Here is a 57,196-nt window from a genome sequence, read left to right on the forward strand (position 1 = left end):
GCGGCTGCTCAGCCTCGTTGCCAGCCATGCAGGCGGCGAAGCGTGTGTCTGCGATATTTCCCCCGCATTCGACTTGTCGCAGCCCACCATCTCCCATCACCTCAAGGTGTTGCGCGAGGCAGGGCTGCTCGACTGCGAACGACGCGGTACCTGGGTCTACTACTCGGTGATTCCCGCTGCACTGCAACAACTGTCGGCAGTGCTCAACGCTGCGGAGTCCACGGAGGTCATGGCATGAGTACGACGACCGATACTGCCGTAGTCGGCAAGCTCTCCACCCTCGACCGGTTCCTACCCGTGTGGATCGGCGTCGCCATGGTTGTGGGCCTGCTCCTGGGACGCATGATCCCCGGAATGGACGACGCGCTGTCCACCATCTCCATCGACGGCGTCTCGCTCCCCATCGCCATCGGACTGCTGATCATGATGTATCCGGTGCTGGCCAAGGTCCGCTATGACCGCCTCGACACCGTCACCGGAGACAAGCGCCTACTGATCGGATCGCTGGTCCTCAACTGGATCCTCGGTCCGGCCCTGATGTTCGCTCTCGCATGGCTTTTCCTGCCGGATCTACCCGAGTACCGCACCGGGCTCATCATCGTCGGTCTGGCCCGATGCATCGCGATGGTCATCATCTGGAACGACCTCGCCTGCGGCGACCGGGAAGCCGCCGCGGTTCTGGTGGCGATCAACTCGGTGTTCCAGGTCTTCATGTTCGCCATCCTCGGATGGTTCTACCTCTCCGTCCTGCCCGGCTGGCTCGGGTTGGAACAGACGACCATCGAAGCCTCGCCCTGGCAGATCGCGAAATCGGTGCTGATCTTCCTCGGAATCCCGCTGATTGCGGGATTCGCCTCGCGCTTCTTCGGTGAACGCGCCAAGGGCCGCGAGTGGTACGAGGAGAAGTTCATCCCCAGGATTGCCCCGTGGGCGCTCTACGGCCTGCTGTTCACCATCGTCATTCTCTTTGCGCTGCAGGGCGATCAGATCACGTCACAGCCCTTCGACGTGGTGCGTATCGCGCTGCCACTGCTGGTGTACTTCGCGGTGATGTGGGGCGGCGGCTACGCCCTCGGTGCCGCGATGGGTCTGGGCTACGAGCGCACCACCACCCTCGCGTTCACCGCGGCAGGCAACAACTTCGAGCTTGCGATCGCCGTCGCCATCGCGACGTACGGCGCGACATCCGGGCAGGCACTCGCCGGAGTCGTCGGACCACTCATCGAGGTGCCGGTACTGGTCGGCCTCGTCTACGTCTCACTCGCACTGCGTAAACGCTTCGCCCCCAGTACGTCCGCGAACACAGTGACAAAGGAGTCCTGATGTCCGACACCCCCAGCGTGCTCTTCGTCTGCGTCCACAACGCGGGCCGATCTCAGATGGCCGCCGGTTTTCTGGCCCACCTCGCCGGCGACACCGTCGAAGTGCGTTCCGCCGGTAGCGCGCCCGCGGAGACGATCAACTCCGCAGCGGTCGAGGCCATGGCCGAGGTCGGCATCGACATCTCGTCGCAGTCCCCGAAGATTCTGACCTCCGAGGCCGTGGAGACATCCGACGTCGTCATCACCATGGGCTGCGGTGACGCCTGCCCGGTGTTCCCGGGTGTGAGTTACCGCGACTGGGCTCTGGCCGATCCCGCCGGCAAAGGCGTCGAGGCGGTGCGTCCGATTCGTGACGAGATCAAGAGTCGAATCCAAGACTTGATCGCGGAATTGGTTCCAGCGAACCAGAGTTCGGCTTCATGACGACACCCAGCGTGCTGTTCGTCTGCGTCAAGAACGGCGGCAAGTCTCAGATGGCCGCCGGTCTGATGCGCAAGGCGGCGGGCGATTCCGTGGAGGTGCACTCGGCCGGAACGAAACCCGGTGGTGCTGTCAACGCACTGTCGGCCGAGTCTCTTCTCGAAGTCGGCGTCGACCTGTCGGGCGAAGCACCCAAGTCGATCGATCCCGACCTGCTCGTCCGCATGGACTACGTCGTCACCCTCGGCAGCGAGGCACACGTGGAACCAGTGGACGGTCCGACGTTCGAGAACTGGAACACCGACGAGCCGTCCGAGCGCGGTATCGACGGCATCGACCGCATGCGTCTGGTCCGTGACGACATTGCCGCTCGCGTCGAGGAACTCGCATCTCGAATGCGCGGCACCAACGCTTGACTCGAATGAAGTCCGAGGTGGTGGTGATCGGCGGCGGTCAGGCAGGACTGGCCGCCGGCTACTACCTGCGACGAGCCGGGCTCGACTTCGTCGTTCTCGACGACCAGACGCATGCCGGAGGGTCCTGGCAGGACTACTGGCCGTCGCTGCACCTGTTCTCACCGGCGGAGTACTCGAGACTTCCCGGCTGGCCGATGCCTCCGTGGCACAACGGTTTCCCACCCGCGTCTCATGTGATCGACTACTTGCGAGCGTACGAGAAGAAGTACGAACTGCCGGTGCACCGGCCCGTCCGGGTGACGGCCGTGCATCGGGTCCCGGGCGGCTACCGAGTCGACACCGATGGCGAATCGCACAGTGCCACAGCAGTCGTCAACGCGACGGGAACATGGTCTCGGCCCTTCTGGCCGAGCTACCCGGGCATGCGTGAATTCGGTGGGACCCAACTGCATGCCGCTGACTACCGCACACCGGATCGATTCGTGGGCAAGCGAGTAGGAATCGTCGGGGGCGGAAACTCGGCTGCTCAGATACTTGCCGAGATCTCCACTGTCGCCGATACCTACTGGTACACCAGCCGTGAGCCGAAATTCCTGCCCGACGACGTCGATGGGCGCGTGCTGTTCGATGTCGCCAGCGACCGCGCCCGAGCGCTGGCAGCGGGTGATACCGATACCGGCGGGGTCGCAGTCTTGGGCGACATCGTCATGGTCCCGCCGGTGAAGGAGGCCAGGGATCGCGGAGTCCTGCAGGCCCGGCCGATGTTCACGGCGATCACAGCCGACGGCGTGACGGACGGGCACACGACGGAGAAACTGGATGCGATCGTCTGGTGCACCGGCTTTCGGCCCGCGCTGCGGCACCTGCAGCCGCTGCACCTGCATACCGACGGACCTCGGATCACGTTGGAAGACAATCCTATTCACGGCGAGTCGACCCTGATGTTCCTGGGGTACGGCGACTGGACCGGACCGGCATCGGCAACGCTCATCGGCGTCGGCCGTACCGCACGCGCAGCAGTGAGCACTCTCGCTCGACGAGGAAAGGTAGATCAGTCATGAACGAATACCCCGTAGTAGTGATCGGCGCAGGACCCATCGGTCTTGCCGCCGCAGCGCATCTGACCGAAACCGGCTCTGCCGTGGTCGTTCTCGAACGCGGGCCGTCCGCAGGCTCGGCAGTGTCCGAGTGGAATCACGTGCGATTGTTCTCCCCGTGGTCCGAGGTCGTCGACCCCGCTGCGGCCCGGTTGCTCGAGCCCACCGGCTGGACTGCACCGGACGGTGACACCTATGCCACCGGTCGCGAATGGGTGGAGCGGTACCTCGCACCCCTCGCCGCCGTTCTCGGCGACGCCGTCCGAGTCGATTCCGAGGTGGTCGGTGTAGCCCGCCGCGGACGCGACCGCGTCGTCGACGCCGGCCGCGACACCGCGCCGCTGTCCGTGCACATCCGGCATTCCGACGGCAGCGAGGAACGTGTTCTCGCCCGCGCGGTCGTCGACGCGTCGGGCACCTGGGGATCACCGAATCCACTGGGCAGCGAGGGACTTCCGGCCATCGGCGAGAAGGCCGCTGCGGACCGGATCGACTACCGGGTCCCCGATCTGACCGATCCGGCCATTCGCGCCCAGTTCGCGGGCAAGCACACCGTCATCGCCGGCAGTGGACACTCCGCCTTGACCGCCATCATCACCTTCGCCGAACTCGCCGCGGAGGAACCAGGAACGACGCTCACCTGGGCCGTCCGCCGAGGAGCCACCGCCGATGTGTTCGGCGGCGGCGACGCCGACGAGCTGGCTGCTCGCGGCGCACTCGGCCAACGCGCCAAGAAGGCAGTCGACGACGGCTTCCTCACCGTGCAATCAGGATTCCGCACCGAAACCGTTGCGGTCGAACGTGATCGGATGACCCTCGTCGGCGACACCGGCGCTCGCATCGGAAACGTCGATCGCGTGGTCGCGCTCACCGGCTTCCGGCCGGATCTGTCGTGGCTGTCCGAGGTTCGCCTCGATCTCGATCCCACCCTGGAGGCACCCAAGTTCGTCGCAGAGTTGGTGGACCCCAACATGCATTCGTGTGGATCGGTGTCACCGCACGGAGTCGAAGAACTGACCCAACCGGAGCCCGGCTTCTACCTGGTGGGCATGAAGAGCTACGGCCGCGCGCCGACGTTCCTCGCGATGACCGGATGCGAGCAGGTTCGCAGCATCGCAGCCGAACTCGCAGGCGACCACGAGGGCGCACGAAAGGTCGAGCTGACGCTGCCCGACACCGGTGTCTGCGGCGGCGCGGGCCTGTTCGACGAGCCCGACGCCCCGTCGTCCGGTGGCTGCTGCGGTGCCCCTGCTGCGCCGGAGTTGATCACTCTCGGGTCGCCGTCGAGCAAGTAGCGAACAGGTGACCTGACTGTTAGCCGAAGGCCTGATACCCCAGCCATCCGGAGAGACCGAGCCCCAGAATTCCGACCGCAATACGCAGAACAATCGGCGAGATCACCTTGACCGTCGGCGGCCCGCAGGCACCGCCGACGAAGCAGCCGATCGCCAGGGCAAGCGCGGCCCACCAGTGCACCTGGCCGGAGAACGAGAAGATGATGGCGGCAATGAGATTGGCGATGCCGAGGAAGAAACTCTTCAGAACGCTTGCGCGCCAAAATGTATCCGAGGTGCAGATCAGCGCCAGCGCGAGGAAGATGACACCGGCCCCGGCACCGAAGTAGCCACCGTAGATCGCGACCGCGAACAGCGCCAACGGATAGAGCGTCGGAAACTGTCTGCCGCCGGACAGCTTTCGGATACGCGGCTGCAGCAGTAGCGCGATGGCTGCCATCGCCACCAGGAACGGTACGACCACCTCGAACGAACCGTCCGGCGTAGTGAGCAACAGAATCGCACCGGTGGTACCGCCCAGCGCGGAGTAGATCGCATAGCGAACCAGCTGCTTGCCGTCCTTGGCGAGCTCGGCCGAGGAACTCGCCGTCGCCCCGACACCGGCCGCGACCAACGCGACCGTGTTCGTCACGTTCGCAGACACCGCAGGCAAACCCACCGCAAGCAGAGCAGGATAGGACACCAGCGACGCGAGCCCGGTGACGAACCCGATGAGCCCGGCGAAGAACCCGGCCACCACCAGAAGTCCGAAATCGAGCACAGTCACCGAACAAAGCTACCGCGCCTAACGATCCGCCCGGCACCGCAGGGCTTACTCGACGGGGTTCGCCATCTCCTGCAGCAACCGGCTCGTCATGCGCACTGCCTGGTCTCCGCCGTCCGCGTCCTCGATGTACACCGCGAATGCAACGTCACCACTGGTGGCGAGCACAAAGCGATCGTCGCCACTTTCCCCGGCGAATCCCTGCACACCGTCGAAGGTGTCGAGACCGCTACTGCTCGACGAGTCGGCGAGTATGCCGCGCAACCGGTTTGCCGCATCCGACCCGATTGCCTCGGACTCCCGATTTGCGACGGCGGCCTGACCGGCGACGATCGTCGGAGTCGGAGCGCTGCCGCGAGAGATCGCGGCCGCCATCTGCGCGAGTCCGAACGGAGTCACCGTCGCCTCGTCGGCGGAGGCGGTGGACACCGTCCTGATGCCGTCGATCGCGCTGCGACTGTCGGCGGGAGTTCCTGTGTAGGCGTCGAGTCCGGGCATCGAGTAGTTGATACCGAGACCCAACCTCGCAGCTGCATCTTCGGCGCTGTCGTCACCGCGATCGGACTGCACGGCCCGGACGAGTTCCGACGCGGTGCCGGCCGGGTAGGAGCCCCCGAAGACGACGTCGCCCTGCTCGTTCGCGTAACTGTTCTGTGCCGCAGCGAGAATCGCGCCGGTCGAGGTGGACAGGGCGACGATCGACGCCGACGACCCCGCCATGACGACCGCGTTCTCGGCTGCGAGTTGAACTCGCGGATCGAGCGTCGCGTGCAGGTCAGGACCGGCGGGTCCCTGGAAGCCGACACGGCGTTCGCCGGTTCCGTCGGCGGTGTAGGTGTCGACGGCCCAGCCTGCGGTGGCGTCGCGTCCTTCCTGCCAGGCGCTTCGCAACGAGTCGAGCACGGGTGAGGTGATCCGACGGTCGTCGACGATGAGCTTGGGTTGCGGAGAAACGACCACGCCCGGCACGGCGCGGAGGTCGTCTTCGAGGACGGCGAAATCGTCGTCGCGCAAGGTCACTGCGGTGATCGGTGCACCGCCGGCCGAATCGAGTTCGGCCAGCATCGATTCGGAGGTGATCAGCGGTGCGACGACGTCGATGACGTCTGCGAGTTGCGCAGTGGATGCCGCCGGATCGCTCGTCTGTGCCGGGTCGAGGGAGATGGCGTTGATGGTGCGTTCGCTCATCAGCACGTTGTTCGCGGCGTCGAAGATCAGCGGCGGAGCGGCGTCGGTCCTGGTGTATCGGACCGACCCTCCCGAGGTGAGGTCGGGGACGAGGGTGGCCGGATCCCACGCGATCCGCCAGCCGACACTGAGCTTCTTGGTCGAGCCCTGAGCGCTGTACTTCCAGTCCTTGCCCTCACCGAAATTCCATGCGGACGCGAGAGTGAAGTAGCCGCTCTCGTCGGAGAGGTCCATGTACTGGGTCAGGTCGAAATCGCCGGTGGACGTGCCCTCGGCCGACAAGCCGTCGAACATCTGGTTCAGTGCGGCCGTCGCGGCGTTCGGGTAGGTCGTCAGCGCGGCAGCGGCAGCGACGTCTCGGTTGTCCAGGGCATCGACGAACTTCGAGACCAGCACCTCGGCCTCGCTCGGTGGGCGATCAACCATCCAGAACACTGCCGAGACCGTCAACGTCGCCGATGCTGCAACGGCGACGAGGTAGCGACCGCGGACCTTGCGCGGGCCACGACGGGCACGACTCATAGAACTCATTAGTCACAATATTCACTGTAGTCACACGAGTAACAAGCACGGGATTCATACGAGCCGGTCACGATTGGGATACGCCCCGGTCGGTTTCGGCCTCTACTAGCGCAGAAAACGACCCGCAGCCTCGACGGCAGGCGTCGAACTGCCCGCATCGTTCACGAACACCGCGAACGCGAGATCACCGGAGATACCGACGAACCAGCCGTGGGCTCCTTCGTTGTTCGCGCCGAATTCGGCGGTGCCGGTCTTGCCGAGCAGCCCGGGGATGTCATTGAGCGACGTCGCGGTACCGCCGGTGATCGTCTCGCGCATCATGGTCTTGATCTGCTCGGTGACCTGCGGGTCCACCGCTGCCGGCTGCATGCTTCCCACTCCGGGCTCACCGGCGACGACCGTCGGTGGGCGCAATCCGTTGTTGGCGATCGACGACGCGACCAGTGCCATTCCGAACGGCGACGCGGTCACCTGCCCCTGGCCGATGGCGGATTCGACCCGCTGCGCCGGGGTGTCGGCCGAGGGCACCGAACCGGTGACGGTCGTCAGACCGGGGGTGACATAGTCGACGCCGAGGCCGTACTGCGCGGCCGCGTCGGTCAGTCCGTTCGGCGGGAGTGCCACACCGAGGCGACCCATCGTCGTGTTGCAGGACTTGGCGAAGGCGGTGTGCAGCGGCACGTCGCCGAGATCGAAATTGTCGTCGTTCGGGATCTGCCTGCCCTCGATGTTCTCGGTCGCCGGGCACGGCAGCACGGTATCGGGAGTGACGGCACCGGACTGCAGTGCAGCCGAGGTGGTCACCGTCTTGAACGTCGACCCCGGCGGATACAGGCCGGTGAGAGCGATCGGGCCCTCGGCATCCGCGGCGGAATTCTGCGCCACGGCGAGAACCGCCCCCGTCGACGGCCGAAGCGCAACGATGGCCGACTGCTGCGGCAGCGACGCGAGCGCATTCTCGGCTTTGAGCTGCAGTGCCGAATCCAGGGTGGTCGCGATGTCGTCTCCGGTTCCGGCGTCGCGGCCGGCAAGCGGGGTGATGGAGCCGTCCGCTGCAACGGCCTGCACAGCCCATCCCCGATTGGCTGCCTGCTCCTGCTCCCACAGAGTCGTCAGGTCGTTGAGGACCGGCGAAACGAGGTTCCGGTCGGTGGCGAGCAGCCGCATCTGCGGAGCCAGCGTGACGCCGGGGACGGTCGCGAGCTGAGCACCGATGGGATCGATGTCCGCCTGACGAAGCAACACGATGGTCGCCGAGTTACCCTGCGCTGCAGCGACAGTCGATGTGACGTAGTCGGCCGTGATACCCGGGACGACGGATCCGACGAGGTTCGCGACAGCCACGGGATCGGCCGTCGCATCGGCGTTCACAAGGGTGACCACCTGCTGCGACATCAGCTCGACGCCGTTTCCGTCGAAGATGCGCGGCGCGACGAGCGCGTCGGTAGGAGTGAAACGCACCGACGAGTCGGCCGTCAGGCCCGGCACCAACATCGCCGGATCCCAGGTGATCTTCCAGCCCTGCTCGGTTTCCGCCGCTGTCGCAGAGGTGGTGTAGTTCCACTCCTTCGGCTCGCCGTCGGGTTCGGCGGTGCCGTCGGTGGTCGTCGAGAAGCGCCAGCCGGCATTCAATGTGAACGTGCCCGCATCCTCGTTGGCGTCGACTGCCTCGAAATCGGGAGTTGCCGTGACCGTACCGCCGGCCGAAAGCCCGTCGTACAGCCCGGTGAGCGCCGCCGTCGCGCCGGCCGGATCGGTGGTCAACGCGGCAGCCTGATCGATATTCGCGCTGTTGACCGCGTCCGCGAACTGCTCGGCGACGGTCTGCGGCTGATCGGGCCCACTCTGACCACAGGCGGCGAGCACCAATGCCAGTACGGACACGATTGCGGCCAGAGTCGTCGGTCTTGTCGAAGTGCGCACGGGATCGATCATGCCCCAGAGCGTCCGCGAAACACCGGTGGCGCGATCCCCGGATGAGGTGTAATCATGTAATCAGTCTTACAAACACCCACGAGGGAGCTCACATGAAACCCAACGGACGCTCGTTCGGTCGCCCCGGCGGCTGGCAGCACGCAGACATTCCGGACGCCACCGACGCCGCCGAGTGGTTCGGTGGCCGACTCCCGGACACCTGGTTCGACGGTGCCGCCTCGGTCGAGGTCGACCGAGAGGAGATCGTCGTCGTCGGGACATTGCCCGTGGAGCAGGACAGTTCACCCGCAGCCAACGAGGGCCGCATCGCGCGATTCCGGGAAACGACCCGCGGCGACCGCATGCAGATCGCCGACGAGGCCGAGAAGCGATACGGACGCAAGGTCGCCTGGGGAGTGAGAACCGGATCCGACGTGGTCCTGTTCACCCACCTCGCAGTACCGGTCATGACGCGCCTGCGTCAGCCCGAGCGTCGCGTCCTGGACACCCTCGTCGACGCCGGCGTCGCTCGTTCCAGGGCCGACGCCCTGGCCTGGGCTGTGAAGCTCGTCGGCGAGCACACCCAGGAGTGGCTGGACGAACTGCGGGGCGCCATGACGACGGTCGACGAGCTACGCAAGAAGGGCCCGTCGGTTTAATTCGCTTGCGTACTCGTCGGGTTCGGGGTTAGCGTGGCCTTCGCCTTGTCGCCCACAGATTCGGAGAGGCCATTGCTCTTCCAGAGGTTCTAGACGCCTGCAGATCCATCGCACGCACACCTTTGGAGCAACCATGCCTCATTCGTCATCACTGTCCATCTCGAACCTGAGCTTCACATGGCCGGACGGCGACCCCGTGTTCGACGCCATGTCGGCCATCTTCCCCAGCGGCTCAACAGGTCTCATCGGTTCCAACGGTGCGGGAAAGTCGACGCTCCTGCGATTGCTCGCCGGGGAATTGACACCACAACTCGGTTCCATCTCGATACCGGGCGTACTCGGCTACCTGCGCCAGGACGTCGCACTGGACCCCGACCTGCCCGTCGATCGGGTACTGGCCATCGATTCGGTGCGAAAAGCATTGCATCGCATAGAATCCGGATCCTCCACCGAGGACGACTTCGCAATCGTCGGGTCGGCGTGGGACGTCGAGGAGCGCGCTCTGGCACTGCTGGACAAGCTCGGCCTGGGCAGCATCGTCGGCTCCCTGGACGATCTGGATCGCCGCGTCGGCACCCTGTCGGGCGGCGAGACGATACTGCTCGCTCTCACCGCACAACTGCTCGCCCAACCCGACGTACTGCTGCTCGACGAACCGACCAACAACCTCGATCACGCTGCGCGAGAACGCTTGTACACGGCAGTCGACGGCTACGCGGGTGTGCTGATCGTGTGCACTCACGATCTCGAGCTGCTCGAACGCGTCGACTCCATCGCCGAGGTGCGGGCCGAGCGCAGCGGAGTCTCGCGGCTGCGCATGTTCGGCGGCAACTATCAGCACTATCGCTCGGTCGTCGACGCGGAACAGGAAGCCGCACGGGCGACCGTCCGTGATGCCAAGAACGACGTCCGCAAGCAGGAACGCGAACTGATCGACACCCGAATCAAACTCGACAGACGCCAGCGATTCGGGAAGAAGATGGAAGAGCAGAAGCGTGTACCGCCGATCCTCGCGGGCCGACGCAAGCGGGCTGCCCAGGAATCGGCAGGCAAACTTCGCGGGACGCAGAGCGACCGCGTCGACGACGCCCGATCGTCACTGTCGGCCGCCGAGGATCTCCTGCGCGACGACCGCGAGATACGCGTCGACCTCCCGGCGACGAAAGTTCATGCGGGACAGGTGGTTCTCGAACAACCCGAGCTCAGCATCGTCGGTCCCGAGCGCATCGCGCTGATCGGACCGAACGGGAGCGGCAAGACCACCCTGTTGCGGGCTCTGGACGCCACCGGGGCAGAGGTGCCGTGGAAGTATCTGCCGCAGCGGTTGGACGTCTTCGACGAATCCCGCACCGTCGCCGAGAACGTATCCGATGTCGCCCCACAGGCCACCGCCGAACAGATCCGAGGCCAACTCGCCCGCTTCCTGTTCCGCGGATCCGACGCCGACGCCGTCGTCGCAACCCTCTCCGGTGGCGAACGACTGCGGGCCGCACTGGCACGAATTCTGCTGGCGGAGCCGGCTCCGAAACTACTGATGCTCGACGAGCCGACCAACAACCTCGACATCACCAGCCGACAACACCTCATCGACGCCCTCGGAAAATTCGAGGGTGCGCTGATCATCGCAAGCCACGATCGACCGTTCCTCGACGCCATAGCGCCCACCCGCACCATCGACCTCACCCCGACCGCCGAGCCTCCCGAGTCCGCCGAAGAAGCGCCCGCCCGTAGGGAGTCAATGTGACGTTCAGTGGCCTTTGTGGGGGTCAATGTCACGTTGAGTGGACTTCAAAGGCAAGAATCGCGGGGTGGAGTACGCCTCGAATGCAGACGATGGAACACGGATCGCGTACACGGTGGTGGGGTCCGGGCCGCCGTTGTTGATGGTGCACGGCAGTTTTCTCACGCACACGATCTGGCGGACGTTCGGCTATGTGAAGGCGCTGCGCGGCAGTCGGCGGTTGATTCTGATCGACAGTCGTGGGCACGGCCGCAGCGAGAAGCCCCATTCTCCCGACGCCTATGCGATGGGCACTATCGTCGGCGATCTGACGGCGGTGCTCGATGCGGTGGGGGTCGATACCGTCGATTACCTCGGGTACTCGTTCGGGGCTCGGGCCGGGTTGGCGTTGACGGCTGCCGCTCCCGAGCGAGTGCGATCACTGGCCGTCGGCGGCGGTAGTCACGGCGCTCAGGCAGGCGCGTTCGATCGCCTGTTCTTCCCCGGATGCGCCGATGTGTTGGAGCAGCGCGGCATGGACGGATTTCTCGAGGTCTGGACCAGCCACCGCATGTTCCCGATCGATGCGGGTACCCGAGCGGTGTTCTCCGCCAACGATGCCCAGGCCATGGCCGCGTACATCCGAGCATCCGACGCCGATCCCGGCCTACCGGACGAGGCGTTGCAACGATTCACCCAACCGTCGCTGTTCTACGTCGGCAGTCAGGACGGCACCAGGCTCAACGACACCCGAGCTGCCGCAGCGCTGGTACCGAACTCCGAGCTGCATGTCATCCGCGGATTCGACCACGCGACAACGATGGCGGCGTCCACTGAAGTGCTCGGCGTCCTCGAACGGTTCTGGGACAGGTGACGTCAGCGCCCACAATTCGCCTCGAGAATCGGAATCCCGCCTCACGCAGCACATAGTGGACAGCCACATCACCTCTTCAGCGCAGGAAACTGGTCGTCGCGCCACTCGGTCTCCAGCGGTCCGACGGCCGCATCCTCACGAGCACGCAGTTCCACTCGACGGATCTTGCCGGAGATCGTTTTCGGTAGCTCGAAGAACTCGATTCGGCGCACACGCAGGAACGGTGCCAGGTGCTCGCGGGCGTACTTGAGGATCTCGAATGCAGTGTCCTCGTTGGGTTCCCAGCCCGACGCCAGCGCCACGTATGCCTTCGGAACGGCCAGTCGCGTCTCGTCCGGGGCCGGCACCACCGCGGCCTCGGCAACGGCGGGGTGTTCGATGAGCACGCTTTCGAGCTCGAACGGGGAGATCTTGTAATCCGAGGCCTTGAACACGTCGTCGGTGCGGCCGACGTAGGTGATGTAGCCCTCGGAGTCCCGTGATGCCACGTCGCCGGTGTGGTAGTACCCGTCGGCCATCACGGCGGCGTTGCGTTCGGGGTCACCGAGGTAGCCGGTCATCAGGTTGAACGGCTTCTGGGCCAGGTCGAGGCAGATTTCGCCCTCGTCGGCGAGTTCGCCGGTGGTGGGGTCGACGATCACCACCGGAACGCCCGGCAGCGGCCTCCCCATCGAGCCGGACTTGAGTACCGCGCCCGGCGTATTGGCAACCAGCGCAGTGGTTTCCGTCTGACCGAACCCGTCGCGGATGTTCAGGCCCCACTCCTGTTGGACCCGCGAGATCACCTCGGGGTTGAGCGGCTCACCGGCTCCGATGGCCTCGCGTAGCGAACCACCGCCGCCGGCGAGATCGGCTTGAATCAGCATGCGCCACACCGTCGGCGGCGCACAGAACGTCGTCACCTCGGCCCGTCGGATCTGTTCGAGCAACGCTTTCGCGTCGAATCTGCCGTAGTTGTAGATGAAGATGGTCGCCTCGGCGATCCACGGGGCGAAGAAGCAACTCCACGCGTGCTTGGCCCACCCGGGCGAGCTGATGTTCAGGTGTACGTCGCCCGGGCGCAGCCCGAGGAAGTACATGGTGCTCAGATGCCCTACGGGATAGGAGATCTGAGTGTGCTCGACGAGCTTGGGCTTGCTGGTGGTACCGGAGGTGAAGTACATGAGAAGGCGGTCGGTGGGAGCCGTCACGGACTCGAACGGTACGGCCTCGACGGAGCGAGCCTCGGCATAGTCCACCCAACCATCACACGCGGACGTGGCGATACGCAGGTAGTCACCGGGGACGTCGTCGAATTTGCCGGTGTCCGAGGGGTTCACGATCACTGCGCGTGCATTGCCGCGTACGACGCGATCGGTCAGATCTGCGGATCCGATGGCAGTGGTGGTCGGCATCAGGACCGCGCCCAGCTTCATCACCGCGAGCATCGCTTCCCACAGCTCCACCTGGTTGCCGAGCATCAGGATCACCGAGTCGCCGCGGCCGATTCCCTGCTGCTCGAGCCAGCGGGCAACCTGGTCGGAGCGACGAGCGATGTCGTCGAAGCTGTACTTGGCCTCGCTGCCGTCCTCCTCGACTATCCACAGCGCGGTGCCATCGTTGCCTCGCGCGATCGCATCGAACCAATCGATCGCCCAGTTGAACGTCTCACCGAACGACGGCCATTCGAAAGATGCCACTGCACGGTCGTACTCGCCGTAGGCGTCGAGTAGTAGATCGCGTGCATTCTTGAATGCCGTGTGTGCCGATTCGGCCATGTTTCCTCCTGCGCGTGTGATGCCCATCACCACCAAGCTAGGGGACGCGCACGGCCTCTCGCTACCCCCGAACGGGGGTGCGACGTCGGCTACCCTCGGTCACCGTGGCCATCGGATACTTCGCGATCGCATGTGCTCTGGGGATAGTCCACGCCGCGTTTTCCGGCTATTGGGCCGCAGGTGGGCGGTGGATGCTCAGCTCCGTCGGTTCCTTCGCAACAGAATGGGTCGACACCGAACCGCAGACCGCGAAGACGGCACTGCTGGCACTTGCGCTGGTCAAACTCGGCGCGGCAATTCTTCCCGCTCTCGCGTACATGAACCGGCCGCGCCTGGCAGCACAGAACCGGACCCGGCTGCCGTCGTCGATCCTCGGCATATCCTGGCCCGGCGCTGTGCTGCTGATCCTGTGGGGCGGAGCGTCGTTCGTCGGCGCGGTGATCGGCCTGATCGCCTCGGACGAGAACCGAAGCGTCAAGTACGGGCACCTGTTCTTCGACGGCATCTTCCTGCTCTGGGGTGCCGCACTTCTGACGGCACTGATCCTCTCCCGGAAAGCCCCGTACCGACCGCGCTAGATGCGCTCTCCCGTCTCGGGGTGGAAGAGGTGGATCGCACCGTCGAGGCGCTTCAGGCCGATACTTTCACCGATCCTAGCCGGAGCACGCACTGTCGAACGCGCAACCAACGACACCGGTCCCCCGTCGAGTCCCTTGACCTTCGGGTCGTCGAGGTGCGCGTAGACGTAGGACTCGCTGCCCAACTCCTCGATGAGATCGACCTTGCCCTCGAAGCCCTCGCCGCCGCCGTGGACGATGCCGAGGTTCTCGGGCCGCATTCCGATGGTGACCTCGTCGATACCCAGGCTCGCGAGCTTGGTCAGCTCGTCGCGCTCGAGCGGGAGCAGGAACTTACCGATCTGGACGCCACCGGAGCCGATGGGTACCGTCATCAGGTTCATTGCCGGAGACCCGATGAATCCTGCGACGAACGCGTTGACAGGATTGTCGTACAGGTCTGTGGGAGAGGCGAACTGCTGCAGCTTGCCGCCGCGCAGCACCGCGACGCGGTCGCCCATCGTCATGGCCTCGACCTGATCGTGGGTGACGTAGACCGTCGTGGTGCCGAGCCTGCGCTGCAACGCCGCGATCTGCGTACGCGTCTGCACCCGCAGCTTGGCGTCGAGGTTGGACAGCGGCTCGTCCATGCAGAACACCTGCGGCTCACGAACGATGGCCCGGCCCATGGCAACTCGCTGACGCTGGCCGCCCGAGAGCTTACCGGGCTTGCGGTCGAGGTACTCCGTGAGATCGAGCAGACGGGCCGCTTCCGCGACGCGCGCCTGACGCTTCTCGAGGCTCACTCCGCGCATCTTGAGCGCGAAGCCCATGTTCTCCCCGACGGTCTTGTTGGGGTAGAGCGCATAGTTCTGGAAGACCATGGCGATGTCGCGGTCCTTGGACGGAACGCCCACCATGTTCTTGCCGCCGATTTCGATTGCGCCACCGTCGATCTCCTCGAGACCGGCGAGCATGCGCAGGGCGGTGGACTTGCCGGAGCCGGACGGTCCGACCAGGACGACGAACTCGCCGTCCTCGATCTCGAGGTCGAGGGAATCGACGGCGAGCGAATCGGCACCTTCGTAGACGCAGGATGCCTTCTTGTACGTGATTGCAGCCATGAGACTTTCTCCTATTTGATGGCGCCGAAGGACAGGCCGCGCACGAGCTTGTTCTGCGCGAACCATCCGGCAAGGACGACGGGGAGTGCTGCGAACGTCGCAGCGGCGGACAGCTGGGCCCAGTACAGGCCCTGGCCGGTGATGAATCCGACGAGGTACACCGGAATCGTCTGGGCCTGAACAGCAGTGAGATTGACCGCGAAGAAGAACTCGTTCCACGAGAAGATCACGCAGATCAACGACGTCGCCGCGATACCGGGAGAGACGAGCGGCAGGATCACCTCGCGGACCGACGTCCACAACGACGCACCGTCCATACTGGCGGCTTCGAGCAGTTCCGACGGCACCTCCATGAAGAACGAGCGCATCATCCACACGGCGATCGGCAGATTCATCGCGGTGTAGAGGATCACCAGTGCCCAGATGTTGTCGAGCATGCCGATGTCGCCGACGATGACGTACAGCGGAACGATGACGGCCACGACGGGCAGCATCTTGGTGGAGATGAAGAAGAACAGCACGTCCTGGGTCTTCTTGACCGGCCGCAGTGACAACGCGAACGCTGCCGGAACACCCAGTAGCAGAACGAGAATCGTCGAGACGATCGTCGCGAACGCCGAGTTCAGTAGGGTCGTTCCGATACCACTTTCGAGGACACCCCGGTACTGATCGAGGGTGGGGGTGAAGATCAGCTTCGGCGGGTTGGAGTACGCATCGGCCTCCTGCTTGAAGCCGGTGATCACCATCCAGAGCACCGGGAAGAAGAATGCGATACCGGCCACCCAGGCGACGAAGGACCAGATCGTGCCCGGGCCCCACTTGCTCTTCTTGCGAATTTCCTGCCCGTCGGAGGTCTGCGCGACGGGCTTCTTCTTGCTCGTGGTTGCCGTGCTCATCACGCCGCCTCCTCGTTTGCGCTGAAGCTCTTGAAGATCAATCTCAGCGCCAGAGTGCTGAGGACGATGGTTGCCACCACGGTGACGACGCCCATGGCCGCGGCTTGACCGATGTCGAATCCGAGGAAGGCACGTTGGTAGATGTAGAACGGGAGGTTGGCCGACGCGACTCCCGGTCCACCGGAGGTCATCATGTAGACGGCGTCGAAGGTGTTGACGAGGTAGATGGCACCGAGAACCGTGCCCAGTTCGATGAACCGGCGCAGGTGCGGCAACGTCAGCTCACGGAAGAGCTTGAACGGGCCTGCGCCATCGACGCGTGCGGCCTCGGCGATGTCCTTGGGCATGGACTGCAACCCGGCGAGAATCAGCAGCATCATGAACGGCGTCCACTGCCACACCAGGTTCGTCATGACCGCGGCCAGCGGGAACCGCGAAACCCAGTCGATCTCACCGACTCCGAACGGACTCAGAGCGAAGTTGATCAGACCGAAGACGGGATCGAACATCGTCGTCTTCCAGATCAGCGCACCGGCGACCGGGGTGACGAGGAACGGGGTGATCAGGAGTGTACGGATCAGACTGCGCCCGATGAACTTTCGATCGAGCAGCAGCGCGAGCGCCAGACCGAGGACCACCGAGATGATCACGGTTCCGACGATCATGATCACGGTGTTCATCGCGACCTCGCGGAACTGGCTGTCGCGGAAGACGTCGATGTAGTTGTTCAGGCCGTTGAACTCACGCGAACCCGGACGAACGAGGTTCCAGGACTGCGTCGAGTAGTACAGCGTGAACAGGAACGGGATCTGGGTGACGATGATGGCGAACACCAACGCCGGCAACAGCGGTCCGCGTCGACGCCAGCCCTCGGCCTTGGAGATCGTTCTCGGTCGCGGTACGAACTTCTCCGGTTCGGCCGGAGCCGTCCGTTCTTCGGTGGTGGTCATCCCTGGTCCTCCTGATACGTCTTGCCGACCACTTCGGCGTATTGCTGCGCTTGGTCGAGCGCCTCGTCGACGCTGATCTGTCCGGCGATCGCGGCGCTGATCTGCTGGCTGACCCGGGTACCGAGGTCCTGGAACTCCGGAATGGTCAGGAACTGGACTCCGGTGTACGGAACCGGGTCCACGGTGGGGTTGTTGGGGTCGGCGCTGTCGATGGAGTCGAGGGTCAGCTGACCGTAGGCAGCCGCCGCCTCCGCGTACTCGGGAATCTCGTAGGTCGAGAGACGACTTCCGGGAGGCACACGCTCCCAACCGAGTTCGTTTCCGACCTTGTTCAGGTACTCCTTGCTGGTCATCCACGAGACGAACTTCCACGCCTCGTCGGGAGCCTCGCTGGTCTGGGGAATGCCCAGCGCCCAGGAGTACAGCCAACCGTTGTCGCCCTTGGCCGCCGACGGGGCCTTGGCATAACCGATCTGCCCGACGACGTTGCTCGACGACGGATCCTCGAGTACCGAGACAGCCGAGGTGGCGTCGTACCACATTGCCGTGTTGCCCTGCGAGAGTTGCGTTCCGCACTCACTGAAGCCGCTGGTGGCCGCGCCGGCCTGACCGTGCTCACGCACGGTGTCGACGTAGAACTGGACGGCTTCGCGTACCTCGGGACTGTTCAGCTGGGCATTCCAGTTCTCGTCGTACCAGCGGCCGCCGAACGCGTTGATGACCGTGTCGAGCGGCGCGAGCACCTCACCCCAGCCGGGCTTGCCGCGCAGGCAGATTCCGGACAGGCCGGGGCTGTCGAGCGCGGCCGCGGCGTCTGCCACCTGCTGCCACGTCGGCTCCGCCGGCATCGTGATGCCCGCGGCCTCCATCAGATCCTTGCGGTACATCAGGAACGAGGATTCACCGTAGAACGGCACCGAGTACATGCTGCCCTCGTACGACAGCGATTCCTTCAACGTCGGGATGAAGTCGTCCTCGTCGTACCCCGGCGTGGCGTCCGCGTACTCGGAAAGGTTGGTGAGCCAGCCGTTCTCGGCCCACTGCGGGGTCTCGAAGTTGCTGATCATCACCACGTCGAACTCGCCGCCACCCGTCGCGACCGAGGCCGTGATCTTGGCCCGGGCCTCGTTCTCCGACAGCGACACGAACTTCAGATTGATGCCAGGGTTCTCCGCCTCGAACTCGGGCGCAAGCGAAATGGCGTCGGACATCTGTGAATTCGAGACGATCGCGACGGTGATCGTCGTACCGTCACCGTCACCGCCGAACGAGCCGGCGCCGGCACATCCGGACAGCACCAAGGTCGTCGCGAGTGAGCTCGCGACAACCACTTTCGGTAGAACCCTCACTGAAATACCTTTCCATTGGAGGTCGCCGTTGCCGGAGCTTGCGCAACGAGCCAACGTGCACTTTCGATATCGGTGACCAGGATCGAGGCCAGTCCACCCCGCAACGCACCGAGCAGCGCTTCGTGTTTTCGTTTTCCGCCGGTGACGAGCACGGCCCGATCACAGGCCCTGATGGCGTCGAGCCCCACCGACACGGTTCGGCCGGGGAGCGATCCTCCGGTGTCCTTGCCGTCTGCGTCGTAGAACCGTCCGCCGATCTCACCGACCGCACCGAGGCGACGCAGTTCGTCGAGCACCTCGAGGTCGATGAAGCTGCCCTCGAACAACGTGGTGGACGTGGAAACGGGACCGATGCCGTACATCATCACATCGGCATCGGTCCCGGCCTTGAGGGCACGCGAGATCACGGAATCCTGCTCCAACGCAACCACTGTCGCCTGATCGGCATACAGCGGCGCATTGAGCCTGACGGGTGTCGCCTGCAGGTACGCAGCGCAGCGTCCGAGTGTGTACTCCACACCGGTCTGGTAGTCGGCCGAAGTGATGGAACCGTCGAGTTGCACCACCGCAGCACATTTGGTGGATCTGGTCTTGAGCGAGCTGGCCACCGCAACCGTCTCGGGCCCCCAGGTGAAGCCGAGAACGTCCTGATCCTTGAGGCGACGCGAGAGCAACGTCGCCGCTGCGCGACCCAGCGACCCGTAGCCTGCGTCCGTGCCGTCGATGACGTCCGATACGACGAGTACCTCGGTCAGCCCGTAGCGAGCCTCGAGTTCACGTTCGACGTCGGCGTGGACGGTGCCCTGCAGATCGTCGGGAACGTTGATCTCGATGGTGACGAGACCCTGGGTGCGAGCACGAGCGACCAGCCGTCCCGCCGTCGGGCGCGAGACGCCGAGCTTCACGGCGATCTCGGCCTGCGTCGCGCCTTCGAGGTGATACATGGTGGCGGCGCGCAGCGCCAAGCGGAGGTCCTCTCCCGACCGCGGAGACTTCGACCCCGCTGGACCGGATGACGATCCATCCATGTCGCCTCCCCAAGTTGTGAGCAGATGCTCAGCTCGTGTTCATCTGCTCACTAAGCTAACATTAAGGTGTGATCTACACAACACCCCCTCGCCACCAGCGACCCGTGCCACAGTCCATGCAGGCCAGCGTCCTGACCGGAGTGCAGGAGATACGACTCGAAGAACGGCCCGTCCCCACGCCCGCGCACGACGAGGTCCTCGTGCAGGTCACAGCAGTCGGGGTGTGCGGTTCCGACGCGCACTACTACCGCGAGGGACACATCGGCGACTACGTGGTCGACGGTCCCCTCGTACTCGGACACGAGGCAGCGGGCGTCATCGTGGCCGTGGGCACCGACGTCTCCGACACCCGCATCGGACAGCGAGTGTCCATCGAGCCGCAGCGCCCCGATCCCACCAGCGCTCAGTCTCGCGCCGGCCGCTACAACCTGTGCCCGGCCATGGAGTTCTTCGCGACGCCGCCCATCGACGGAGCGCTCGCGGAGTACGTACTGATCCAATCGACCTTCGCCCACGACGTCCCCGACGACATCTCCGACGAGGCCGCAGCCCTCTTCGAGCCGCTGTCGGTCGGCATCGCATCGGCCCAGAAGGCACGTATCTCCGCGGGATCGAGTGTGCTCATCGCGGGGGCGGGCCCCGTCGGGCTCGTCACCGCTCAGGTCGCGCGCGCATTCGGAGCCACCGAAGTGATCGTCACCGACATCGACGCGTCCCGCCGCGCCAACGCGGCGAAGTTCGGCGCGACTCGCGTCCTCGACCCCACGGCCGAGGACGTGCGCTCCCTGACGGTCGACGCCTTCATCGACGCATCCGGTGCGGCCCGAGCCGTGATCGACGGCATCCACGCGGTACGTCCCGCAGGAACGGTCGTCCTCGTCGGCATGGGCGGATCGGACTACCCGCTGCCGATCTCGCGGATCCAGAACCGAGAATTGCTGCTCACCGGCGTCTTTCGCTACGCCAACACATGGCCGATCGCACGCGCGCTGGTGGCGTCGGGCATGGTGGATCTCGACGCGATGGTGACGGCGCGCTTCGGACTCGAGGGCGTCGAGGATGCATTGAACGCCGACAGGCAACCCGGAAGCATCAAAGCCGTAGTGATCCCAGGACTTTCGAAGGAGACGAACGCATGAAGTTGAACTCGCAGAACCTCGCCGACTTCATCGAGGACGTCGCAGTTCCGACGTACGACCGATCCGAGGTGACGGCGGGCATCGTGCATTTCGGTGTCGGCGGCTTCCACCGTGCCCACCAGGCGATGTACATCGACCGTCTGATGCAGCAGGGGCAGGCGCTCGACTGGGGAATCTGCGGTGTGGGGGTGCTGCCCGGTGACCGTCGAATGAACGACGTCATGCAAGCACAGGACTGCCTGTACACGTTGGCGCTCAAGCATTCCGACGGCACGTGGGACACCCGCGTCATCGGTTCCATCGTCGAGTACCTGTTCGCACCGGACGACGCCGAGGCCGTGATCGAGAAGATGGCCGCCGACACGACGAAGATCGTCTCGCTCACCATCACCGAGGGTGGCTACAACTTCTCCGCGACGACGGGCGAGTTCGACGCGGACAATCCGGCCATCGTCGCCGACCTCGCCGACGGCGCAGTTCCCGCAACGACATTCGGACTGGTCATCGAGGCGTTGGCTCGGCGCAAGGAGCGCGGCATGACCCCGTTCACCATCATGTCCTGCGACAACATCGAGGGCAACGGTCATATGGCGCAGTCGACGTTCACGACGTTCGCGCGCCTGAAGGACCCGGCGTTGGCCGACTGGATCCAAGCCGAAGGCGCGTTCCCCAATTCGATGGTCGATCGCATCACGCCGGTCACGACACCGGAAGTGACCGAGCAGCTTTCGCTTCGATACGCTATCGACGACCAATGGCCCGTCGCGGGCGAGCCGTTCACACAGTGGGTCCTCGAGGACAACTTCACGCTCGGCCGTCCGCCACTGGAAGAGGTGGGCGTGCAGGTGGTCGAGGACGTCACGCCCTACGAGCTGATGAAGCTGCGGTTGCTCAATGCCAGCCATCAGGCGCTCGCGTACTTCGGCTATCTCAGTGGCTATCGCCTCGTCCACGAGGTGTGCCAGGATTCGCTGTTCGCGGACTTCCTGCTCGCCTACATGGACGAGGAAGCAACCCCGACGCTGCAGCCGGTCCCCGGCATCGATCTGACCGATTACAAGCGGACGTTGATCGAGCGGTTCTCCAACCCCGAGATTCGCGATACCGTCGCCCGCCTGTGTGCCGAGTCCTCGGACCGAATTCCCAAGTGGCTCTTGCCTGTCATCCGCAAGAATCTCGAGACCGGCGGTGACATCACCCGCTCCACCGCAGTGGTGGCCAGTTGGGCTCGCTACGCCGAGGCCGTCGACGAGTCCGGCGAGCCCATCGAGATCGTCGACCAGTTGAAGGATTCACTGGTGCCGATCGCGCAGAGTCAGCGTGAGAATCCGACGGCGTTCATTGCCAACCGCGCGGTGTTCGGGGATCTGATCGACAACGAGCGGTTCGTCGCCGAGTACACGAAACAACTGTCGTCTCTGCAGGAGCAGGGAGCACGCGCGACGCTGGAATCGCTCAGGTCGACTCACTGAATCGTTCGGCGTCTCGAACCTGACCGGAGACGATGACGGTATCGCCCGCGCCGATCACCGTGTCGGCCGTGGCGTAGGTGAATCCTTCGCCCTGACGCTTGACCGCGACGACGGTGACACGATGCTTGGTGCGTATCCCGCTTTCGCCCAACTTCTTTCCGATGATGGAGGCGGGCGGAGAAGTCTTGATCATGGCGAAACCGTCGTCGAATTCGATGTAGTCCATCATCCGACCGCGCACCAGGTGGGCGACGCGCTTGCCCATGTCGTGCTCGGGCCGCACCACATGGTGCACGCCGATCTGGGTGAGAATCTTGGCGTGCGCGTTGCTCAGAGCCTTCGCCCAGATCGTCGACATCGACAGATTCACCAGAGCCGATGCGGTGAGCAGGCTGGCTTCGAGATTGGACCCGATGCCCACGACGGCACGGTCGTACTCGTGCACCGACAATTGCCGAAGAGACTCCTCGTCGGTGGTATCGGCCACCACAGCATGCGTCAGACGGTCTGCCACGCGTTGTACTACGGCCTCGTCGCTGTCGATGCCGAGCACCTCGACTCCCTGGCCCATCAGTTCCAGTGCCAGCGACTTGCCGAAGCGGCCGAGCCCGAGAACGACGACGACGTCGGAGGATGGTTTCCTAGCCAATGAACGGCCTTTCCGTGGGGAGCGTGTAACGCCGACCGCGGTCGCGGGCGGCAAGGGCGCTGACCAGAGTGATGGAGCCGATGCGTCCCAGGTACATCAGAACGATCAGGATCACCTGCCCCCACCCGGGCAACTGTGCGGTGATTCCGGTGGACAGGCCTACCGTCGCGAACGCGGAGACGACCTCGAACAGGAGGACGTCGAGGTCGAAGTCCGTGCCTGCCAACAACGCGACGACCGGGAGCATGACCAACGCGACACCGATCAGTGCCACCGTCAACGCCTGACGCTGCACGCGCGCGTCGATCCGACGATCGAACACCGTCACTTCCCGGTCTCCGCGGATCTCGGCCAGGATGACGAATAGAAGGAGCGCGAAGGTGGTGACTTTGATGCCACCCGCCGTGCCGCCGCTGCCGCCGCCGATGAACATCAGGACATCGGTGACCAACAGGGTCGCGTTGTCGACATCGGCGTAGTCGACACTGTTGAATCCTGCGGTTCGAGGCATGACGCCCTGGAACGTCGCGACGAGCATCTTGTCCCAGAAGCCGAATCCACCCAGCGTTCTCGACCACTCGAACAACATCACCACCGTCGGCCCGAGCACCAGAAGAACGCCGGTGACGGTCAAGGTCAGCCGAGTGTGCAGCGACCATCTCTTGCGTGCTCGAACGCCACCGGCACGTGCGCGGAGGTGGCGGGCGATCTCGAAGAGAACCGGAAATCCGATGCCGCCCAACACGACCGCGATCAACAGTGGAATGCAGATCCACGGATCGGTGGCGAACCCGATCATGTTGTCGCTGAACAGGGCGAAGCCGGCGTTGTTGAACGCGGAGACCGCATGAAAGGTCCCCAGCCAGAGTGCGCGCCCGAGAGGCTCGTCGTATCCGAGAAAGAACCGCGCCGCGAGGGCGAGCGCAACGACGCTCTCGATGATCAGACTGGTACGGAACACCCCGACCACGACGCTTCGGACATCGCCCAGACCCGACGTACGAACCTCCGCAGCCGCATTGAGCCTGCCGCGCAGACCTATTCGATCGGCCAGGACCAACCCGACGAGGGACGCGATCGTCATGATCCCGAACCCACCGATCTGGATCAGGCCGAGAATCACGCCCTGCCCGAAACCCGACCAGTACACCGGGGTGTCCACCACGATCAGACCCGTCAGACTGACGGCGGAGGTCGACGTGAACAACGACTGCAGGAACCCGGTCTCGCTGCCGGGAACGGTGGCCGCAGGCAGCGACAGCACGCCCGCACCTATCGCAATGGCGAGCGCGAAGCCTGTGGCCATGACCCGGACCGGCGTCGGCCTGAAGATCGCGGCCCATCGCGATGCCTGGTGAGCGTCTGTCACCCGAGAAACAGTACTGTGCACCTCGCGCAGTGGTGTGGCAAAGCCCGCGGGTCGTTCCGCAAGCTGCACTCCCATGTGCCCCAGGCGGCATCCAACCGCGCAGTGCCTACGGTACGAGACCCACCCAGTGGTGATCTGCACGTCCCCGGGCCGAACTCGCGCAGGGCGGGTAACGTCGAAAACGAGCTGAAAATCTATTGTTCGATCGCGAAGAAAGACACCTTCATGCCGGACGACGCTGTGCGCGAGCGTTCCTCGCACGAGGCGATTTCCTCTGCCCTCGCCGATGTGAGCGCTGTCCGACCGGTATTCCAACCCGTGGTCGAACTCGGCACCGGAACCGTCCTCGGGTACGAGGCTCTGGCGCGGTGGCCCGAGTGGCCCCAATTGGACCTGGATTCCGTGTTTTCGACGGCCGCAGATCTGGGTGTGGTGGATGATCTCGATTGGGCTTGTCGCACAAGCGCGGTCGACGCAGCACTCGCTGCAGGGATGGCACAGGAACTGTGTTTGTTCGTCAACGTGGAACCCCACACCGCAACCGGACCGACCGACGCCGCCAAGCGCGTGTTCGCATCGGCCGAGGGCCGATTCTCCGTGGTGCTCGAGCTGACAGAGAGGTCACTGCTGGCCGATCCCGCAGTGTTGTTGGCCGTGGTTGCCGACGGTCGGCGGGCAGGATGCCGTATTGCTCTCGACGACATCAGCGTGCATCCGGACACGGTGACCATGCTCGAGTTCGTCGCACCGGACATCATCAAGCTCGACCGTTCGTTGGTCCAGCAAGATCCGAATCGAGCGCAGGCGCGCGTGGTCGCCGCGGTACGAGCGCATTCCGAGGCGACCGGGGCGACTGTTCTGGCAGAGGGCATCGAAAATGACGAACACCTCGCCCGCGCTCACTCACTCGGGGCGGTACTGGGCCAGGGCTGGCTGTTCGGAAAGCCCGGTCCGCTGCCCGAGTCGGTGCGGACGGCACCGGGTGCGCTGTCGATTCTGAGCGAACCCGTTTCGAACTCCGGTCTGGTCCCGAACCTGCCATCGGATCTCTTCGAGCTCGTGGCTCCGTCGATCGGAACCAAAGCCTTCATCCGCGCCATCTCCCGCCAGATCGAGGACTACGCCCGCGATACCAACGATTCGCTGGCCCTCATGTCCACCTTCCAGCATTCCCGATGGTTCAGCCCGCCTGTCGCCGAGCAATACGCCTTACTGGCCACCAAGCACCCATTCGTCGCGGCCGTCGGCGTCGGCTTGGGAGGGGCACCTGCGCCGGGTGTGCGCGGAGCAGATCTCGATCCCACGGAGGAGTTCACTCGAGAGTGGACGATCACGGCGGTCGGTCAGCACTATTTCTCGGCGCTCATCGCCCGCGATCTGGGCGACACGGACTGCGCCGACGCGGATCGACGATTCGAGTTCGTGCACACGCACAATCGGCAGCTCGTCGTCGCCGCCGCCAGATCGCTCATGCGCCGCATCATTCCCATGTGACCGGGGCTGGTACCAGCTAGCGCACCACCACCCTCGCCACTGTCCAGGCCCGACCCTGCTCGCTCAACGTGAAGCCCAGTCCCGGACGTGCAGACAGATGCATACGCCCGTCTCGGGTCTCGAGATGCTCGTCGAACAGCGGGTCCAGCCAGTCGAAGTGCTCCACCCACGTCTGCAGTGGATACACCGCCGCGAGGTGCAGATGGATCTCCATGGCGAAGTGCGGGGCGAGTTGCAGATTGTGGTGCTCTGCCAGCGTGGCCAACTTCAGGAATTGCGTGATCCCGCCGATGCGGGGAGCGTCGGGTTGCAGAATGTCGACCGAGCCGGCCTCGATGAGGCGGACGTGCTCGCCGACGCTCGCCAGCATCTCTCCCGTTGCGATCGAGGTATCCAGGCTACGAGCGAGCTGGGCATGCCCCTCGGCGTCGTACGCATCCAGGGGTTCCTCTATCCACACGAGGTCGAATTGCTCCAGGATTCGGCCCATGCGCTGCGCCGTCGGGCGGTCCCACTGCTGATTGGCGTCCACCATCAGCGGGACATCGTCACCGAGGAAATCACGGACCGCGGTGACGCGGGCGATGTCGGTACGCCAATCCGGTTGGCCCACTTTCAGTTTGATGCCGCCGATGCCGTTGGCCAGTGAGATGGCGGCGTTCTCCATGACCTCCTCGATGGGAGTGTGCAGAAAACCACCCGAGGTGTTGTACGTCTGCACCGAATCGCGCGCCGAGCCGATCAGTTTGGCCAGCGGCAACTCCGCCCGCTTGGCTTTGAGATCCCACAGCGCGATGTCGATCGCGGCAATCGCCTGCGTCGCAACACCGCTCCGGCCCACCGACGCTCCGGCCCACACGAGCTTGGTCCAGATCTTGCCGATGTCGTTCGGGTCCTCGCCGATGAGAACTGGGGCGATCTCCTGGGCGTGCGCAAACTGGGCGGGCCCGCCGGCGCGCTTGGAGTATCCGAAACCGATTCCCGCATGCCCCTGTTCGGTACGAATCTCGGCGAACAGGAACACCACCTCGGTCATCGCCTTCTGCCTGCCGGTGAGCACCTTGGCGTCACTGATCGGATTCTTCAGCGGTAACACGATCGAGGACAGCGTGACTTCGGCGATGCGATCGATACTTGCGACGCCGGGAGCCAGTGCCATGATTGCCGCATCGGGGGCAGTGAGGCCGCTTGTCGGTTTTTCTGTGGCGATGGTCATCACGGGCTCCTGGGATCGTCGATTTACTGTGTCTCACAGACTATTTCGACGATCGATGTGGGTCCAACACCATTTATCGACCGATCGATGCCGCCAGAGCATCGATGTTCGACGCGATATCCGCGACACGTCCCACGAACGTATGATGCGTGACGCCCGACGAGTGGGGCGTCATCAGCACATTGTCGAGATCGCGGAACGGCAACACACTCGGTTCTCCCACGCCGTCCGGCCCGGGGTACTGGTACCAGACATCGATTGCGGCAGCAGCAATCTTGCGGGAAGACAACGCGTCGAACAGTGGCTGCTCCTGTACCAAGGGTCCGCGCCCGACATTGACGAGTACCCCGTCGCGACCGAGTCTGCTCAGCTCGTCGGCACCGATCATCCCGCGCGTGTGCTCGTTCAGCGGTGCGGAGACCACAAGAACATCCGCGAAATCGGCGAGCCTCGTCAAATCCGCGGCATCCGAGACCCATTGGAGTCCCTCATCCGGAGCTCGCCCGCTTCCGGTGACCGCAGCACCGGTCGCCCCGTAGGCCTGAAACAGCTGCCAGGTTCGCCTGCCGATGTGTCCGAAGCCGACGAAGCCGATGCGGGCACCGCTCAGCGACAACGGTTGCGGGATGCTCGGGTCGTAGACGGCGGTCGCGAACCGCCCCTCGCGCAGTGCCCGATCCTGTAGCAGAAACTGTCGGCGCAGCATTACCGTTGCTGCCACCACGTACTCGGCAATCGACTGTTCGTGGTGAAAGGTGTTGCACACCTGCACATCGGGGCCCAAACCGGAGCGATCGACGTTGTCCGTTCCGGCACCGGCAACGTGCACCATGCGTAGCTTCGGCGCTGCGGCACCCATGGCCGCGCTGAACTTGCCACCGACGTAGACGTCCGCATCGGCAAGTTCGTCGATGACCCGGCTCTCGTCGAACGGCACGCACCAGATCACCTCGGCATCGACGGGCAGGCCCGCCTCGAACTGCTCCCGATGGGGCAGCACATTTCGATCACCGACCACGATCTTCATCAGCGGACCAGGGCCGGCCGCTTGCTGTCGAACGTCCACCCCTCGATCAGATATTGCATACCGATGGCGTCGTCGCGGGAACCGAGACCTTCCTTCTGGTACAACTCGTGCGCCGCGTCGATCTGCTCGAAGTCGAGTTCGACACCCAGACCCGGCTTGTCGGGCACGGTGAGGTAGCCATCTTCGATCGTGAACGGCTCCTTGGTCACTCGCTGTCCGTCCTGCCAGATCCAGTGCGTGTCGATGGCCGTGATCGTCCCTGGAGCGGCCGCGGCCACGTGGGTGAACATGGCCAGCGAGACGTCGAAGTGGTTGTTGGAGTGCGAACCCCACGTCAGACCCCACGCATCGCACAGCTGCGCGACGCGTACCGAACCGGCCATCGTCCAGAAGTGCGGGTCGGCGAGTGGGATGTCCACCGCACCGGATCGGATGGTGTGGCCCATCTCGCGCCAGTCGGTGGCGATCATGTTTGTCGCGGTCTGCAACCCGGTGGCGCGCTTGAACTCGGTCATCACTTCTCGGCCGGAGAATCCGCCCTCCGGGCCGACGGGGTCTTCGGCGTAGGCCAGGACATCCCGCAGGCCACGACACGTCTCGATCGCGTCCTTCAGCAACCAACCACCGTTGGGATCCAACGTGATTCGAGCCTCGGGGAATCGCTCGGCCAGAGCACGTACCGCGGCGGCCTCCTCGGCGGCGGGCAGCGCACCCCCCTTGAGCTTGAAGTCCTGGAAGCCGTAGCGTGCCTGCGCCGCCTCGGCGAGGCGCACGATCGACTCGGGATCCATGGCCTCCTCGTGCCTGATGCGCATCCAGTCGTCTGCTCCGGCGGCCTCGTCGGCTGCACTGCGGTACGCGAGGTCGGTCTTGGTCCGATCGGCGACGAAGAACAGGTAGCCCAGAGCCTGAACCTTCTCGCGCTGCTGTCCGTCACCCAACAGTGCTGCAACACTGACGCCGAGATGCTGGCCGAGCAGATCCAACAATGCCGATTCCACTGCGGTCACAGCGTGAATCGCGATCCGCAGATCGAAGGTCTGCGCTCCGCGGCCTCCGACATCACGATCCGCGAACGTGCGGCGCATGTCGGCCAGCACAGCGTTGTACCGACCGATGCCCTGGCCCTCGACGAGTACCCGCGCATCCTCGAGAGTCTGCCGAATCGCCTCTCCTCCCGGCACTTCACCGACGCCGATGCGCCCGTCCGAATCGGTGAGCACCACCAGATTGCGGGTGAAGTACGGGGCGTGGGCTCCGCTGAGGTTCAGCAGCATGTCGTCGTGACCCGCGATCGGAATGACACGCATCTCGGCGACGACGGGTGTGCTGGTGTGGACGTTCATGCCCGACCTTTCTCACATACTTCTGGTGACTCGGCTCACAGACGACAGTAGGGCTGTCGATCGATTCCTGTCCAAGACCATCTGCGCATCGACCGATGCAGTAGTGGCATCGGTAACGACACCGAGAGCGCATCGGTCCTGGCAGTGAGATCGATACCGAGACTGAATCAAATGCGACATTTTTAGACTTGGACATGTATCGATCGGCCTTCTACCGTGGTGAGCTATGAGCCAGGTCACGCCTCGGCGTCAGCGTACGTACCGCACCACAGCCTTAGGAGTCACCCCATGACAGCGTCGACGACACAGTCCACCCACCTCACCGGCCGGATGATCATCGCCGGCGTCCCGGTCTTCGGTGGCGGTACGCAGATTCACGGAATCGACCCCAGCACCGGCGCGAACCTCGACCCTGCCTACGGACACGGCGACAATGCCGACGTCGAAAAGGCCTGTGCCGCAGCGGCCGAGGCGTTCGCCGATTACCGGGCCACGTCCTCGGAGACCCGCGCTCAGTTCCTCGAGACCATCGCCGACAACATCGCGGCTCTCGGCGACACGCTGATCGAGCGCGCCGTCGCCGAGTCCGGACTTCCGTTGGCCCGCATCACCGGCGAGGTCGGCCGCACCACCGGCCAACTCCGCCTGTTCGCTTCCGTTCTGCGCGAGGGCAGTTGGAACGGTGCCCGTATCGATCCGGCCCAGCCCGATCGCACGCCACTCCCCCGCGCCGACATCCGCCAGCGGCAGATTCCGTTGGGCCCGGTTGCAGTGTTCGGAGCCAGCAACTTCCCGCTCGCCTTCTCCGTCGCCGGCGGCGACACCGCCTCCGCTCTCGCAGCCGGATGCCCGGTGGTCGTCAAGGCCCACGATGCCCATCCGGGAACGTCCGAACTGGTCGGTCGAGCGATCGCCGATGCGGTGTCTTCCACCGGAATGCCCTCGGGCACATTCTCTCTGCTGTTCGGCTCCGGCCGTGGACTCGGCACCGCTCTGGTGACCGACCCTCGCATCAAGGCAGTCGGCTTCACCGGATCACGCTCGGGTGGAACTGCTCTCGTTGCCGCCGCGGCCGGTCGTCGTGAGCCGATCCCGGTGTACGCCGAGATGAGTTCCATCAACCCGGTGTTCGTCATGGACGGCGCTCTCGCCACCCGCGGAGCCGAGCTCGGCCGCGCCTTCGTCGCATCACTGACGATGGGCTCGGGCCAGTTCTGCACCAACCCCGGTCTCGTCATTGCCGTGGACAGCCCTGGACTGCAGTCCTTCACCGAGGCAGCGACGGCGGCGGTAGAGGAATCCGCCCCCACCACGATGCTGACCCCGAACATCGCCTCCAGCTACGCGGACGGCGTCGCCACGCTGTCCGATGCAGTCACCGTGGTCGCGCGAGGATCCGACTCCGATGCTCCGAACGTCTGCCGCGCAGCGCTGTTCGAGACCGACGCCGATACGTTCCTGACCTCCGAGGACGCACAGGCCGAGGTGTTCGGGGCGTCGAGCCTCATCGTTCGGTGCACCGACGCGCAGCAGGTTCGCGACGTCGCCGCGCTACTCGAAGGTCAGCTCACCGCCACGATTCACGCCGACGAGTCCGATCACACCGAGGCAGGCAAACTGCTCTCGGTTCTCGAACTCAAGGCCGGCCGCATCCTGTTCGACGGATGGCCGACGGGCGTCGAGGTGGGCCACGCAATGGTCCACGGCGGTCCCTTCCCTGCCACCTCCGATTCCCGCACCACCTCGGTCGGATCTCTCGCCATCGACCGCTTCCTGCGTCCCGTTTCTTACCAGGACGTTCCGAAAACATTGCTGCCCACTGCAATTGCCGACGGCAACCCAGAGGGAATCTTTCGCCGCATCGACGGCCAGCTCACCCAAGACTGACTCACCCCACCAAGTTCTCGAGGAGACCACCATGCTCGACGGAGTCCTGTTCTTCCCCGTCACCCCGTTCACCGCCGCCGGTGAGGTCGATTACGACCTGCTGGCCGCGCACATCGCGAAGGGCGTCGATGCCGGACCCGGTGGGGTGTTCATCGCCTGCGGCACCGGCGAATTCCATGCCCTCGAAGGCGAGGAATTCGGCAAGATCGTGCGCACTGCAGTCGACGTCGTGGCGGGCCGTGTGCCGGTGTACGCAGGCGCAGGCGGATCCGTGGCGCAGGCAAAGGCGTTCGCGGCGAGCGCGAAGACCAACGGAGCCGACGGCATCCTGCTGCTACCTCCGTACCTGGTGACGATGCCGCAGGCCGGTCTGGTCAACTACACCAAGGCCGTGGCCGCCGCGTCCGATCTGCCGTTGATCGTCTACAACCGCGGCAATGCCCGTTTCACCGAGGACTCGGCCGTCGAGGTAGCTCAGCTGCCCACCGTCGTCGGGTTCAAGGACGGCACAGGCGATCTCGATCAGGTCGGCCGGATCGTCCGCGCAGTCCTGGATGCACTCGAGCCGTCGGGCAAGCCCTTCCAGTTCTTCAACGGCCTGCCCACCGCAGAGGTCTCACAACAGGCGTACCGGGCCATCGGTGTCACTCTGTACTCCTCGGCCACGTTCGCATTCGCTCCCGAGCTGGCGCTGGCGTTCTACCGGTCTCTGGACAGCGGCAACGAGAAGCTCACTGCTGCACTGCTTCGCGAGTTCTTCCACCCACTGGTGCGTCTACGCGACAAGGTTCCCGGGTACGCCGTCGCTCTCATCAAGGCAGGCGTGACGATGGAGGGTATCGAGGCCGGACCGGTGCGCCCGCCGCTGGTGGACATCAGTGCGCCGCACCTCGAGGAACTGACCGCGATCGTCGCCGCCGGCCGGGCCGTGCTGGCGTACGAGCTCGCGGTGCGCTGATGCAGGATCCGGTTCTGATCACCGGCGCTCGGATCACTCCGATCGCCTTCGTGGACCCTCCGTTGCTCAACACAGTCGGGGTGCATCAGCCGTACGCACTACGCGCGATCATTCAGCTGGACACCGATGCCGGCGTAGTCGGACTCGGTGAGACCTACGCCGACACTGCGCATCTGGCTCGTCTCGACGCGGCGGCTCAGGCCATCACCGGCCTGGACGTGTTCGCACTCAACGAGATTCGAGATGCCGTCGATACGGTACTCGGGACGCTGTCCATCACCGGCGGAGACGGCGTCGCGGGAATGATCACCACGGCCAGTACCACCGACCGCGTCTTCTCGCCGTTCGAGATCGCGTGCCTGGACGTGCAGGGCAAGGTGTTGGGGCGGCCGGTGTCGGACCTGCTCGGGGGCAAGGTTCGGGACTCCGTTCCGTTCAGCGCGTATCTGTTCTACAAATGGGCAGCACATCCCGGTGGCCGACCGGACGAGTGGGGCGAGGCCGTCGACCCGGCCGGCCTGGTACGCCAGGCCCGAAAGATGATCGACGAGTACGGCTTCGAGGCCATCAAGGTCAAGGGCGGCGTCTTTCCACCCGACGAGGAGATAGCCGGGATCAAGGCGCTCCGGGAGGCATTCCCGGAGCTACCGCTCCGGCTGGACCCCAACGCGGCGTGGACGGTCGACACGTCCATCCGTGTCGCCGCCGAGCTCGACGGCATCGTCGAGTATCTCGAGGACCCGACACCGGGACTCGACGGGATGGCCGAGGTCGCGCGCGAGGCGAAGATGCCTCTCGCGACCAACATGTGCGTCGTCGCCTTCGATCATCTGAAGCCCGCGGTGGTGAAGGACTCGGTGCAGGTGGTGTTGTCCGACCACCACTACTGGGGCGGGCTACAACGATCGAGGTTGCTCGCCGGCATCTGCGACACCTTCGAGCTGGGTCTGTCGATGCACTCGAACAGCCACCTCGGAATCAGCCTGGCCGCCATGGTTCACCTCGCCGCGGCGACGCCCAACCTGACCTACGCCTGCGACACGCACTGGCCGTGGAAGAGCGAGGACGTCGTCGTACCCGGGGTGTTGAACTTCGTCGACGGCGCGGTGGCAGTTCCCACCGGGCCCGGCCTCGGCGTCGAGATCGACGAGGACGCGCTCGCGGCGCTGCATCAGCAGTACCTCGACTGCGGTATCCGCGACCGTGACGACACCGGATACATGCAGAGCATCGATTCGAGCTTCGAAAACACCTGCCCGCGCTGGTAGGACTAAGCTCGCTCCGGGTCGTGGGGATCCGTGCGAGAGGTCTGTCGTGTGAACACCGGTTGGCAATATTCCCCCGCGCCGGTCGCGCGAACGTCCGGGGTCAACTGCCTCGTCAGTGGACTGGTGGGTGTCGTCACCGTCGTCGGGGCTTCGCCTCGGGCGGCGACCGTGTTGCTCGTCCTGGCGGTGGCATGGTGCGCACTGGGCATCTACATGATCGCGGCGGCACCGGTGCTGTCTCGACGCCTCTACCTGGCGATGCACCTGTCCGGTCTGACGAGCATCGCCCTGTTCTGCAGCGCGGCGGGCGGGGCGATCGCGGCCATGTCCGGCATCTTCCTCCAGCTACTTCTGGTGACGCCTGCGTTCATCGTGCTGCCCAACCGCATCGCCTGGCGGACGACGGTTCTCAACGCCGTGTACGTCGCGTACCTGGGTGCCGTCGTCGGCGGTATCCATTCCGTCCTGGTGATCAACGCCCAACTGGTGCTCGTCGCCATCGCGATCTCCGCGGCCTGGGTCCAGAGCGTGGCCTCGACCTCCGAGATCGACCACCTCACCCAGCTTCCGAATCGACGGCGCCTGACCCGTGAGTTGGACGCTCGGCCGGGAACGGTGGCGAGCGGAAAGATCGACGCCATCGCAGTGGTGGACATCGATCGCTTCAAGGTGATCAACGACGACCACGGTCATGCGGCCGGTGATCGCGCGCTCGAGATCGTGTCGTCCGCACTACGCACCTGCCTGCCGCGGCAGTACCTGCTGAGCCGCTCGGGCGGCGATGAATTCACGGTGCTGTGCATCACGGGCACAGCCGCCGAGCTACGCGACGCCGTCGATCGCGTTCGGACGGAGCTACCGAAGGACGTGACGATCTCGGCGGGAGTGGCGAGCCGGCAGGACGGCGAAGCCGCCCGCGCCACCCTCGCGCGCGCCGACCGAGCGCTGTACGAGTCCAAGAATCTCGGGCGGAACCGCACGACCGTCCACGAGTAGGTCAACGTCGGACGCCGACCTTGCGGAACAGCAGATCGATCATGGCCCGTTTCGACGCCTCGTCCTGCGGGTGCGTCAGCATGGCCTCGATGACGAAGACGATCATTCGTGTCGTCGGTTCGATGCCTGCGTCATCTACGCCGGCGTTGCGTAGCTCGACGGCGATCCACTGTTCCCACAACGCATGGAAATCGTTGTGCCACTTGTCGATACAGGCAGCTACCGACGTTCGCGAGTGCACCGTATCGACCAGTCGATGATATTTCTCCAGCTCGTCGACCACCCAGAGGACCTGCTCGTTCACCGATTGCGTCGCGAGAGCACCGAATCGACCGAGGGCCTCGGTGTGAATGTCGTCGAGTACCCCGACGAGCAGCTCGTCCTTGTCGCCGAAATACCAGTAGATCGTATTGGTGGTCACTCCGGCAGCGGTGGCGATTCGACCCATCGGGGTGTGCTCGTAGCCGTCGTCGACGAACAGCGAGCGGGCGGCGTTCACGATCTCGGAGCGCTTCTCGGCGCGATCGACGGGTCGACGGTTGCGCGGCATTGCATCATCGTATCTTGATCGTCATTCAAGACGGTGCTATTTTCTTGAATGACGATCAAGAGAACGAAGAAGGACAACCACATGAGCGCCGACGACCAGCCCGAATACAGCCGTACCGACGAATGGTTCGATTCGGAGGGAGTCCGCTGCGCTGTGGCGGTGTATCGGCCCACGGGCACGACGGTCGACGCTCCTGCCGTGGTCATGGCCCACGGATTCGGCACCCCACGTGCCATTCGCCTCTTCGCCTACGCGGAGGTCTTCGCCCGCGCCGGCTACACGGTTCTCGTTTTCGACTACCGCCACTTCGGTGACAGTGACGGTGAGCCGCGGCAGCTGCTCGACATCGGCAAGCAACTCGTCGACTGGCGCAACGCCGTCGCCTACGCCCGGACACTCGACGGTGTCGACTCGGCACGCATCGTCGGTTGGGGTACCTCCTTCGCCGGCGGACACGTGCTCACCCGGGCCGGCACAGGAGAGAACTTCGCCGCCGTCATCGCCCAGATCCCGCACGTGGACGGGATCGCAGCCGTGCGGGCGACCGGACTTCGGCGCACCGTCAAGCTCGCCCCGTCAGCGGTGATCGACCAGATCCGCGCAGTGCGCGGGAAGTCACCCCTGTACGTCGACTCGGTCGGCAACCCCGGCGATCGAGCCGTGATGACCTCACCCGACGCCGTCCCCGGCCGCGACCTCCTCCTCGCCGAATCCGGATTGACCGACGGCGACTACCCGGAAACCGTTGCTGCGCGGATACTCCTGCGCATCGGGTTGTACTCGCCGGGCAAGACCGCGTCGAACATCACCTGCCCCGTTCTGATGCAGATCATGTCCGACGACGTGGTCACGCCGGCGTACGTCACCGTGAAGATCGCAGCGAAGATTCCCGACGCCACCGTGCACATCCACAAGGGCGGCCACTTCGACCCCTACGTGCAGCCGTTGTTCCCGATCATCATCGAAGAGCAGCTGGAGTTCCTGAAGAGGACTGTGCCGGTGCGTTAACTCTCTCGACCCTCGGACCCTGTGTTCGTCAGCGGCGCAACGATATTGGCAAGCATGGTCGCGATGGTGGCGACGACGATGCGCCGCTCCGCGACATAACCGCTCTGGTACCACGTCATCGCGGTGTGGCTGATTCCGCCGATCGCAGCGGTGGCGAGCAGGTCGACATCCAAATCGGGGCCCGACGGTACGTCGCCGGCGAACGTGCGGAGGTAGCCGAGCAACAGCGTCCCGAACTGCTGCATCACTGTCAGGTACGTCTGCTCCACGCGAGGGCTGACTCCGAGCACCTCCATCCACACCACGCGAGCGAGGTGCGGGTCCTCGACGACGCGAAAGAACGGCTCGAGCAACTGCTCGGCGACAGCCCTGATCTCGCTGCCCGTCTCCACCTCCGTGATGGCCCCGGACACCGAGTCGGTCAGGTGTGCAATGCATTCCGCGTAGACAGCGAGCAGGAGATCCTCGGTCTTGTCGAAATACTGATAGAAGTGCCGGTCGGCGATCTTGGCCTCGCGGCACAGTCCGCGGACGGTCGCGGCGCGGTACCCGGTGCTGCCGAACACCCGCAGGCCGGCGTCCAGAAGCTGCCGCCGCCTGCGGTCGTCGCGGTCGGCCGCGCTCTCACCGCCGTAGGCGCGGCCGGCAGCTTCGGGCGCTGCGCTCATGACCGTCGGGCATCCAGTTCGGCAGTGAGACGGATCAATTCGGCGTCCCGCTCCATCATGGCGTCCATGACCGGGTTGACGATGCCACGCAACAGCGAGATCGGGATCCAGCGACCGGGCACGGCGATGCGCGCAGCCCGCCGTCCGATCCCTCGAACGGCCACGCGCGCGAGCTTGTCCGGTGTGATCGGGCGGAGCAGCGGCGTGGGGAAGGCGCGGTCGATCATGGCCGTCGCGACGTCGTCGCCGCCGAACGCGACCTCGACGATCGGAGTTGCCACCCACCCCGGATACAGCACTCCGGCAGTCGCTTTCGTGCCCGCGAGTTCCGCACGCAGAGCACGACCGAGCTGTTCGACCGCCGCCTTCGATGCCGCGTACGGCGCATTCGCCAGGCCGTTGAGGTACGCGTACGTCGACGAGGTGAGCAGCACGTAGCCCCCGGATTCGACGATGTGCGGAAGGGCGGCACGCACCGTGTTCCAGACGCCGATCAGGTTGACGCCGATGACCCGCTCGAATACTCCGTCCTCGATCGACCGAACGGTCGATGCCTGTGCACCGCTTGAGATTCCGGCGTTGGCCATCACGACGTCGAGCTTGCCGAAGGTGTCTATCGCGGTCGCGACGGCCGCATCGAGCTGCTCCCGCACGGTGACGTCGGCATACGCGATCGCCACGCGTTGGTTGCCCAGCTTCGCCGCCACGGCCTCGAGGTCGGTCGACGCCATGTCGACGAGAACGATCGAGGCGCCGCGTCGATGCAGTGCGATCGCCACGGCGGAACCGATTCCGCCTGCCGCGCCGGTGATCAGCGCTACCTGTCCGGTGTGCTTGCTCATGCCGAGACCTCGTCCTTGGTCATCACCTCGGTGGACGACCGGTGGATGTGATGGGCTTCCGGCCGAAAACGCTTGGCCCAACGGCGGAACGTGAAGCTGAATCCCGGGAACATGGCAACCACGTGTCCCGATTTCGATTGGTACCAGCTGTGGCAGCCGCCGTCCTTCCAGACGGTGCCTTCCATCTCGCGGTGAATGGTGTCGGTGTACTCCTGCTCGGCGGCTGCGGTGACCTCGATGGCGGTCGCACCCACCTGTCGGACAACGTCGATGGCCCGCACGATGTACTCCATCTGCGCCTCGATGAGGAAGATCGCGGAGGTGTGACCGATTCCGGTGTTCGGTCCGGTGACGACGAACAGGTTGGGAAAGCCGGGAATCGTGGTGCCGAGGTAGGCGCGCGGGTACGGATCCCAGACCTCGGACAGCGCTCGGCCGTCGCGTCCGATCACCGGGTACGAGATGACGCCGTCGGTGGCGTCGTATCCGGTGGACCACACCAGCAGATCGACGTCGACGTGTTCGCCGGTGGTGGTGACGATGCCGGTTTCGGTGATCTCCGCGATGCCGTCGTTCTTGTCGTGCAGGGTGACGTTCGCCTGCCCCAGCGCGGGATAGAGCGTGTTGGACAGCAGAACCCGCTTGCACCCGATGACGTAGTCCGGGGTGACCTTCGCTCGAAGCTCGGGATCCGGAACCTGAGACTCGATGTGCTTCACCGCAGTTCGCTGGGCGACGGCCTTCAACATCGTCCGTGAGTACTTGAAGCCGAGGATACGAGTTTCGAGACTCCAGTAGATCCCGGCGCGGACCAGCCTGCGGATCGGTTCCAACTTCAGCAGCCTGCGCTGCAGCGGCGTGAATTCGCGGTCGTGACGTGGCATCACCCAGTGCGGGGTGCGCTGGAAGACGTGCAGCTGCGCCACGTCGGGTTGGATCGCGGGAATCACTTGCGCGGCACTGGCACCGCTGCCGACGATCGCCACTCGCTTGCCTGCGTGGTCGTAGTCGGTGTGCCAGTCGTTGGTGTGGAACTGGGTGCCCTGGAACTTCTCTCGGCCGGGAAACGGCGGTACGACGGGCGTACTGAGTGGTCCCGACGCGTTGACGACGAACTTCGCCGCGTAGTCGCCCCGCGAGGTGGTGATGGTCCAGTGGTCTCCGGCCCATTCGATCTTCTGGACGTCGGTGTCGACATGCGTCCGCGCCGGCAGACCGTTGGATTCGAGCACATGGTCGGTGTACCGCTCGAGCTCCTCGCGTTCGGCGAACATGCGCGTCCACTCGAACGGTTCCGACGCGATCGAGTACAGCGGACTCTGCACGTCGACGGCTGCGCCCGGGTAGCGATTCTGCTTCCACGTGCCACCCATGAAGGATCGTCTCTCCAGAACGACGAGGTCGTCGATGCCTCGATCGAGCAATGCCTTCGCTGCGCACTGGCCACCGAAGCCGCTGCCGATGATCACCACGGTGTGAATATGCATGCTGACGAACCCCTCCCACACGAGGCGCAATCCGATGACGCGCGTCATCACTTTAAAGTGATGACGCGTGATTCCGCAATGGTTTCGGAGCGCGAATGCCGGTCAATCAACAGCGCTCGATCCACTGCCCTTCGCCCTGGAATCCTCGAGGCGCATTGCGAGTGCGGCGGCTACCACCAGGGCAAGAACCATCACCAGGTACGGAGCACGCTCGTTACCCGACACCGTGGTGGCTGCGGTCGCAGCCGACAGGCCGACGGCCCCACCGAATTGCTTGGCCGTGTTCATCAACCCGGACGCCGCACCAGCCTCCTCCTGCGCTACGCCTGAGGTCACAATGGTGGCGAGCGGAGTGTTCAACAGGCCTCCGCCGATTCCGACGACAAGCGAGGGTCCGAGAACTGCGATCCAGAATTGCTCCGTCGACGACCACCCGATCCACCACACACCCGAGGCGGCGATCAGCGCGCCAACGCTGATCAGAACGCGGGCACTGATTCGGTCGAGCAGTCGAGGCACCACGGCGAGGTTCACCACCATCAGCGTCACTGTGAGAGGAAGGAACGCGAGGCCGGTCTGGAGCGGTGAGTACCCCCAGTTCTGTTGGAAGCGGAACGTCAGGAAGTACCAGATGCTCACTTGGAAGCAGACAGCGGTGAATGCCGTCGCTGCCGTTCCGAAGGCGATTTCGGGTCGACGCCACAAGCTCGGCGGGATCAGTGGCACGGCGCTTGCCCTGTCTCGCCGCACCCAGGCCAAGGCAAGCGCCACACTCAGCGCCGACGCCACGAGCACCGGTCCGGAAATGCGACCGCGCTCGGCGAACAGCGACAACGCGTACACGGCCGACCCGAACGCCAGGACCGACGCGGCGACCGACGACCACCTCACCTCCGCCACGGGAGTCGGCCGCCCGGAGATCAGGGCTCGGGCAGCGACCACTACGAGCACACCGATCGGAACGTTGATCAACAGAACCGAACGCCAGGAGACGAATTCGGTCAGTGCCCCGCTGACGATGTTGCCGATCCCGCCGCCTGCCACACTCACTGCGGTCCACAGCGCGATCGCGCGCGTCCGATCCGGCCCCTCTCGATAGGTCACGGTCAGTAGCGTGAACGTTGCCGGAGACAACGCGGCGGCCGCGAGACCCTGGCCGATGCGTGCCCCGATCAACATCCACCCGGTCACGGCCAGACCGCCCAGGATGCTTGCGCCCGTGAATGCCACCGTGCTCCACAACACAACGCGCGCAGCGCCCAGACCGTCCGCCAATCGCGCGGCCGCCAGGAGTGCACCCGCGAACGCGACGCTGTACCCCGTGGCGACCCACGACGTCATGGCGGTCCCCAGGCCCAGGTCATGCTGCATGGACGGGAGTGCGACGTTGAGAACCGACACATCCAGTACGACGACGAGTTGCGCTACTGACGCCACCCACAGCGCGCGACGTGTGGCCATCTTTCCCCTTTGATACATGCGTATAACTGATACGAATGTATCAAGCGGAGGGAGCGAATGGAGTGACCAACGAACAACGGACCACGCAGATTCTCGACGCGGTCGAACGCCTCCTGTCTCACGGCGGCCTCGAGGCGGTCACCATGCGCGCCGTCGCTACCGAAGCGGGTGTGTCACTTCGGCTGGTGCAGTACTACGGAAACAGCAAGGACGAGCTGCTGCACTCCGCGCTTCGACGCCTGTCCCTCCGCAGCGTGGAGCGGTGGCAGCACGCTTCATCAGCAGGCGAGCACTCTTCGATCGAGACCTTCCTCCTCGAAGCGTTGCCCACCGACGACGAGAGCCGCTCGCTCCATCGTGTCGGTGTCTCACTCGAATTACTCTCCATCACAACCGAATCGCCCGTAGCCGATGCGTACCGCGCTCACCTGTCCGCGATTCATGAGTATCTCGTCTGTCTCTATCGGACTCGGTATCCGCAGCTGTCAGAAGTGCAAGCCGCTGGCTTTGCCAGGCAATGCATGGCTTTCATGCACGGGCTCGGATCGCTGGTGATGGCCGGACACACGACAGCCGAGCAAGCGCGCATCTGCGTTTCCGAATTCGTGGAACGGCCGACGAGGTGACGGTGTCCGTGCACCACATTCGTCGCCAGTTCCAGCTGAGGAAGACGCACGACGTTCGGCTCAGTGCCCGCCCGACAGCTGTCCACTCAATCGGACGTGCCGTTCGGCAGATGCGGCGTTCAGGCCGATGATCTGGGCATGCTTGCCCTTCGCCTCGTACTTCGAGGTGATGGCGTCGAGGGTCGCGACCGTGGATGCATCCCAGACATGGGCCCCACTGAGGTCGATGACGACGTTCTTCGGATCTCCCACGTAGTCGAACTGGTAGATCAGATCGTTGCTCGACGCGAAGAACAACTCGCCATTCACCGCGTAGACGCGGGTGTCCTGGTCCGGATGGGCCACGTCGACGACCTCGGTCAGGTGCGCCACGCGTCGGGCGAACAGCACCATCGCGGTGAGGACGCCGACGACCACGCCGTACGCCAGGTTGTGGGTGGCGACGGTGACGACCACGGTTGCCAGCATGACTGCTGTTTCGCTCTTGGGCATGCGCCGCAACGTCTTCGGATGAATGCTGTGCCAGTCCATCGTGCCGATCGCAACCATGATCATGACGGCGGCGAGTGCGGCCATCGGGATCAGCGCCACGATGTCGCCGAGACCGACCACGAGAATCAGCAGGAACACACCCGCCAGGAACGTCGAGATGCGCGTCCGGGCACCCGAGGCCTTGACGTTGATCATCGTCTGGCCGACCATCGCGCAACCACCCATGCCACCGAAGAAGCCGGTGATGACGTTGGCTGCGCCCTGGCCCCAGCTCTCGCGGGTCTTGTTCGAGTGCGAATCGGTGACGTCGTCGACGAGCTTGGCGGTGAGCAGCGACTCGAGCAGCCCGACGATGGCCATGGCACACGCGTACGGAGCGATGATGCTCACGGTTTCCAGGTTCAACGGCACGTCGGGGAAGAGCAGGGCAGGCAAGCTCGACGGCAATTCGCCCTCGCCACCGACGTTGGGGACGTTCAGCGCGAACACCACCGTGGCAACCGTCAACAGCACGATTGCCACGAGCGGTGCGGGAACGACGGAGGTGATCCGAGGAAGCAAGAACATGATCAGCAGACCGACGGCCACCAGCGGGTACACCAGCCACGGAACACCGATGAGGGACGGGAACTGCGAGGTGAAGATCAGAATTGCCAGCGCGTTGACGAATCCCACCATCACGCTGCGAGGAATGAAGCGCATCAGCTTGGCAACGCCGAGGACTCCGAGAACCACCTGGAGCACACCGGCGAGGATGACGGTGGCGATGAAGTAGTCGAGGCCGTACTGCTTGGCGACCGGAGCGATGACCAGGGCAATCGCCCCGGTGGCCGCAGAGATCATCGCGGGGCGACCGCCCAGGAACGCGATGGACACGGCCATCGTGAAGGACGCGAACAGGCCCACTCGCGGATCGACACCCGCAATGACCGAGAAGGCTATGGCCTCGGGAATCAGCGCCAATGCGACAACCAGGCCGGCCAGCACCTCGGTCTTCAGCATTCGGGGGGACCGCAGGGCACCCATGACGGTCGGAATCCGGTCGGCGGAGTCGCTCATATCTCTCCATTCGTGATCGATGGACAGGACAGGCCGAGGAACGGCCGCTCTCATCCAGGGGTGGGCGCATCGCTGCGCCCGAAGGCTTTGTTCGTGGAGCCCGATGGGCATCTCACGCGTCCCGCACACATCGGGTGGGGAGAAACAGTCAGGAAACTGATCCATACTCTTACGCAAGAGTAGAGTTGATGCAAATCGACGGTCTTCGGACCGGGGTCGAGACCAGGTGAAGAACCCCCCGTAGCGTAAGAGGCATGTCGAGATCACCACGGAACCGCAGATCCCCCGCCGCACCGAGAAAGCGATCCTCCTCCGCGCTTCAGGCAGGGCACCTTCGCGTGATCGCGACCGGCGGTCTCGGCGAGATCGGTCGAAACATGACCGTGTTCGAGTACGACGGAAAACTGCTCATCGTCGACTGCGGCGTCCTGTTCCCCGAAGAGCACCAGCCCGGCGTCGACGTCATCCTCCCCGACTGGAGTTGCATCCGGGATCGTCTCGACGACGTCGTCGCGATCGTCCTCACCCACGGACACGAGGACCACATCGGCGGCGTCCCCTACCTGCTGCGCGAGCGTGGCGACATCCCCGTCATCTCGTCACGGCTGACTCTGCACTTCCTGGCTGCCAAGTTCGAGGAGTTCAAGGTCTCGACAAAGCTGATCGAGGTCGAAGCGGGGCAAACCCGTCAGGAAGGCCCGTTCGAGCTCGAGTTCATCGCCGTCAACCACTCGATCCCCGACGGTCTCGCCATCGCCATTCGCACCGACGCCGGGCTTGTGCTGCACACCGGCGACTTCAAGATGGACCAGTTCCCGCTGGACGGCCGGATCACCGATCTCCGTAGCTTCGCACGCCTCGGCGAGGAAGGGCTCGATCTCCTCCTCGTCGACTCGACCAACGCCGAAGTTCCCGGGTTCATGGTGTCCGAACGTGATCTGGTCCCGGCCATCGAGAAGGTGTTCCGTGAAACGACGGGGCGCGTGATCGTCTCGAGCTTCGCCAGTCACGTGCACCGCATTCAACAGGTACTCGACGCTGCGCATGCGCAGGGCCGCAAGGTTGCGTTCGTGGGCCGATCGATGGTGCGCAACATGAAGATTGCGACCGATCTGAATTACCTCGATGTGCCCGACGGGCTCGTCGTCGATCTACCGAAGCTCAACCGACTTCCGGCCAACAAGATCACCTTGATCTGCACCGGATCGCAGGGCGAGCCCCTCGCCGCGCTGTCGCGGATGGCGTCGGGTGAGCATCAAATCAAGGTGGGCGACGGCGACACCGTGCTGATGGCCAGCAGTCTCATTCCCGGAAACGAGAACGCGATCTACCGCGTCATCAACGGTCTCGTCGACAAGGGTGCACGTGTGGTGCACAAGGGAAATGCGAAGGTGCACGTCTCCGGTCACGCCAGCGCAGGCGAGTTGGTCTACTGCTACAACATCCTCGAACCCGCCAATGTGCTTCCCGTACACGGTGAGTCGCGACATCTGCGCGCCAACGCCGATCTCGCGATCAGGACCGGCGTTCCCCGCGATCGAGTGTTGATCGCCGAGAACGGAAGCGTCATCGACCTGTTCGACGGCGTCGCGCAGATCACCGGCTCCGTCCCCATCGAACTGATCTATGTCGATGGCAGTGCCGTCGGTGGTGTGACCGAGGATTCGCTGGCCGAGCGTCGCTTGCTCGCGAACGAGGGCGTGCTGACCGTCATCGCGATCGTGGATCCAGACACCGGCCTGCTGGTCGACGACGTCGACTTCATCGGACGCGGATTCGCCCACGAGGCCAACGCATTCGACTCGCTGGCCAAGGCGATCGGCAAGACCCTCACGCGCGAGAGCGACGTCAAGGTTGCGTCTCGCGAGAACATCGAGAAGCGCATCGTGCAGGAATCGGCACGGTGGGCCAAGCAGACCCTGGGCCGTCAGCCCCTCATCGTCCCGGTGGTCGTGGACGGCTAGAGCCGGTCCGGTCAGATCTGGGCTGCCGCACCACGGGTGGACAGCACATCGGTCAGTTCCTCGGCGTAGGCGAGCTGCCGCCGCAACGTGCGGCAGCTTTCCTCGGCCTTGGTGTGACACTCACGAACGAAGGCCGCGGCCGACGACTTGGCGTCGTCCGTCGCGTTCTCGTCGCCCAGAACGTCGAGGGATTCGAGTAGCTGTTTCATTTCGGCCAACGTGAAGTCGAGGGGCTTCATCCGACGAATGACGAGCAGTCGTTCGACGTCGGACTCGGTGTAGAGCCGGAAGCCGCCGACGGTCCGAGCAGAGGGCGTGACGAGGCCGACGTCGTCGTAATGACGAACCGTGCGGATGGACAGCTCGGTTCGTTGAGCTACCTGTCCGATCTGCATGTGCATGCCGTCGTCTGCCATGTGCCGCCTCTCCTCGACAGCCCACCCTAGTCAGTGCTCGGCACCGAGGTTTCCACTGAGGCGGTCGTGCCGCTCGGTGGACGGCGCGTTCAGCCCCACGATCTTCACCGTCTTGCCCTTGGCGGCGTATTTGGTCGTGATGGCGTCGAGGGTCGCCACGGTCGATGCGTCCCAGATGTGCGACTCGGACATGTCGATGACGATGTTCTTCGGATCTCCGACGTAGTCGAACTGATAGATCAGATCGTTGCTCGACGCGAAGAACAACTCGCCCTTCACCGCGTACACCCGGGTGTCCTCGTCGGGATGGGCCACGTCGACCACCTCGGTCAGATGGGCGACCCGTCGGGCGAACAGCACCATTGCAGTGATGACACCGACGAGCACGCCGTACGCGAGGTTGTGGGTGACGACGGTGACCGCAACCGTGGCGACCATGACGAGGGTCTCGCTCTTGGGCATGCGGCGCAACGTCTTCGGGTCGATGCTGTGCCAGTCGAAGGTGCCGATCGAGACCATGATCATCACTGCGACGAGCGCGGCCATCGGAATCAGCGCGACGATGTCGCCGAGACCGACGACCAGGATGAGCAGGAAGACGCCGGCGAGGAACGTCGAGATTCGAGTGCGGGCTCCGGAGACCTTGACGTTGATCATGGTCTGGCCGATCATCGCGCAACCGCCCATGCCGCCGGTGAATCCCGTGACCAGATTCGCCACACCCTGACCCCAGCCCTCACGGGTCTTGTTGGAGTGCGAGTCGGTGATGTCGTCGACGAGCTTGGCCGTCATCAGAGACTCCAGCAGGCCGACGAGCGCGATCGCCAGCGCGAACGGCGCGATGATCGACAGTGTGTCGAACGTGAACGGCACGTCCGGAATCAGGAACGACGGCAGCGAGGACGGCAGTTCACCCTCGTCGCCCACATCCGGAACTGCCAACGCGAAGACGAGTGTGACGCCGGTGAGTATCACGATCGCGATCAGCGGTGCCGGCACGATGGTCGTCAGCTTGGGCAGGAAGAACATGATGAGCAGGCCCACGGCGACCATCGGGTAGACCAACCACGGCACCCCGATCAGATATGGAACCTGTGAGCTGAAGATCAAGATCGCCAGCGCGTTGACGAATCCGACCATGACGCTGCGCGGAATGAATCGCATCAACTTGGCGACGCCGAGAACGCTGAGCACGACCTGCATCACTCCGCCGAGAATCACCGCTGCGATCAGATAGTCGAGGCCGTACTCGCGTGCCAAGGGGGCGACGACCAGCGCAATCGCTCCGGTGGCCGCGGAGATCATCGCCGGCCGGCCGCCGACGATGGAGATGGTGACAGCCATTGTGAACGATGCGAACAGCCCCACGCGCGGATCCACGCCGGCGATGATCGAGAACGAAATGGCCTCCGGAATCAACGCCAGCGCCACGACCAGGCCTGCGAGCACTTCGGTCTTCAGCCGCTTCGGCGAGCGCAACGCACCCAGCACCGAGACGTCTTCGACGGCGGTGACAGGCACCTGGGCATCTCGAGACACGACGGCTCCATTCGATGAGTGCAGGGCACGTCCTGCGCGGGCGACTCTACTCTTACCGGAGAGAAGGTTGTCAATCGTCAGGGCGCGGCTGGTGAGCTAGATTCATATCCAGAGGCACAACAGAACTCACTCCGCGATGCAAGGAATGAATCGATGTTCTCGCTCAACAGGCTCTCTTGCTTCATCGCCGTCGCCGAGGAATTGCACTTCGGCCGTGCTGCCGAACGGCTGCACATGACTCAGCCACCGCTGAGCAGGCAGATCCAACAGCTCGAGAGCGAAGTCGGCGTGCAGCTGATCGACCGCACGAGCCGGTCGGTGACCCTGACGGCAGCAGGCCTGGCCTTCCTACCCGAGGCGCGACGCATCCTCGACCTCGCCGAAGGAGCACTGCTGACGGTGCGACGCGTCCCCACCGGAGACCTGGGGACTGTGGTCGTCGGATTCACCGGCGCATCGGCGCATGCGGTGCTGCCGCAGTTGCTCGACGCCGCACGCGAGAAGTTGCCCGACGTGAAACTCGTTCTGCGCGAGATGGTCTCGGCGGTACAGATGGAATCGTTGGCCGTCGGCGATCTCGATCTCGGGTTGGCCAGGCCACCACTCAAACGACCGGGCATCGCGTCTCGGCCGGTGCTGCACGAGTCGTTGATCGCGGCGATGCCCGAGGAACACCCGCTGGCCGAGAAAGACGAACTGTCGGTGGAGGACTTCGACGAGCAGCCGATCATCATGTACTCACCCGTCGACGCGCGGTACTTCCACGAGCTGCTGATCAGCACCTTCACCATCGTCGGGGTGTCCCCGCGCTACGTGCAGTACGTGACGCAGGTGCACACGATGCTGGTGCTCGTTCGTTCCGGCATCGGATTGGCATTGGTACCGGAGTCGGCGTCGACCATGCGGCCGGAAGGTGTTGTGTTCCGGCCGGTTCGGACCGTGAAGGAACGTCCCGTCGAACTCGACGCGGCCTGGCGAGTGGACAACGACAACCCGGCACTGCACCGCTTCATGACCGATGTGCTGCCGGCGCGGGAGTGGTCGTGATTATTTCCTGCTGATCGAGCCATGGTTTGACAGTGCCCGAAGCCGGTCTCGGTCGAGTGCTCGTGTGAATACGGCGCGCCTCGAAAGCCAACGAAGGCCCGCACCTGGTTGGGAACGGGCCTTGTCAGGTTCGTGGGTTGCTCAATCTTTGGGCGGCTTGGTGTCTTTGCCAGCTGCGACGTCACGGAGCCATTGCGGGACGGGCTTATTGTCGTACTCGCGGAGCTTGATGGATGCTTCGGCGGCTGCGGACCGGACTTTCATCGAGCGTCCACGGCCCGCGGGGCGGTTCTCGGTGGTGGTCATCGGGGGTCCTCCGTCTCTGTGTCGTTTTCATTGTCGCCGGTTTCGGCAGGTTCCGCCAGGTCGTCCTGTGGCTTCACGGTGAGATCTGCGATCGCCTGCAGCGTGTCGCGATCGGTGCGCGCGATGAACGGAGTCGTGGCAACGGTGCCGAACACTTTCCAGCCGAGTGCGGCTTCGTCGTCGTTCTCGCTGACGGTCCTCTCGAGGCACCAGGTGATGCGTTGCCAGGATTGAGAACGGTTGTCCGCCCGAGTGCGCTGGCTGACGGTTCCCACCACGCCGACGACGGCAATCAAACCGACGATGAGGGTGATCCAGGCTTGTGCTGGCACTGGCCGGGTTCCTTTCGGGTGCGGTCGAGACATGCGGGTGGGGACCTTGCCGAGTGGTTGGCCTCAGACGGCCCGACACCCCCGCCATGCTCTCCCCCGCGAGTATTGAAACCGTAGCCGGACCCACCGACACGAAATCGACATGCCAGTTCGAGCACCACTGAATTCTAGAAACCGCTACGCCAAATTCTTGGAGAGATGGATCAGCGCGTAACCGCCCGAAGTTTCGTGCCTACGAGTTTCTGGGCGGCGTGCTGCAATGTCCTCGACGACATCCTCCGCCGCACACGCAACCGAACTACCGCGGCGTCCCCACCGGCGGCTTGACGGCCGTCACCGGGCAGTGCGCCTCGAGGAGAACGCGCTGAGAGATGCTGCCCATGAACAACTTTCCGACGGGCGATCGACGCCTGATGCCGATGACGACCAGTTGCGTCTGTTCGTCGAACGACAGGTCGATCAGATTGTCGGCGTGCGAGCGGCCCGATTCGTTGTCGTGAATTTTCGTCGTGACACCAACGGCCGAGGCCTCCTCGCGAGCCGATTCGACGGTGGCAGCGAAGTCGGCGTCGGCTGCGCTGTTGTCCTCGGCGACGATGATCAGGTCCGTTCCACGCATGTGCGCCTCACGAAAAGCGAAGGGCAGCGCGCCTTTCCCCTCGGTGGTCGGCGAGTAGCCGACGACGACGGTCACTGCGTCACCGGCGTGACGAGGGTGCCGTCGGCCAGGAAGCGATCGAGGTTCTCGAGCGTAAGTGCTTCCATCGCGGCCCGCGTCTCCACCGTCCCGCTTCCCACGTGCGGCAGCAGCACCACGTTGTCCATCGCCAGCAGGGCGTCGGGCACGTTCGGTTCGTGGGCGAAGACGTCCAGACCGGCTCCGGCCAGCTGCCCGGCGGCGAGCAACTCGATGAGTGCTTCCTCGTCGACGACGCTTCCGCGGGCCACGTTGACCAGATATCCCTGCGGTCCCAGCGCTTCGAGCACCGCGCGATCCACCAGATGTGCAGTTCCCGAACCGCCGGACGCGGCGATGATCAGTACGTCGACGTTCTCGGCGAGCGCTGTCGGACTGGCGGCGTAGACGTAGGGAGAGCCGTCGATCTCGTTTCGATTGTGGTACGAGATTTCGCATCGAAATCCGTTGAGCCGGTCGGCAATTGCCGAGCCGATCCGCCCGAGTCCGATGATTCCGACGCGCTTGCCGGTGACCTGGCGCGTCAGTGGCGTGTTGCCCTCGGCGGGCCAGCGGCCGGCGCGCACAAAACGCTCGGCGGACGAGAGCCCACGCACGGTGTCGATGACAAGACCGACAGCGAGGTCCGCCACACAGTCGGTCAACACGTCGGGGGTGTTGCTCACGGCGATGCCGCGGTCTGCTGCGGCGTCGACATCGGTGGTGTCGTATCCGACGCCGAAGTTCACCACGGCTCCGAGCTGCGGCAATCGCTCCATCAACGCGGCATCGACGCCGGTGCGGCCGGAGGTGACCACCGCGGTGATCGATTCGCCGTGCGCATCGAGGAATTCGTCGCGACCATCCCCCTCGGGCAGTTCCAGCGCGTCGTACTCGGCAACCAAGGTGTCCATCAGCGACGGCTTGAGCGGTCCGACTCGGAGCACCCGACCGCCCTGTTGCGAATCCGGTTGAGACACAGAGGAACTCTGCGAGCTGACGGTGACCATTGTTCTCCTCGCGAGATGGTGGAACGTGCGCGTTTCCTGTACGGTATGCCGCTCCTCGAATACCTGTCCAACACGGAAATAACATGGACCGATACCCAAACGGCATGAACGACGCATTGCCGATGCAGACCCGTCCAGCCTTGCCTACATCCGACCTGGTCAGTCCACTACAGATGTGATTCAGGCCTCATCAAAACTGTCCCTGTGACCCACAAAACTGGCCGGAAAGGGCATTTCGTCCGGTTGACGGTGAAGACAGCCCGCTCATACCGTGTGTCTACCGTCACAGATTCGGCTGCGACTCGCAGACGCGGATCCTTTTCCCACTGGAGGCCACCATGAGCCCTGCACTCTTCGTGCAGCAGGGACGGACCCATCGCGTCGCCGCAATAGCCGTTGGCGCACTGTCATTTTCACTTGTAGTGAGCGGTTGCACCGTCGCCAATTCCAACAACGGTGGACCGAGCCGCGCAGATACTCTCCGCATCGTTCTGCCGCAGGAGCCGCCGACCCTCGAAGCCTGCGATGTCTCACTGACATCGGTGGGTGTGGTGACGCGCTCGAACATCACCGAGCCGCTCATGGAGCGCAATCCCAGCACCGGCGATCTCGAACCCAAGCTCGCCGACTCGTGGAAGCAGACCTCCGATACCGAATGGACGTTCGCGATCCACCCCGGTGTGACGTTCAGCGACGGCAGTCCCTTCGAGGCCGAGGACGCCGCGTTCTCCATCGATCGCACGGTCAACTCGGAACTGGGCTGCAACGTCGAGGGGTACGTGTTCGGCGACGCGAATCTGGTGGTCACGGCGGTCGACCCGATGACGCTGACCGTGCAGTCGCCGGAACCCGACCCGATTCTGCCGCTGCGCCTGTCGTTCGTGGAGATGGTCCCGCGCACAGCCAGCTACACCGAGCGGGTACGCGAGCCCATCGGAACGGGACCGTTCGCGATCGAGCGGTGGGACTACGGCCAGAAGCTCTCGCTCGTACGCAACGAGACCTACTGGGGTCCGAAGCCCGAGTACGCCAGGGCCGAGTACCAGTGGCGCAGCGAGGGCAGCGTCCGCGCCTCGATGGTGACCAACGGCGAGGCCGAGATCGCGACCTCCGTCGGACCGGAGGACGGTGCAGGAGACCTCGGGGTCGCGTACCCCAACAACGAAACAACGGCGCTCCGCATCCAGGCCGCCCAGCCACCACTGGACGACATGCGGGTGCGGCAGGCGATCAACTACGCGATCAATCGCGACGGCATCGTCAAGGCCTTGTTCAGGGGACTCGGTTCACCGGCAGCACAACTGATTTCCGAGGGCGTCGTCGGCTACAACGAGGACCTGACGCCGTGGCCCTACGACATGGACCAGGCCCGCACGCTGATCGACGAGGCGCGGGCAGACGGGGTACCGGTGGACGCCGAGATCCGCCTGATCGGACGCACCGGACAGTTCCCGAAGATCAACGAGACAGTGGAGGTCATCCAGAACTCGCTGTCCAAGATCGGCATGAACGTCAAGATCGAAATGATGGACGCCGCCGGTACCGCCGAATACCAGGAACGTCCGTTCCCGGACGTCGGTCCGTATCTGCTGGTGATTCAGCACGGCAACCAGGCCGGCGACTCCGCCTTCACCGTCGACCAGTACTTCACCAGTGACGGATTCCAGAGTGCCTACGGCACAGCGGAATTCGACAAAGAGATCGCTGCCGCCGGTGCCCTCACCGGAGAAGACAGGCAGGCCGCATACGCCCAGGTGTTCGCCGACGAACCGAAGGACATCATGCAGATGGCCTACATCGCCCACATGAACGGGGTGCTCGCCAAGGCCGCCTCGGTCGACTACACGCCGAACTCGGCCACGGTCGACGAAATGCACCTGGCCGCGATGACGCGCGCCGATACCGAGAGGCCCTGACATGTTCAGATTTCTGCGCCGACGGATCTACACCAGCCTGATCCCTCTGTTCGTCGTCCTGCTGGGCGTGTTCTTCCTCGCTCGTCTCACCGGCGACCCCACCAGCCTGTACCTACCCGAGTCGGCCACCCAAGCGCAGCGCGAGGCGTTCCGTGCCACCAACGGCTTCGATCAGCCGGTGCTGACGCAGCTGATGGACTACTTCAAGGGCGTCGTCCAACTCGACTTCGGGCAGTCGCTCCGCACCGGTGAGGACGCGTCGGCGATGGCATTGCGCGCCTTCCCCGCAACGCTGCAGCTCGCCTTCGCGACGATGTTCCTCGCCATCCTCGGTGCCGTGATCATCGGCTGCTGGGCTGCGTACCGACCGAACTCGTTGGCCGATCGCATCTCGAGCCTGCTGTCGATGACGGCCGCGTCCATCCCTGACTTCTGGTTCGCCATCATGGGCGTCTACGTCTTCGCCATCGTGTTCGGCTGGCTGCCCACCTCGGGCGTGGACAGCGGAATGCTCTCGTGGGTGTTGCCGATCGCCACGCTGCTCATTCGACCCCTCGGCGTGCTGACTCAGGTGGTGCGTGGCGCGATGGTCTCGGCACTGTCGGCACCGTACGTTCGGCTCGCGAGAAGCAAAGGGGCAGGCGATCTTCGGGTCGTCACCCACCATGCCCTGCGCAACGCCGCTGCACCGGCGCTCACGGTTGCAGGCGACCTGATGGTCGGACTCGTCAACGGCGCGGTGGTCGTCGAGGCCATCTTCGGGTGGCCCGGCATCGGAAAGTTGATGATCGACGCCATCCTGCAGCGCGACTTCGCCGTTCTGCAGGCGGCCGTGCTGTTGACGGCGGTGAGCATCTTCGTGCTCAACATCGTCATCGATGCCTGTTATGCATTGCTCGACGCCCGGGTTCGCGACAAGGTGAAGGTCTAGGTAAGAAACATGTCACTCGACTTCGAAGCACCGAAAACGTCCGAACCCGAGGATGTTCCACCGCAGAGTCCGGTGGAAGCCCGCAAGGCGTCGGCCCCGCTGTGGAAGCTGCTCCTGCGCGACAGGGTCGCCACCGTCGCCGCCGCGATTCTGGTGCTGGTCTTCCTCACCGCGATCTTCGGCCCGATGTTGGTCGGTGACGCTGCTACCGATCAGGACCTCGACCGCTCGAACCTACCGCCGTTCACCCTCGACACCGGTTGGATGAACATCCTCGGCACAGATCCGCTGGGGCGCAGCATGTTGGCCCGGTTGATCGTGGCCAGCAGAACCACATTGTCGGTGGCCATTCCGGCGGTGATCCTCTCGGCGATCATCGGCTCGTTCATCGGGATGTGGGCCGGCTTCCATCGCGGTTGGCGCGAGACCGCGGCGATGCGCGTCGCCGACGTCATCCTCAGCTTTCCGTCGCTGCTGATGGCCGTCGTGGTGCTCTACGTCTTCTCGCCCAGTGCCGCGAACATCGTTCTGGTCCTGACGGTCACGCGTATCCCCATCTACCTGCGTACCGCCCGCGCCGAGTCGGCCGAACTGCAGAGTCGATTGTTCGTGGATGCCGCCCGCACGTTCGGCGCGAAGAGCGGATCGGTGATCCGACGCCACGTGGCCCCGATTCTGCTGCCGACCCTGCTCACCGTCGCCACCCTGGACTTCTGCTTCGTCATTCTCGCCGAATCGTCACTGAGCTTCCTGGGCATCGGCATTCAGCCACCCGACGTCTCGTGGGGCCTGATGGTCTCGCAGGGCCGTACCTACCTGCAGACCGCCTGGTGGCTCTCCTTCTTCCCCGGCCTGGCCATCGTGCTGACGACCGTCTCGGCCACCGTCCTCGCCGCCTGGGCCCGCATCGCCACTGACCCGGCCCAGCGCTGGCGGCTCAATGTCCCCCGCTCCAAGCGGTCTCGCCTGCTCCCCGTACGAAAGGTCGTCTCATGAGCGCACCGGCAACTGCACCTCGGCGTTCCGATACCGGCAGCATCGCTCTGGACGTCCGCGGGCTGACCGTCGATCTGCGGACACCGTCGGGCGTCATTCGCGCCGTCGACAACGTCACCTTCAGCGCCCGCCGCGGTGAAACCCTGGCTCTGCTGGGTGAATCGGGCTGCGGCAAGTCGATGACGGCACAGGCCATCGTCGGTCTGCTCGAGCCGATCGCCGACATCACCGGCGGTTCCGTCGAGTTGGGCGAGGTGGACCTGGTGACCGCCAAGACCAAGGTGCGACGCACCATCGCGGCCACCGAACTGGCCATCGTCTTCCAGGATGCACTGACGGCACTCAATCCCGTCTACACCGTGGGAACTCAACTGGCCGAGCCGTTTCGGATCCACCGGGGCATGTCGGCCAAACAGGCACGCGTCGAGGCGATCACACTCATGGCCCGCGTCGGCATTCCCGAGCCCGAATCGCGCGCCGACTCCTACCCGCATCAGTTCTCCGGTGGCATGCGTCAGCGACTGCTGATCGCGATGGCCGTGGCCCTGAGTCCGTCGGTACTGCTGGCCGACGAACCCACCACCGCGCTCGACGTGACGGTCCAGGCGCAGATCATGGCTCTGCTGAAGGAACTGCGCACCGAGCACGACATGGCCGTCGTCCTGATCACCCACGATCTCGCCCTGGTGGCAGAGGAAGCCGACCGGGTCGCGATCATGTACGCGGGCAACGTCGTCGAGACCGGACCGGTGTCCGAGGTGTTCGGCAAACCGCGCCACCCGTACACCAAGGGACTGCTCGACTCGGTCCCTGTACACGCCGTCCGCGGTGAGGATCTGAAGTCGATCGGCGGCACCCCGCCGGATCTCCATTCGATTCCCGACGGGTGCGTCTATCAGGCCCGTTGCCCCATCGCCCGCGACATCTGCGTCAGCACACGCCCTCCGCTCGAATCCGTCGGCGACGGCCGGATGTCGGCGTGCCACTTCCCGAACGAGGTATCCAGCCATGTCTGAACAACTGTTGACCGTGCGCGGACTGAACAAGACCTTCGACGTCGGCCGGGGCAAGCTCCGCGCCCTCGACGCCATCGACCTGGATCTGCGACGCGGCGAGACCCTCGGCTTGGTGGGTGAATCCGGCTGCGGCAAGTCCACTCTCGCGCGCACGCTGATGATGCTCGAACGACCCGACTCGGGCACCGTGGCCTTCGACGGCATCGATCCGTTCGCCCTGCGCGGCAAGGAACTCCTCGCGTGGCGTCGACGAGTACAGATGGTGTTCCAGGACCCGTACGGTTCGCTGAACTCGCGGATGACGGCAGGTGACATCATCGGCGAGCCGTGGCGAACTCACAAAGGCCTGTACAAGACTCGCCGCGATCGCTCCGCACGAGTGCGTGAGCTGTTGCATCTGGTGGGCCTGCGACCAAGCGACGAGAACCGATTCCCGCAAGAGTTCTCCGGCGGTCAACGCCAGCGCCTCGGCATCGCGCGGGCCCTGGCGTTGAACCCCGACGTGATCATCTGCGACGAGCCGGTCTCGGCACTCGATCTCTCGGTCCAGGCGCAGGTGCTCAACCTGCTCAACGACCTGCAGAAGCAACTCGGCATCTCGTACGTGTTCATCTCGCACGATCTGTCGGTCGTCCGACACGTCGCCGACCGCGTCGCGGTGATGTACCTGGGCCGCATCGTCGAATCCGGCGCTACCGAAGCCGTGTTCGAGCGTCCCGCGCACCCGTACACCGCGGCGCTGATGTCGGCCGCACCCACACTCGACGCGTCGAACCGCGGGACGAAGATCCTGCTGAAGGGCGAGGTACCGTCGCCGCTGAATCCGCCGTCGGGATGCCGGTTCCGCACACGCTGCTGGAAAGCGACCGAACTGTGCGCCAGTGAGGCACCCCCGGTGGCGCTCGACGCCGACGAGGCCGATCACATCGCCGAATGCCACTATCCGCTCGCCGCAGGCAATCTCGGCCTCGTCGCTGCCGGGACGTGATGGCGACAGACCTGAGCGTCACCGGATTCGTCGTCGTCGCGCTTACCATCTTCTTCGCGTCGGCGATGCAGGCGTCCATCGGATTCGGCATGGGCATGCTCGCCGCGCCCATCGTGGCCATCGTCGACCCCGGACTCATCCCAGCGACGCTGATCATGCTCGCCGTGGTCGTCAGTGTGCTCGTCCTGGTTCGTGATCGCACTGCCCTCGACCTCTCGGGCGCGGGGTGGGCGCTGGCCGGTCGCCTACCCGGATCGGCGGTGGGCGCACTGCTGCTCGTGCTGTTGCCCGAGCGCGGCCTGGCCATCCTGCTCGCGCTGGTGGTGCTGAGCGGCGTCGCCTTGACGTCCTTCGGTTGGGTCCCGTTGCCGCACAGACGAAACCTGGTGGTGGCCGGGGCCGCGTCGGGAATTCTGGGAACGGCCACCTCCATCGGCGGACCGCCGATGGCCCTGGTGTGGCAACGCAACACCGGAGCCGAACTGCGCAGCACCATGAGCTGCTTCTTCCTCGTCGGATCACTCATCTCGCTGGCGGTACTGGCGGTGGCCGGCGCAGTGGACGCCCATACTGCGACGCTGTTTGTGTTCCTGGCCCCGGCGACAGTTCTCGGTTTCCTGCTCTCTCGCGTGGTCAATCGTGTTCTCGATCGTCGACGCCTGCGCATCACCGCGATCGGTGTCTCCGCAGCCGGCGCACTCGTTCTCGTCGCCCAGCAGGTACTCGCTCTGATGTGAGGGCCGTGTCACGTGTTGCATCGGCTCCAGTGGGTAGTCGGTGCGGATGACTACGAACACCACGCGCGCGCTGATCGTCGGTGCCACCGGTATTTCCGGCCAGGCCCTGTGCCACGCAGCACTCGATGCAGGCTGGACCACCTACGGACTGAGTCGCAGCGGAAGTACCCCCGTCGACGGCGTCGTGCCGGTGGCCGCGGACCTGCTCGATCCGGCCTCGCTCGAGAAGGCTCTGAAGGACGTTCGCCCCGAGGTCGTGTTCTTCACCGCATGGATGAAGAAGGACTCCGAGCAGGAGAACATCGAGGTCAACTCGGCGACCCTACGCAATGTGCTGAATGTTCTCGGGCCCCTCGAGTCGGTGAAGCACGTCGCGCTGATGACCGGCCTCAAGCACTACCTCGGACCGTTCGATGCCTACGGTGAGTCAGTGATGGCCGAGACGCCGTTCCACGAG

54 protein-coding genes (2 of these 54 cut by a window edge) are annotated in these 57,196 nt (G+C 64.6%); 28 read left to right on the forward strand and 26 right to left on the reverse strand.

Going from position 1 to position 57,196, the window contains the following annotated elements; all coding sequences use genetic code 11:
- The 6 genes in view from CH295_RS07390 to CH295_RS07415 are tightly spaced (at most 5 nt apart) and all read left to right on the forward strand, a layout consistent with a single transcriptional unit that may run on beyond the window.
- Positions 1–238, forward strand: partial view of an ArsR/SmtB family transcription factor gene (locus CH295_RS07390; protein ID WP_037195982.1) — the 3' portion only. 128 nt of this gene lie to the left of the window's left edge; 238 of the gene's 366 nt are visible here — the last part of the coding sequence; its start codon lies beyond the left edge, outside the window; its stop codon occupies positions 236–238.
- The gene (gene arsB / locus CH295_RS07395; RefSeq protein ID WP_037195985.1) at positions 235–1,323 is read left to right on the forward strand and encodes an ACR3 family arsenite efflux transporter; all 1,089 of its coding nucleotides are present in this window, start codon (positions 235–237) and stop codon (positions 1,321–1,323) included. Before CH295_RS07390 ends, arsB begins: the two co-directional genes overlap by 4 nt.
- Complete coding sequence (locus CH295_RS07400) at positions 1,323–1,745, forward strand: arsenate reductase ArsC (protein ID WP_094740215.1); 423 nt, start codon at positions 1,323–1,325, stop codon at positions 1,743–1,745. Before arsB ends, CH295_RS07400 begins: the two co-directional genes overlap by 1 nt.
- Positions 1,742–2,158, forward strand: coding sequence for an arsenate-mycothiol transferase ArsC (locus CH295_RS07405; RefSeq protein ID WP_094740216.1), 417 nt, complete (start codon positions 1,742–1,744; stop codon positions 2,156–2,158). Before CH295_RS07400 ends, CH295_RS07405 begins: the two co-directional genes overlap by 4 nt.
- Positions 2,159–2,163: 5 nt before the next feature.
- Positions 2,164–3,219 carry an ArsO family NAD(P)H-dependent flavin-containing monooxygenase gene (locus tag CH295_RS07410; protein WP_094740217.1) on the forward strand — a complete coding sequence of 352 codons (1,056 nt, stop codon included), beginning with the start codon at positions 2,164–2,166 and terminating at the stop codon, positions 3,217–3,219.
- The gene (locus CH295_RS07415; RefSeq protein ID WP_094740218.1) at positions 3,216–4,550 is read left to right on the forward strand and encodes an FAD-dependent oxidoreductase; all 1,335 of its coding nucleotides are present in this window, start codon (positions 3,216–3,218) and stop codon (positions 4,548–4,550) included. The genes CH295_RS07410 and CH295_RS07415 overlap by 4 nt, the downstream gene beginning before the upstream one ends.
- Before the next feature lie 19 nt (positions 4,551–4,569).
- Here the strand turns inward: CH295_RS07415 and CH295_RS07420 are convergent, their stop codons facing one another.
- The 3 genes from CH295_RS07420 to CH295_RS07430 form a co-directional block, all read right to left on the reverse strand.
- Complete coding sequence (locus tag CH295_RS07420) at positions 4,570–5,316, reverse strand: sulfite exporter TauE/SafE family protein (protein ID WP_094740219.1); 747 nt, start codon at positions 5,314–5,316, stop codon at positions 4,570–4,572.
- Between the two features lie 45 nt (positions 5,317–5,361).
- Positions 5,362–7,023 carry an NTF2-like N-terminal transpeptidase domain-containing protein gene (locus CH295_RS07425; protein WP_170945807.1) on the reverse strand — a complete coding sequence of 554 codons (1,662 nt, stop codon included), beginning with the start codon at positions 7,021–7,023 and terminating at the stop codon, positions 5,362–5,364.
- A gap of 105 nt (positions 7,024–7,128) precedes the next feature.
- Positions 7,129–8,958 (reverse strand): penicillin-binding transpeptidase domain-containing protein, encoded by a 1,830-nt coding sequence (locus CH295_RS07430; RefSeq protein WP_094740220.1) that lies wholly within the window; start codon positions 8,956–8,958, stop codon positions 7,129–7,131.
- A gap of 92 nt (positions 8,959–9,050) precedes the next feature.
- On the opposite strand from CH295_RS07430, the gene abmR reads away from it, so the two are divergent.
- From abmR to CH295_RS07445, 3 genes are all read left to right on the forward strand, one after another.
- On the forward strand, positions 9,051–9,596 hold the full coding sequence (abmR, locus tag CH295_RS07435; RefSeq protein ID WP_037196003.1) for an ATP-binding transcription factor AbmR: 546 nt from the start codon (positions 9,051–9,053) through the stop codon (positions 9,594–9,596).
- A 133-nt stretch (positions 9,597–9,729) separates the two neighbouring features.
- Positions 9,730–11,340 carry an ABC-F family ATP-binding cassette domain-containing protein gene (locus CH295_RS07440; RefSeq protein ID WP_170945791.1) on the forward strand — a complete coding sequence of 537 codons (1,611 nt, stop codon included), beginning with the start codon at positions 9,730–9,732 and terminating at the stop codon, positions 11,338–11,340.
- A 37-nt stretch (positions 11,341–11,377) separates the two neighbouring features.
- Positions 11,378–12,190, forward strand: coding sequence for an alpha/beta fold hydrolase (locus CH295_RS07445; RefSeq protein WP_502694470.1), 813 nt, complete (start codon positions 11,378–11,380; stop codon positions 12,188–12,190).
- 68 nt (positions 12,191–12,258) lie between these two features.
- Here the strand turns inward: CH295_RS07445 and CH295_RS07450 are convergent, their stop codons facing one another.
- The gene (locus CH295_RS07450) at positions 12,259–13,947 is read right to left on the reverse strand and encodes an AMP-binding protein (RefSeq protein WP_094740326.1); all 1,689 of its coding nucleotides are present in this window, start codon (positions 13,945–13,947) and stop codon (positions 12,259–12,261) included.
- A 104-nt stretch (positions 13,948–14,051) separates the two neighbouring features.
- On the opposite strand from CH295_RS07450, the gene CH295_RS07455 reads away from it, so the two are divergent.
- A complete protein-coding gene (locus CH295_RS07455) occupies positions 14,052–14,525 on the forward strand; it encodes a DUF3995 domain-containing protein (protein WP_094740221.1) in 474 nt (157 codons plus the stop codon).
- Here CH295_RS07455 and CH295_RS07460 read toward each other — a convergent pair.
- From CH295_RS07460 to CH295_RS07480, 5 genes are read right to left on the reverse strand one after another with little or no spacing between them, the layout of a single operon-like run.
- Positions 14,522–15,628 (reverse strand): ABC transporter ATP-binding protein, encoded by a 1,107-nt coding sequence (locus CH295_RS07460; RefSeq protein WP_094740222.1) that lies wholly within the window; start codon positions 15,626–15,628, stop codon positions 14,522–14,524. The two genes, CH295_RS07455 and CH295_RS07460, sit on opposite strands and share 4 nt — an antisense overlap.
- An 11-nt stretch (positions 15,629–15,639) precedes the next feature.
- The gene (locus CH295_RS07465) at positions 15,640–16,524 is read right to left on the reverse strand and encodes a carbohydrate ABC transporter permease (protein ID WP_094740223.1); all 885 of its coding nucleotides are present in this window, start codon (positions 16,522–16,524) and stop codon (positions 15,640–15,642) included.
- Positions 16,524–17,474, reverse strand: a complete 951-nt coding sequence (locus tag CH295_RS07470; protein WP_037196012.1) for a carbohydrate ABC transporter permease — start codon at positions 17,472–17,474, stop codon at positions 16,524–16,526. Before CH295_RS07470 ends, CH295_RS07465 begins: the two co-directional genes overlap by 1 nt.
- On the reverse strand, positions 17,471–18,823 hold the full coding sequence (locus tag CH295_RS07475) for an ABC transporter substrate-binding protein (protein WP_230596525.1): 1,353 nt from the start codon (positions 18,821–18,823) through the stop codon (positions 17,471–17,473). The genes CH295_RS07470 and CH295_RS07475 overlap by 4 nt, the downstream gene beginning before the upstream one ends.
- A complete protein-coding gene (locus CH295_RS07480; protein ID WP_037196016.1) occupies positions 18,820–19,851 on the reverse strand; it encodes a sugar-binding transcriptional regulator in 1,032 nt (343 codons plus the stop codon). The genes CH295_RS07475 and CH295_RS07480 overlap by 4 nt, the downstream gene beginning before the upstream one ends.
- A gap of 116 nt (positions 19,852–19,967) precedes the next feature.
- Between CH295_RS07480 and CH295_RS07485 the strand changes: the two genes are divergently transcribed.
- Together CH295_RS07485 and CH295_RS07490 are read left to right on the forward strand one after the other, a co-directional pair.
- Positions 19,968–20,990 (forward strand): NAD(P)-dependent alcohol dehydrogenase, encoded by a 1,023-nt coding sequence (locus CH295_RS07485; protein ID WP_094635210.1) that lies wholly within the window; start codon positions 19,968–19,970, stop codon positions 20,988–20,990.
- Positions 20,987–22,462, forward strand: a complete 1,476-nt coding sequence (locus tag CH295_RS07490; RefSeq protein WP_094635209.1) for a mannitol dehydrogenase family protein — start codon at positions 20,987–20,989, stop codon at positions 22,460–22,462. Before CH295_RS07485 ends, CH295_RS07490 begins: the two co-directional genes overlap by 4 nt.
- On the opposite strand, the gene CH295_RS07495 is transcribed toward CH295_RS07490, so the two are convergent.
- The gene (locus tag CH295_RS07495; RefSeq protein WP_037196024.1) at positions 22,446–23,111 is read right to left on the reverse strand and encodes a potassium channel family protein; all 666 of its coding nucleotides are present in this window, start codon (positions 23,109–23,111) and stop codon (positions 22,446–22,448) included. The two genes, CH295_RS07490 and CH295_RS07495, sit on opposite strands and share 17 nt — an antisense overlap.
- Positions 23,104–24,417: a TrkH family potassium uptake protein gene (locus CH295_RS07500; RefSeq protein ID WP_094635208.1), complete on the reverse strand. Its 1,314-nt coding sequence runs from the start codon at positions 24,415–24,417 to the stop codon at positions 23,104–23,106. The genes CH295_RS07495 and CH295_RS07500 overlap by 8 nt, the downstream gene beginning before the upstream one ends.
- A 288-nt stretch (positions 24,418–24,705) precedes the next feature.
- Between CH295_RS07500 and CH295_RS07505 the strand changes: the two genes are divergently transcribed.
- Positions 24,706–25,974 (forward strand): sensor domain-containing phosphodiesterase, encoded by a 1,269-nt coding sequence (locus CH295_RS07505; RefSeq protein WP_094740224.1) that lies wholly within the window; start codon positions 24,706–24,708, stop codon positions 25,972–25,974.
- Between the two features lie 16 nt (positions 25,975–25,990).
- On the opposite strand, the gene CH295_RS07510 is transcribed toward CH295_RS07505, so the two are convergent.
- From CH295_RS07510 to CH295_RS07520, 3 genes are all read right to left on the reverse strand, one after another.
- The gene (locus tag CH295_RS07510) at positions 25,991–27,133 is read right to left on the reverse strand and encodes an L-talarate/galactarate dehydratase (RefSeq protein ID WP_170945808.1); all 1,143 of its coding nucleotides are present in this window, start codon (positions 27,131–27,133) and stop codon (positions 25,991–25,993) included.
- A 130-nt stretch (positions 27,134–27,263) separates the two neighbouring features.
- Positions 27,264–28,217: a 2-hydroxyacid dehydrogenase gene (locus tag CH295_RS07515; protein WP_094740226.1), complete on the reverse strand. Its 954-nt coding sequence runs from the start codon at positions 28,215–28,217 to the stop codon at positions 27,264–27,266.
- Positions 28,217–29,563, reverse strand: a complete 1,347-nt coding sequence (locus CH295_RS07520; protein WP_094740227.1) for an enolase C-terminal domain-like protein — start codon at positions 29,561–29,563, stop codon at positions 28,217–28,219. The genes CH295_RS07515 and CH295_RS07520 overlap by 1 nt, the downstream gene beginning before the upstream one ends.
- 288 nt (positions 29,564–29,851) lie before the next feature.
- On the opposite strand from CH295_RS07520, the gene CH295_RS07525 reads away from it, so the two are divergent.
- The 4 genes from CH295_RS07525 to CH295_RS07540 are packed head-to-tail and all read left to right on the forward strand — an operon-like array spanning position 29,852 to position 34,672.
- Positions 29,852–31,450 (forward strand): aldehyde dehydrogenase (NADP(+)), encoded by a 1,599-nt coding sequence (locus tag CH295_RS07525; RefSeq protein ID WP_094740228.1) that lies wholly within the window; start codon positions 29,852–29,854, stop codon positions 31,448–31,450.
- 31 nt (positions 31,451–31,481) lie between these two features.
- Positions 31,482–32,408, forward strand: a complete 927-nt coding sequence (locus CH295_RS07530) for a 5-dehydro-4-deoxyglucarate dehydratase (protein WP_094740229.1) — start codon at positions 31,482–31,484, stop codon at positions 32,406–32,408.
- Entirely contained in the window at positions 32,408–33,676 is a 1,269-nt protein-coding gene (locus CH295_RS07535; RefSeq protein WP_094635203.1) for a glucarate dehydratase family protein, read from the forward strand. Before CH295_RS07530 ends, CH295_RS07535 begins: the two co-directional genes overlap by 1 nt.
- Before the next feature lie 48 nt (positions 33,677–33,724).
- Positions 33,725–34,672 (forward strand): GGDEF domain-containing protein, encoded by a 948-nt coding sequence (locus tag CH295_RS07540; RefSeq protein ID WP_094740230.1) that lies wholly within the window; start codon positions 33,725–33,727, stop codon positions 34,670–34,672.
- 1 nt (position 34,673) lies between these two features.
- Here CH295_RS07540 and CH295_RS07545 read toward each other — a convergent pair whose 3' ends face one another.
- A complete protein-coding gene (locus CH295_RS07545) occupies positions 34,674–35,222 on the reverse strand; it encodes a TetR/AcrR family transcriptional regulator (RefSeq protein WP_094740231.1) in 549 nt (182 codons plus the stop codon).
- 81 nt (positions 35,223–35,303) lie between these two features.
- Between CH295_RS07545 and CH295_RS07550 the strand changes: the two genes are divergently transcribed.
- Positions 35,304–36,230: an alpha/beta hydrolase gene (locus CH295_RS07550; RefSeq protein WP_094740327.1), complete on the forward strand. Its 927-nt coding sequence runs from the start codon at positions 35,304–35,306 to the stop codon at positions 36,228–36,230.
- On the opposite strand, the gene CH295_RS07555 is transcribed toward CH295_RS07550, so the two are convergent.
- From CH295_RS07555 to CH295_RS07570, 4 genes are read right to left on the reverse strand one after another with little or no spacing between them, the layout of a single operon-like run.
- A complete protein-coding gene (locus CH295_RS07555) occupies positions 36,227–36,898 on the reverse strand; it encodes a TetR/AcrR family transcriptional regulator (RefSeq protein WP_094635201.1) in 672 nt (223 codons plus the stop codon). The two genes, CH295_RS07550 and CH295_RS07555, sit on opposite strands and share 4 nt — an antisense overlap.
- A complete protein-coding gene (locus tag CH295_RS07560; protein ID WP_094740232.1) occupies positions 36,895–37,740 on the reverse strand; it encodes an SDR family NAD(P)-dependent oxidoreductase in 846 nt (281 codons plus the stop codon). Before CH295_RS07560 ends, CH295_RS07555 begins: the two co-directional genes overlap by 4 nt.
- Positions 37,737–39,275: a flavin-containing monooxygenase gene (locus tag CH295_RS07565; RefSeq protein WP_252341948.1), complete on the reverse strand. Its 1,539-nt coding sequence runs from the start codon at positions 39,273–39,275 to the stop codon at positions 37,737–37,739. Before CH295_RS07565 ends, CH295_RS07560 begins: the two co-directional genes overlap by 4 nt.
- 54 nt (positions 39,276–39,329) lie before the next feature.
- On the reverse strand, positions 39,330–40,688 hold the full coding sequence (locus tag CH295_RS07570) for an MFS transporter (RefSeq protein WP_094740233.1): 1,359 nt from the start codon (positions 40,686–40,688) through the stop codon (positions 39,330–39,332).
- A 62-nt stretch (positions 40,689–40,750) separates the two neighbouring features.
- Between CH295_RS07570 and CH295_RS07575 the strand changes: the two genes are divergently transcribed.
- Positions 40,751–41,314, forward strand: coding sequence for a TetR/AcrR family transcriptional regulator (locus CH295_RS07575; protein WP_170945792.1), 564 nt, complete (start codon positions 40,751–40,753; stop codon positions 41,312–41,314).
- Between the two features lie 60 nt (positions 41,315–41,374).
- On the opposite strand, the gene CH295_RS07580 is transcribed toward CH295_RS07575, so the two are convergent.
- Complete coding sequence (locus CH295_RS07580; RefSeq protein ID WP_094740235.1) at positions 41,375–42,865, reverse strand: SulP family inorganic anion transporter; 1,491 nt, start codon at positions 42,863–42,865, stop codon at positions 41,375–41,377.
- 338 nt (positions 42,866–43,203) lie between these two features.
- Between CH295_RS07580 and CH295_RS07585 the strand changes: the two genes are divergently transcribed.
- Positions 43,204–44,829, forward strand: coding sequence for a ribonuclease J (locus tag CH295_RS07585; protein ID WP_094740236.1), 1,626 nt, complete (start codon positions 43,204–43,206; stop codon positions 44,827–44,829).
- A gap of 11 nt (positions 44,830–44,840) precedes the next feature.
- Here CH295_RS07585 and CH295_RS07590 read toward each other — a convergent pair whose 3' ends face one another.
- Positions 44,841–45,245 carry a MerR family transcriptional regulator gene (locus CH295_RS07590; protein ID WP_037196051.1) on the reverse strand — a complete coding sequence of 135 codons (405 nt, stop codon included), beginning with the start codon at positions 45,243–45,245 and terminating at the stop codon, positions 44,841–44,843.
- A gap of 30 nt (positions 45,246–45,275) precedes the next feature.
- Positions 45,276–46,784 (reverse strand): SulP family inorganic anion transporter, encoded by a 1,509-nt coding sequence (locus CH295_RS07595; protein ID WP_252341950.1) that lies wholly within the window; start codon positions 46,782–46,784, stop codon positions 45,276–45,278.
- A gap of 153 nt (positions 46,785–46,937) precedes the next feature.
- On the opposite strand from CH295_RS07595, the gene CH295_RS07600 reads away from it, so the two are divergent.
- The gene (locus tag CH295_RS07600; protein WP_094740238.1) at positions 46,938–47,831 is read left to right on the forward strand and encodes a LysR family transcriptional regulator; all 894 of its coding nucleotides are present in this window, start codon (positions 46,938–46,940) and stop codon (positions 47,829–47,831) included.
- A gap of 141 nt (positions 47,832–47,972) precedes the next feature.
- Here CH295_RS07600 and CH295_RS27730 read toward each other — a convergent pair whose 3' ends face one another.
- From CH295_RS27730 to CH295_RS07615, 4 genes are all read right to left on the reverse strand, one after another.
- Positions 47,973–48,137: a hypothetical protein gene (locus CH295_RS27730; RefSeq protein ID WP_156399697.1), complete on the reverse strand. Its 165-nt coding sequence runs from the start codon at positions 48,135–48,137 to the stop codon at positions 47,973–47,975.
- Positions 48,134–48,469 (reverse strand): hypothetical protein, encoded by a 336-nt coding sequence (locus tag CH295_RS07605; RefSeq protein ID WP_037196056.1) that lies wholly within the window; start codon positions 48,467–48,469, stop codon positions 48,134–48,136. Before CH295_RS07605 ends, CH295_RS27730 begins: the two co-directional genes overlap by 4 nt.
- Positions 48,470–48,767: 298 nt before the next feature.
- Positions 48,768–49,163 (reverse strand): universal stress protein, encoded by a 396-nt coding sequence (locus CH295_RS07610; protein ID WP_094740239.1) that lies wholly within the window; start codon positions 49,161–49,163, stop codon positions 48,768–48,770.
- Positions 49,160–50,155, reverse strand: a complete 996-nt coding sequence (locus tag CH295_RS07615; RefSeq protein WP_170945793.1) for a 2-hydroxyacid dehydrogenase — start codon at positions 50,153–50,155, stop codon at positions 49,160–49,162. The genes CH295_RS07610 and CH295_RS07615 overlap by 4 nt, the downstream gene beginning before the upstream one ends.
- A 338-nt stretch (positions 50,156–50,493) precedes the next feature.
- Here CH295_RS07615 and CH295_RS07620 point away from each other — a divergent pair, with 338 nt between their 5' ends.
- The 7 genes in view from CH295_RS07620 to CH295_RS07650 are tightly spaced (at most 46 nt apart) and all read left to right on the forward strand, a layout consistent with a single transcriptional unit that may run on beyond the window.
- Positions 50,494–52,071: an ABC transporter substrate-binding protein gene (locus tag CH295_RS07620; protein ID WP_094740240.1), complete on the forward strand. Its 1,578-nt coding sequence runs from the start codon at positions 50,494–50,496 to the stop codon at positions 52,069–52,071.
- 1 nt (position 52,072) lies between these two features.
- Positions 52,073–53,002, forward strand: a complete 930-nt coding sequence (locus CH295_RS07625) for an ABC transporter permease (protein ID WP_037196062.1) — start codon at positions 52,073–52,075, stop codon at positions 53,000–53,002.
- A gap of 9 nt (positions 53,003–53,011) precedes the next feature.
- Complete coding sequence (locus tag CH295_RS07630; RefSeq protein ID WP_032405207.1) at positions 53,012–53,998, forward strand: ABC transporter permease; 987 nt, start codon at positions 53,012–53,014, stop codon at positions 53,996–53,998.
- Positions 53,995–55,014, forward strand: coding sequence for an ABC transporter ATP-binding protein (locus CH295_RS07635; protein WP_094740241.1), 1,020 nt, complete (start codon positions 53,995–53,997; stop codon positions 55,012–55,014). The genes CH295_RS07630 and CH295_RS07635 overlap by 4 nt, the downstream gene beginning before the upstream one ends.
- Positions 55,007–56,002: an ABC transporter ATP-binding protein gene (locus CH295_RS07640; protein ID WP_037196069.1), complete on the forward strand. Its 996-nt coding sequence runs from the start codon at positions 55,007–55,009 to the stop codon at positions 56,000–56,002. Before CH295_RS07635 ends, CH295_RS07640 begins: the two co-directional genes overlap by 8 nt.
- Complete coding sequence (locus CH295_RS07645) at positions 56,002–56,739, forward strand: sulfite exporter TauE/SafE family protein (RefSeq protein WP_094740242.1); 738 nt, start codon at positions 56,002–56,004, stop codon at positions 56,737–56,739. The genes CH295_RS07640 and CH295_RS07645 overlap by 1 nt, the downstream gene beginning before the upstream one ends.
- A 46-nt stretch (positions 56,740–56,785) precedes the next feature.
- Positions 56,786–57,196 carry the start of an SDR family oxidoreductase gene (locus tag CH295_RS07650; RefSeq protein ID WP_037196072.1) on the forward strand. Its footprint extends 663 nt past the window's final position, so the window shows 411 of its 1,074 coding nt (coding positions 1–411); it begins with the start codon at positions 56,786–56,788; the stop codon falls past the right edge of the window.

This window comes from Rhodococcus sp. 14-2483-1-2 (assembly GCF_002259405.1).
Lineage (GTDB): Bacteria > Actinomycetota > Actinomycetes > Mycobacteriales > Mycobacteriaceae > Rhodococcoides.

Excerpts from the sequence above, each read along its gene's own strand:
- CH295_RS07555 (WP_094635201.1), bottom strand. The coding sequence starts at position 36,898 with ATGAGCGCAGCGCCCGAAGCTGCCGGCCGCGCCTACGGCGGTGAGAGC.
- CH295_RS07440 (WP_170945791.1), top strand. The coding sequence starts at position 9,730 with ATGCCTCATTCGTCATCACTGTCCATCTCGAACCTGAGCTTCACATGG.
- CH295_RS07410 (WP_094740217.1), top strand. The coding sequence starts at position 2,164 with ATGAAGTCCGAGGTGGTGGTGATCGGCGGCGGTCAGGCAGGACTGGCC.
- CH295_RS07525 (WP_094740228.1), top strand. The coding sequence starts at position 29,852 with ATGACAGCGTCGACGACACAGTCCACCCACCTCACCGGCCGGATGATC.
- CH295_RS07560 (WP_094740232.1), bottom strand. The coding sequence starts at position 37,740 with ATGAGCAAGCACACCGGACAGGTAGCGCTGATCACCGGCGCGGCAGGC.
- CH295_RS07535 (WP_094635203.1), top strand. The coding sequence starts at position 32,408 with ATGCAGGATCCGGTTCTGATCACCGGCGCTCGGATCACTCCGATCGCC.
- arsB (WP_037195985.1), top strand. The coding sequence starts at position 235 with ATGAGTACGACGACCGATACTGCCGTAGTCGGCAAGCTCTCCACCCTC.
- CH295_RS07630 (WP_032405207.1), top strand. The coding sequence starts at position 53,012 with ATGTCACTCGACTTCGAAGCACCGAAAACGTCCGAACCCGAGGATGTT.
- CH295_RS07625 (WP_037196062.1), top strand. The coding sequence starts at position 52,073 with ATGTTCAGATTTCTGCGCCGACGGATCTACACCAGCCTGATCCCTCTG.
- CH295_RS07405 (WP_094740216.1), top strand. The coding sequence starts at position 1,742 with ATGACGACACCCAGCGTGCTGTTCGTCTGCGTCAAGAACGGCGGCAAG.
- CH295_RS27730 (WP_156399697.1), bottom strand. The coding sequence starts at position 48,137 with ATGACCACCACCGAGAACCGCCCCGCGGGCCGTGGACGCTCGATGAAA.
- CH295_RS07620 (WP_094740240.1), top strand. The coding sequence starts at position 50,494 with ATGAGCCCTGCACTCTTCGTGCAGCAGGGACGGACCCATCGCGTCGCC.
- CH295_RS07485 (WP_094635210.1), top strand. The coding sequence starts at position 19,968 with ATGCAGGCCAGCGTCCTGACCGGAGTGCAGGAGATACGACTCGAAGAA.
- CH295_RS07570 (WP_094740233.1), bottom strand. The coding sequence starts at position 40,688 with ATGGCCACACGTCGCGCGCTGTGGGTGGCGTCAGTAGCGCAACTCGTC.
- CH295_RS07520 (WP_094740227.1), bottom strand. The coding sequence starts at position 29,563 with ATGAACGTCCACACCAGCACACCCGTCGTCGCCGAGATGCGTGTCATT.
- CH295_RS07400 (WP_094740215.1), top strand. The coding sequence starts at position 1,323 with ATGTCCGACACCCCCAGCGTGCTCTTCGTCTGCGTCCACAACGCGGGC.
- CH295_RS07510 (WP_170945808.1), bottom strand. The coding sequence starts at position 27,133 with ATGGCACTGGCTCCCGGCGTCGCAAGTATCGATCGCATCGCCGAAGTC.
- CH295_RS07470 (WP_037196012.1), bottom strand. The coding sequence starts at position 17,474 with ATGACCACCACCGAAGAACGGACGGCTCCGGCCGAACCGGAGAAGTTC.
- CH295_RS07580 (WP_094740235.1), bottom strand. The coding sequence starts at position 42,865 with ATGAGCGACTCCGCCGACCGGATTCCGACCGTCATGGGTGCCCTGCGG.
- CH295_RS07430 (WP_094740220.1), bottom strand. The coding sequence starts at position 8,958 with ATGATCGATCCCGTGCGCACTTCGACAAGACCGACGACTCTGGCCGCA.
- CH295_RS07640 (WP_037196069.1), top strand. The coding sequence starts at position 55,007 with ATGTCTGAACAACTGTTGACCGTGCGCGGACTGAACAAGACCTTCGAC.
- CH295_RS07645 (WP_094740242.1), top strand. The coding sequence starts at position 56,002 with ATGGCGACAGACCTGAGCGTCACCGGATTCGTCGTCGTCGCGCTTACC.
- CH295_RS07415 (WP_094740218.1), top strand. The coding sequence starts at position 3,216 with ATGAACGAATACCCCGTAGTAGTGATCGGCGCAGGACCCATCGGTCTT.
- CH295_RS07600 (WP_094740238.1), top strand. The coding sequence starts at position 46,938 with ATGTTCTCGCTCAACAGGCTCTCTTGCTTCATCGCCGTCGCCGAGGAA.
- CH295_RS07465 (WP_094740223.1), bottom strand. The coding sequence starts at position 16,524 with ATGAGCACGGCAACCACGAGCAAGAAGAAGCCCGTCGCGCAGACCTCC.
- CH295_RS07460 (WP_094740222.1), bottom strand. The coding sequence starts at position 15,628 with ATGGCTGCAATCACGTACAAGAAGGCATCCTGCGTCTACGAAGGTGCC.
- CH295_RS07515 (WP_094740226.1), bottom strand. The coding sequence starts at position 28,217 with ATGAAGATCGTGGTCGGTGATCGAAATGTGCTGCCCCATCGGGAGCAG.
- CH295_RS07490 (WP_094635209.1), top strand. The coding sequence starts at position 20,987 with ATGAAGTTGAACTCGCAGAACCTCGCCGACTTCATCGAGGACGTCGCA.
- CH295_RS07530 (WP_094740229.1), top strand. The coding sequence starts at position 31,482 with ATGCTCGACGGAGTCCTGTTCTTCCCCGTCACCCCGTTCACCGCCGCC.
- CH295_RS07545 (WP_094740231.1), bottom strand. The coding sequence starts at position 35,222 with ATGCCGCGCAACCGTCGACCCGTCGATCGCGCCGAGAAGCGCTCCGAG.
- CH295_RS07565 (WP_252341948.1), bottom strand. The coding sequence starts at position 39,275 with ATGACGCGCGTCATCGGATTGCGCCTCGTGTGGGAGGGGTTCGTCAGC.
- CH295_RS07480 (WP_037196016.1), bottom strand. The coding sequence starts at position 19,851 with ATGGATGGATCGTCATCCGGTCCAGCGGGGTCGAAGTCTCCGCGGTCG.
- CH295_RS07425 (WP_170945807.1), bottom strand. The coding sequence starts at position 7,023 with ATGAGTCGTGCCCGTCGTGGCCCGCGCAAGGTCCGCGGTCGCTACCTC.
- CH295_RS07635 (WP_094740241.1), top strand. The coding sequence starts at position 53,995 with ATGAGCGCACCGGCAACTGCACCTCGGCGTTCCGATACCGGCAGCATC.
- abmR (WP_037196003.1), top strand. The coding sequence starts at position 9,051 with ATGAAACCCAACGGACGCTCGTTCGGTCGCCCCGGCGGCTGGCAGCAC.
- CH295_RS07590 (WP_037196051.1), bottom strand. The coding sequence starts at position 45,245 with ATGGCAGACGACGGCATGCACATGCAGATCGGACAGGTAGCTCAACGA.
- CH295_RS07550 (WP_094740327.1), top strand. The coding sequence starts at position 35,304 with ATGAGCGCCGACGACCAGCCCGAATACAGCCGTACCGACGAATGGTTC.
- CH295_RS07450 (WP_094740326.1), bottom strand. The coding sequence starts at position 13,947 with ATGGCCGAATCGGCACACACGGCATTCAAGAATGCACGCGATCTACTA.
- CH295_RS07500 (WP_094635208.1), bottom strand. The coding sequence starts at position 24,417 with ATGGCCACAGGCTTCGCGCTCGCCATTGCGATAGGTGCGGGCGTGCTG.
- CH295_RS07505 (WP_094740224.1), top strand. The coding sequence starts at position 24,706 with ATGCCGGACGACGCTGTGCGCGAGCGTTCCTCGCACGAGGCGATTTCC.
- CH295_RS07615 (WP_170945793.1), bottom strand. The coding sequence starts at position 50,155 with ATGGTCACCGTCAGCTCGCAGAGTTCCTCTGTGTCTCAACCGGATTCG.